Source organism: Paludisphaera sp. (assembly GCF_037189885.1).
GTDB lineage: Bacteria > Planctomycetota > Planctomycetia > Isosphaerales > Isosphaeraceae > Paludisphaera.
In genome coordinates, this window is the sequence record NZ_JBBCIR010000119.1 from 1 (window position 1) to 48,993 (window position 48,993).

35 protein-coding genes are annotated in these 48,993 nt (G+C 72.7%); 12 read left to right on the forward strand and 23 right to left on the reverse strand.

What is annotated here, in order from left to right:
* Nucleotides 1–268: 268 nt before the first annotated feature.
* Nucleotides 269–1,486, reverse strand: a complete 1,218-nt coding sequence (locus WG209_RS24975; RefSeq protein WP_337177835.1) for a Gfo/Idh/MocA family oxidoreductase — start codon at nucleotides 1,484–1,486, stop codon at nucleotides 269–271.
* A 212-nt stretch (nucleotides 1,487–1,698) separates the two neighbouring features.
* Between WG209_RS24975 and WG209_RS24980 the strand changes: the two genes are divergently transcribed.
* Complete coding sequence (locus WG209_RS24980; RefSeq protein ID WP_337177836.1) at nucleotides 1,699–1,968, forward strand: hypothetical protein; 270 nt, start codon at nucleotides 1,699–1,701, stop codon at nucleotides 1,966–1,968.
* A gap of 121 nt (nucleotides 1,969–2,089) precedes the next feature.
* On the opposite strand, the gene WG209_RS24985 is transcribed toward WG209_RS24980, so the two are convergent.
* The 4 genes from WG209_RS24985 to WG209_RS25000 all read right to left on the reverse strand — a co-directional run bounded on the left by WG209_RS24985 (nucleotide 2,090) and on the right by WG209_RS25000 (nucleotide 6,340).
* Complete coding sequence (locus tag WG209_RS24985) at nucleotides 2,090–2,419, reverse strand: hypothetical protein (RefSeq protein WP_337177837.1); 330 nt, start codon at nucleotides 2,417–2,419, stop codon at nucleotides 2,090–2,092.
* Between the two features lie 363 nt (nucleotides 2,420–2,782).
* On the reverse strand, nucleotides 2,783–4,744 hold the full coding sequence (locus WG209_RS24990) for an Nramp family divalent metal transporter (protein WP_337177838.1): 1,962 nt from the start codon (nucleotides 4,742–4,744) through the stop codon (nucleotides 2,783–2,785).
* 134 nt (nucleotides 4,745–4,878) lie between these two features.
* The gene (locus WG209_RS24995; RefSeq protein WP_337177839.1) at nucleotides 4,879–6,033 is read right to left on the reverse strand and encodes a cysteine desulfurase family protein; all 1,155 of its coding nucleotides are present in this window, start codon (nucleotides 6,031–6,033) and stop codon (nucleotides 4,879–4,881) included.
* A gap of 82 nt (nucleotides 6,034–6,115) precedes the next feature.
* Nucleotides 6,116–6,340 carry a hypothetical protein gene (locus WG209_RS25000; RefSeq protein ID WP_337177840.1) on the reverse strand — a complete coding sequence of 75 codons (225 nt, stop codon included), beginning with the start codon at nucleotides 6,338–6,340 and terminating at the stop codon, nucleotides 6,116–6,118.
* 320 nt (nucleotides 6,341–6,660) lie between these two features.
* Between WG209_RS25000 and WG209_RS25005 the strand changes: the two genes are divergently transcribed.
* The 4 genes from WG209_RS25005 to WG209_RS25020 all read left to right on the forward strand — a co-directional run bounded on the left by WG209_RS25005 (nucleotide 6,661) and on the right by WG209_RS25020 (nucleotide 9,787).
* On the forward strand, nucleotides 6,661–7,422 hold the full coding sequence (locus tag WG209_RS25005; protein ID WP_337177841.1) for a hypothetical protein: 762 nt from the start codon (nucleotides 6,661–6,663) through the stop codon (nucleotides 7,420–7,422).
* Nucleotides 7,423–7,595: 173 nt separating this feature from the next.
* The gene (locus WG209_RS25010) at nucleotides 7,596–8,084 is read left to right on the forward strand and encodes a hypothetical protein (RefSeq protein ID WP_337177842.1); all 489 of its coding nucleotides are present in this window, start codon (nucleotides 7,596–7,598) and stop codon (nucleotides 8,082–8,084) included.
* Between the two features lie 309 nt (nucleotides 8,085–8,393).
* On the forward strand, nucleotides 8,394–9,446 hold the full coding sequence (locus WG209_RS25015; protein ID WP_337177843.1) for a hypothetical protein: 1,053 nt from the start codon (nucleotides 8,394–8,396) through the stop codon (nucleotides 9,444–9,446).
* 86 nt (nucleotides 9,447–9,532) lie between these two features.
* Nucleotides 9,533–9,787: a hypothetical protein gene (locus WG209_RS25020; RefSeq protein ID WP_337177844.1), complete on the forward strand. Its 255-nt coding sequence runs from the start codon at nucleotides 9,533–9,535 to the stop codon at nucleotides 9,785–9,787.
* Nucleotides 9,788–9,955: 168 nt separating this feature from the next.
* Here WG209_RS25020 and WG209_RS25025 read toward each other — a convergent pair whose 3' ends face one another.
* Both WG209_RS25025 and WG209_RS25030 read right to left on the reverse strand, forming a co-directional pair.
* On the reverse strand, nucleotides 9,956–11,317 hold the full coding sequence (locus tag WG209_RS25025; protein WP_337177845.1) for a nicotinate phosphoribosyltransferase: 1,362 nt from the start codon (nucleotides 11,315–11,317) through the stop codon (nucleotides 9,956–9,958).
* Nucleotides 11,317–12,960, reverse strand: coding sequence for a glycosyltransferase family 39 protein (locus WG209_RS25030; RefSeq protein ID WP_337177846.1), 1,644 nt, complete (start codon nucleotides 12,958–12,960; stop codon nucleotides 11,317–11,319). The genes WG209_RS25025 and WG209_RS25030 overlap by 1 nt, the downstream gene beginning before the upstream one ends.
* Nucleotides 12,961–13,075: 115 nt before the next feature.
* Here WG209_RS25030 and WG209_RS25035 point away from each other — a divergent pair, with 115 nt between their 5' ends.
* Both WG209_RS25035 and WG209_RS25040 read left to right on the forward strand, forming a co-directional pair.
* Nucleotides 13,076–14,257, forward strand: coding sequence for a glucose-6-phosphate dehydrogenase assembly protein OpcA (locus tag WG209_RS25035; protein WP_337177847.1), 1,182 nt, complete (start codon nucleotides 13,076–13,078; stop codon nucleotides 14,255–14,257).
* Nucleotides 14,258–14,294: 37 nt separating this feature from the next.
* Complete coding sequence (locus WG209_RS25040) at nucleotides 14,295–14,696, forward strand: STAS domain-containing protein (RefSeq protein WP_337177848.1); 402 nt, start codon at nucleotides 14,295–14,297, stop codon at nucleotides 14,694–14,696.
* 123 nt (nucleotides 14,697–14,819) lie between these two features.
* Here WG209_RS25040 and fabD read toward each other — a convergent pair whose 3' ends face one another.
* From fabD to WG209_RS25055, 3 genes are all read right to left on the reverse strand, one after another.
* Nucleotides 14,820–15,731: an ACP S-malonyltransferase gene (gene fabD, locus WG209_RS25045; RefSeq protein ID WP_337177849.1), complete on the reverse strand. Its 912-nt coding sequence runs from the start codon at nucleotides 15,729–15,731 to the stop codon at nucleotides 14,820–14,822.
* A gap of 20 nt (nucleotides 15,732–15,751) precedes the next feature.
* A complete protein-coding gene (plsX, locus tag WG209_RS25050; protein WP_337177850.1) occupies nucleotides 15,752–16,804 on the reverse strand; it encodes a phosphate acyltransferase PlsX in 1,053 nt (350 codons plus the stop codon).
* A gap of 220 nt (nucleotides 16,805–17,024) precedes the next feature.
* Entirely contained in the window at nucleotides 17,025–19,709 is a 2,685-nt protein-coding gene (locus WG209_RS25055; RefSeq protein WP_337177851.1) for a pitrilysin family protein, read from the reverse strand.
* A 297-nt stretch (nucleotides 19,710–20,006) separates the two neighbouring features.
* On the opposite strand from WG209_RS25055, the gene WG209_RS25060 reads away from it, so the two are divergent.
* On the forward strand, nucleotides 20,007–20,900 hold the full coding sequence (locus WG209_RS25060) for a DUF1559 domain-containing protein (RefSeq protein WP_337177852.1): 894 nt from the start codon (nucleotides 20,007–20,009) through the stop codon (nucleotides 20,898–20,900).
* A 16-nt stretch (nucleotides 20,901–20,916) separates the two neighbouring features.
* Here WG209_RS25060 and WG209_RS25065 read toward each other — a convergent pair whose 3' ends face one another.
* The 8 genes from WG209_RS25065 to WG209_RS25100 all read right to left on the reverse strand — a co-directional run bounded on the left by WG209_RS25065 (nucleotide 20,917) and on the right by WG209_RS25100 (nucleotide 36,401).
* Nucleotides 20,917–23,532, reverse strand: coding sequence for a beta-galactosidase (locus WG209_RS25065; protein ID WP_337177853.1), 2,616 nt, complete (start codon nucleotides 23,530–23,532; stop codon nucleotides 20,917–20,919).
* 293 nt (nucleotides 23,533–23,825) lie between these two features.
* Entirely contained in the window at nucleotides 23,826–25,949 is a 2,124-nt protein-coding gene (fusA, locus tag WG209_RS25070; protein ID WP_337177854.1) for an elongation factor G, read from the reverse strand.
* Nucleotides 25,950–26,016: 67 nt separating this feature from the next.
* Nucleotides 26,017–26,568: a dual specificity protein phosphatase gene (locus tag WG209_RS25075; RefSeq protein ID WP_337177855.1), complete on the reverse strand. Its 552-nt coding sequence runs from the start codon at nucleotides 26,566–26,568 to the stop codon at nucleotides 26,017–26,019.
* A gap of 40 nt (nucleotides 26,569–26,608) precedes the next feature.
* A complete protein-coding gene (locus WG209_RS25080) occupies nucleotides 26,609–30,445 on the reverse strand; it encodes an FG-GAP-like repeat-containing protein (RefSeq protein ID WP_337177856.1) in 3,837 nt (1,278 codons plus the stop codon).
* A 79-nt stretch (nucleotides 30,446–30,524) separates the two neighbouring features.
* Complete coding sequence (locus WG209_RS25085) at nucleotides 30,525–30,647, reverse strand: hypothetical protein (protein ID WP_337177857.1); 123 nt, start codon at nucleotides 30,645–30,647, stop codon at nucleotides 30,525–30,527.
* 1 nt (nucleotide 30,648) lies between these two features.
* Entirely contained in the window at nucleotides 30,649–31,587 is a 939-nt protein-coding gene (locus WG209_RS25090; RefSeq protein ID WP_337177858.1) for a nitrilase-related carbon-nitrogen hydrolase, read from the reverse strand.
* Nucleotides 31,584–32,516, reverse strand: coding sequence for a tetratricopeptide repeat protein (locus WG209_RS25095; RefSeq protein ID WP_337177859.1), 933 nt, complete (start codon nucleotides 32,514–32,516; stop codon nucleotides 31,584–31,586). Before WG209_RS25095 ends, WG209_RS25090 begins: the two co-directional genes overlap by 4 nt.
* A 123-nt stretch (nucleotides 32,517–32,639) precedes the next feature.
* Nucleotides 32,640–36,401: a serine/threonine-protein kinase gene (locus tag WG209_RS25100; protein ID WP_337177860.1), complete on the reverse strand. Its 3,762-nt coding sequence runs from the start codon at nucleotides 36,399–36,401 to the stop codon at nucleotides 32,640–32,642.
* 368 nt (nucleotides 36,402–36,769) lie between these two features.
* On the opposite strand from WG209_RS25100, the gene WG209_RS25105 reads away from it, so the two are divergent.
* From WG209_RS25105 to WG209_RS25120, 4 genes are all read left to right on the forward strand, one after another.
* Nucleotides 36,770–37,855, forward strand: a complete 1,086-nt coding sequence (locus WG209_RS25105) for a DUF1573 domain-containing protein (RefSeq protein ID WP_337177861.1) — start codon at nucleotides 36,770–36,772, stop codon at nucleotides 37,853–37,855.
* 145 nt (nucleotides 37,856–38,000) lie between these two features.
* The gene (locus tag WG209_RS25110) at nucleotides 38,001–39,611 is read left to right on the forward strand and encodes a multiheme c-type cytochrome (RefSeq protein ID WP_337177862.1); all 1,611 of its coding nucleotides are present in this window, start codon (nucleotides 38,001–38,003) and stop codon (nucleotides 39,609–39,611) included.
* Between the two features lie 14 nt (nucleotides 39,612–39,625).
* Complete coding sequence (locus tag WG209_RS25115; RefSeq protein WP_337177863.1) at nucleotides 39,626–39,961, forward strand: DUF962 domain-containing protein; 336 nt, start codon at nucleotides 39,626–39,628, stop codon at nucleotides 39,959–39,961.
* Between the two features lie 52 nt (nucleotides 39,962–40,013).
* Complete coding sequence (locus WG209_RS25120; RefSeq protein ID WP_337177864.1) at nucleotides 40,014–40,448, forward strand: hypothetical protein; 435 nt, start codon at nucleotides 40,014–40,016, stop codon at nucleotides 40,446–40,448.
* On the opposite strand, the gene WG209_RS25125 is transcribed toward WG209_RS25120, so the two are convergent.
* The 5 genes from WG209_RS25125 to WG209_RS25145 form a co-directional block, all read right to left on the reverse strand.
* Entirely contained in the window at nucleotides 40,412–41,851 is a 1,440-nt protein-coding gene (locus WG209_RS25125; protein WP_337177865.1) for a glycoside hydrolase family 140 protein, read from the reverse strand. The two genes, WG209_RS25120 and WG209_RS25125, sit on opposite strands and share 37 nt — an antisense overlap.
* Nucleotides 41,852–41,970: 119 nt before the next feature.
* On the reverse strand, nucleotides 41,971–43,395 hold the full coding sequence (gene thiC, locus WG209_RS25130) for a phosphomethylpyrimidine synthase ThiC (RefSeq protein WP_337177866.1): 1,425 nt from the start codon (nucleotides 43,393–43,395) through the stop codon (nucleotides 41,971–41,973).
* A 28-nt stretch (nucleotides 43,396–43,423) separates the two neighbouring features.
* On the reverse strand, nucleotides 43,424–46,168 hold the full coding sequence (locus WG209_RS25135) for a hypothetical protein (RefSeq protein ID WP_337177867.1): 2,745 nt from the start codon (nucleotides 46,166–46,168) through the stop codon (nucleotides 43,424–43,426).
* Between the two features lie 22 nt (nucleotides 46,169–46,190).
* Complete coding sequence (locus tag WG209_RS25140; RefSeq protein WP_337177868.1) at nucleotides 46,191–46,523, reverse strand: hypothetical protein; 333 nt, start codon at nucleotides 46,521–46,523, stop codon at nucleotides 46,191–46,193.
* 82 nt (nucleotides 46,524–46,605) lie between these two features.
* Nucleotides 46,606–48,489: a peptidylprolyl isomerase gene (locus WG209_RS25145; protein WP_337177869.1), complete on the reverse strand. Its 1,884-nt coding sequence runs from the start codon at nucleotides 48,487–48,489 to the stop codon at nucleotides 46,606–46,608.
* Between the last annotated feature and the right edge of the window lie 504 nt (nucleotides 48,490–48,993).

Here is a 48,993-nt window from a genome sequence, read left to right on the forward strand (position 1 = left end):
CGCCTGCTGGAGAAGGTCCGCTACGGCTGGCGCCGCCGCCGCACCCTCGTCCGCTTCCTCGCCCTCAAGCTCGACGAGATCTGGGGCCGCCTCCAACCTCCCCCGGACCACGCGCCACGGTGGAGTTAAGTGAGGAGTGTCCGAAAAACTATTCGAATTCGACGAACGAAGCCAAGTTGTTATTCACGCAAGTCGCATTTGAGTCGCGACTTGCGCGCGGCCGGCGTCCTCGCCCGGCGCGCGAACGAAGCCAGATCGGAGCCACGGCTCAGATGATGGTCTCGGTCGCCGGATCCCAGCGGACGGTGGCGTTGCGGCGGAAGGCCTCGACGGCCATGCGGCAGGCGACGGCGGAGCGGAAGCCGATGTCGAAGGGGGAGTTCGGCTCGCTGCGGGTGCGGACGCAGTCGAAGAAGTTGGCCAGGTGCTGGGGCGTCGGGTTCTTGAACGAGCCCTTGGGGGCGGGCAGCTCCTCCCTCTTGCCGGCGGGGACGACGTGGAAGACGTCGGCCAGCGTGTGGACGACGGTCCCCTTGTCGCCGAACAGGCAGGTGCGGCCGGGCTCGTAATAGCCGTTGCCGAACATGGAGGTGAACGTGAACAGGACGCCCTCGCGATGCTTCATCGTGACCGTGAAGACGTCGGGCACGTTCATCTTCGGGCTGAGGTAGTTCCCCCCCGAACTGACGACGCTCTCCGGGACGTCCAGGTCCAGCACGGCGAACCAGAAGGCCGCGAAGTGGACGAAGTTCTCGAAGACGTTGCCGCCGGAGTAGTCCCAGTAGAACCGCCAGTTGAAGAAGCGGTCGGCGTCGAACGGGACCCGTTTCGCGTCCCCCTGGAAGGCGTTCCAGTCGACCTGGGAGGGGTCGAAGCCGTCGGGGATCGGGCGGACCCAGCCGCCGTGGGTCGGCTGGCGGAAGTGGTGGGTCTCCACCAGGGTCGGCTTGCCGACCTCGCCGGCCTTCACGCGGTCGCGGATCTTCTGGACGCCGCCGCTGGAGTTCCACTGGAGCCCGACCTGCACGACCCGGCCCGAGCCGTCGAGCGCGTTCCGCATCTCGCGGGCGTCGTCGGCGTCGAACGCCATGGTCTTTTCCTGGTAGACGTCCTTCCCCGCCGCGATGGAGTCGATGAAGTGACGCGCGTGCAGGTGCTGGGGCGTGGCGATCAGGACCGCGTCGATCGAAGGATCTTCCAGCAGTTTGCGGTGATCCTGGAACGTCTTCACGCCGGGGACGATCTTGTCGGCCTCGGCGAAGCGGCCGGTGTAGGCGTCGGCGACGGCGACGCACTCGACGTTCTCGCACGCGATCGCCGGCTTGAGGATCTCCTGGCCCCGGGCCCCCGCCCCGATCAGCCCGAAGCGGATCCGGTCGTTGGCGCCGATCACCCGGCCGGCGGACTTCGCCGTGGCGGTCGTCCCCGCCGCGGCCAGCGCCGCGCCCGTCATCACCGTCCCCAGGAAGTCGCGTCGGTTGGCCATCGGTGGTCGCTCCGTTGGGTGGGCTGGAGGGAAGTCGGATGTTTGGCGGGGGGGCCTCGCGTCTAGGGGCCATTATATAACGAAGGGGGCCGTCGGTCGTCCCCGCCGCGAAGTTGAGGATTCTCCCGGATTGGGGATGACGGATCGGGGCGAATGGCTACGATGCGGCGGATGGATTCTGCCGAGTCGTTTTCGCCAAGGAGGGTGAAACCATGAAGCGGCCGTTCACGCTGGGCGATCTCGTTGCCTTCCAGTCGACCACCGGGAGGGCGTGCCAGGGCGTGGTGATCCACCGGATCGTCGAGAAGCGCCAGCCCACGATCTTCCTCATCGAATGCGCCGACCAGCGTCGGGCGTTCCGGTTCGAGAACGAGCTGACGCTCATCGCCGCCGCCGAGTCCGACGAGGCCGCGGCCGTCCCCGCGCGGTTCGAGGCCTCGCTCGCCTCCGCCGCCTTCTCGGCCGTCGGCGCGGACGCCTGACCGGCCGGGGTTAATCCTTCCCCCCCGCCCCTTCGAAACGCAACGGGCGACGCCCCGCCGATCTCCGTGCGTCGATGCGCCGGGAGCGGGGGGGCGTCGCCCTGCGGGGGACTTCGTCCGATTACTGGCCGTCGGGGCCGGGAACGTTGCCCGGCGGCGGCGGGGCGGGGACCTCGCTCAGCGGGCTGGCGTTGACGTCGGTCGGGTTGCCGAGGGCGTTCTGGGCCCCGGTCGGCATCCCCGCGCCGGGGCGCTGGGTGGTGATCGGCTCGGCGCTGCCGGGGACGTCCATCCCCATCTGGCGCATCCGGGCCCGCTGGGTGGCGGCCTGGGTGTTGGCCCAGGGGAACTCGGGCCCGCGGGAGAAGTACTGGACGTCGTCGTGCATGTACTTGCCCGACGGGAGGGTCATGCCGGCGTATTCCACCTGGCAGCCGACCGAAGGCAACACGAAGCCGATCGCAAGCGCCGACCAGAGCGCCGCCCGTCGGCGCGTGGCTCCTCGCGGCGAACTCATGCCGGGCAACACCATAGCTTCCACCCTCCTTGGCGTTCTCGGTCGGGCCGTCTGTCCGATCGCCCCGAGAGGGGGCGGCCCGCCGCGTGGAGTCCTGTACGAGAAAGGGCCCGGCGGCCGGATGCGATGACGCGGAAGGACCGCGACACGGCCGGCTCTCGGGCGACCGCCGCGCGATCCTCGCGTCACGGCCGCCGGGCTTCTTGTTCGGTTACAGGATCGGCCAAGTCGCCCGGTCAAGCCCAATGAATCCGCCCGATCGGCCCGAAATCCCTCGGCCATGGCCTTGACGGGGCGTCAGGCCTCGGGGCCCGAGGGGGGCTCGGGGCGGGCGATCAGCATCGGGACGTCCAGCTTGTGGCGGACCCGGTCGATCGTCTCGCCGTAGAGCAGGTCCCGGACCCAGCCGTGGCCGTGCGAGCCCACGACCAGGATATCCACCGGCCGCTCGCGCAGGTGCTCGATCAGGCTCCGCGCCGGGTCGGGCCCGTGGAGCAGCTCGGGGCTGGCGCGGTAGCCCTTCTCCCTCAGGGCGCGCACCAGGCCGTCCAGGTACTCGGCGTCGGCCCCCGTCTCAAGGTCGGCCGTGTCCTCGCCGTGGAGGACCGAGAGCGGGGAGTCGACCACGTGCAGCAGCACCAGCTCCCCTCCCCCGCCCCCCCGAGACCGCGCCAGGCCGAGCGCCCGGTTGAGGATCTCGACGTCGGCCGCGGTGTGCTCCAGGGCCACGCCGATCCGCTCCATGGCGCGGGGGCGCAGGGCCTCGGACCAGTCCATCTCGGCGCGCGACGGCGGGCTCCACGCCGGCGAGGGGGCGACGATCGGCTTGATCAGCACCCAGCCCAGCAGGCCGCCCACGGCCGTCACCAGCCCCCACAGGCCCATCGCCACGAGCCACGAGAGCGGGAACGGCCCCACGTACACCCCGGACTCGGACGCCAGCCCGATCCACTCCATGACCTGCTCATACACGAGGTGGCCGTTCAGCGCCACGATCACGGCCGCCACCGCCCAGGCGAAGACCTGACCCCACAGCGGGGTCGCGAACTCGCCCATGTTCCGCCGGTTCGACGTGAAGTGGATCAGCGGGATCACGGCGAACGAGAGCTGCAGGCTCAGGATCACCTGGCTGAGGATCAGCAGCCCCTGCGTGGAGCCCTCCCCCACCACGGCGATCACGATGGCCGCCGGCACCAGCGCGATCATCCGCGTGATGAGGCGCCGCAGCCACGGGGCGATCCGCAGGTGGAGGTACCCCTCCATCACGATCTGCCCGGCCAGCGTCCCGGTCAGCGTGGAACTCTGCCCGGCGCAGAGCAGCGCCACGCCGAAGAGGATGGGCGCGGCCGAGCCGAGGAAGCCGGGGAGCAGCTCGTACGCCCGCTCGATGGTCGCCACCTCCTGCCCATTCGCGTGGAAGACCGCCGCGCTCAGGACGAGGATCGCCGCGTTCACGAAGAATGCCGCGTTGAGGGCGACCGTCGAATCGATCAGGTAGTACCGGCAGGCCGTCGCCTTGCTGCCGCGGTCGGCCCCGATCCGGCGGGTCTGCACCAGCGCCGAGTGCAGGTAGAGGTTGTGGGGCATGACCGTCGCCCCCAGGATGCCGATCGCCACGACGAGCGAGCCCTCGGGCAGCGACGGCTTCAGCCCCGCCGCCATCTGGCCCAGGTCGGGCTGGGCCATGAACACCTGCACGAGGAAGCAGGCCCCGATGGTCGCCACCAGCGCCAGGACCACGGCCTCCATCGTCCGCATCCCCCAGCGCTGGAGGTACAGCAGGAGGAAGGTGTCGAACGCCGTGATCGCGCAGCCGACCAGCATCGGCAGGCCGAACATCAGCTTCAGGGCGATCACCGTCCCGAGGATCTCGGCCAGGTCGGTCGCCGCGATGGCGATCTCGGCGAGGATCCAGAGCGTGAAGTTGACCCTCGGCGAATACTCCGCCCGGCAGGCCTGGGCCAGGTCGTGCCGCGTCACAACCCCCAGCCGCGCGGCCAGGGTCTGGAGCAACAACGCCATGATGTTCGACATCAGCAGGACCCAGAGGAGGGCGTAGCCGAACCGCGCCCCACCTTCCAGGTCCGTCGCCCAGTTGCCCGGGTCCATGTAGCCGACGCTCACAAGGTACGCCGGCCCCAGGAACGAGAACAGCCGTCGGAACTTCCCGAACCGCCCGATCCCCGTCGCCACGTCGACCGAGCCATGGACCTCCTCAAGGGAACGACGCTCCTCGCCCGAATCCTCCGCCACGGCCATCTCCCCCTCGCTTCCGCTGCGCCAACGGTGTTTGGATTGAACCGTTTTAACGCGGATTTCCGGGGACGACAAGCCGACCGCTCGCGCGGCCAAAGGAATTTTTCGAGAAATCAAAAACCCTGGGCGATCCGGGCTCAGCGCGAGAGCCAGGCGACGGCCGCGGCGAGGTGCGCGACGGCGCGGTCGATGTCGTCCTCGGTGGTGAACGCGCCGAGGCTGAACCGGACGGACGAGCGGAGGCAGTCGGCGGGGGTGCCCATCGCGACGAGCGTGGGGGAGGGTTGCGTGGAGCCGCTGGCGCAGGCCGACCCCAGCGAGGCCGCCACGCCGGCCAGGTCGAGCTGCATCAAGAGGGCGTCGCCGTCGAGCCGCAGGAATCCGAGGTTCACGGTCTGCGGCAGGCGTCGCGCGGGGTCGGCCGGGCCGTTCAGGACGATCCGGTCCGCGCCGACGGATCGTCGGAGGCCGTCGACGAGGCGATCGGTCAGCCGTCGCCAGCCCTCGATCCGGGCGCGGTGCTCGCGACGCCAGAGGTCGAGCGCCGCGGCGAACCCGATCGCCAGCGGGACGGCGATGGTCCCGGGACGAATCCCCCGCTGCTGGCCGCCCCCGAACAGTCGCGGCGCGAGCCTGATCCCCCGTCGGGCCAGCAGCACGCCCGAACCCGGCGGGCCGTGGAACTTGTGCCCGCTCGCGGCGAGGGTGGCCACGCCGAGCGCCGCGAAGTCCACCGGGATCCGGCCGACGGCCTGCACGGCGTCGGTGTGGACCGGCACGCCCCTCGCGGCGGCGAGGTCGGCGAGGCGGGCGACGGGCTGGATCGCGCCGGTCTCGTTGTTCGCGAGCATCAGGGTCGCCAGCCGGGTGCGGTCGACGAACGACGCGGCCATGCGGTCGGCGTCGACGATCCCCTCGGCGTCCACCGGGGCGATGTCGGCGACGAACCCCTTCGACTCCAGGTGGGCGACCATCGCGTTGACCGCCGGGTGCTCGATCGCGGTCGTCGCGACCCTCCCCGGCGGGGACGACTCGTCGACGGCCAGCCCGGAGACGGCCAGGTTGTTCGCCTCGGTCCCTCCCGAGGTGAAGACGACCTCGTCGGGCCTGGCGTTGAGGATCTCGGCGACCGTCTCCGTCGCCTCGTCGAACGCCCTCCGCGCCCGCCTCCCGGCCGAATGCCGACTCTCCGCGTTCCCCGCCGCCAGGAAGTGCGGCGCCATCGCCTCCAGCACCCGAGGATCCAGGGCCGTCGTGGCGTTGTTGTCCAGATAGATCGATGAGGGGGTCATGGCGATGCGAGCGGTTCGAGGAAGGGGACGGAATGCCGCCCGATCATTAGGGAGCCCGCTTCGAGCCGGACCCAACGCCGGTTCACCCCAGGCTGCGGAGCGTCAGCAGCAGCCCGACGAGGAAGATGGGGATGCCGATCAGGTAGAAGGGGCTCGCGCCCAGGGCCACGCCAACGACCATCATCGCGAAGCCGACAACCACGCCCACCACGCGGCCGGCCAGGGACAGGAGCCCGAAGACCAGCCGGAAGGGGAGCGTGAGGATCCACCAGCAGGCGCGGAACAGGAAGCCGATGCCGGCGAGCACGGGATCCCTCGATTCGCGGTGGGGCGGGCGGGGCGAGGCGTGCCAGGCCCCCGCCGCGTGGGCGGGCCGCGACGCCGGGCGGGCCGGGCGCGATCGGGAGGACTGGGCTTGTCGCATGGGCGTGACTCGGTTAATACGGCCCGTTGGGAAGGCGGGAGGCCGCGTCGTGGCCATCAGGCTTATCGGCGCGGGGCCCCGAACGTGTTCATCCTTCGGGCCAGTCTCTTCGCCCCCCAACCTGGATTATTGCGGACGGCCGGGTTTTGACAAGCGACCCGCCCGGCGGCGTCGGGCGATGGAATCGGCAGGGAGGCCGACCCTTGCGGCAAGCGTTGCTCGTGATCGTGCTCATTGGGGCGGCCTTCGGCGGCGGCGCGGTCGTCAGCGGCCCCGGCTTCCGCTGGGCCCAGGAGCACGCGCTGGACTACATGGGCCTGAAGGACGGCGGCGAGATCGACACGCTGGAGCTGATCCCGCCCCCGGGCGAGGGGAAGCCGGCCGTCGCCGAACCGCTCGCCGGGCCCGCGGCGGCCAAATCGGCACTGTCCCAGGCGGCGTCCCAGCCCCCCTCCCCCGCCCCGGCCCCCGAGGCGACCGAGCCGTACACGGAGGCCCAGGCCGCCGCGCCCGCCCCGTCGCCGCCCCCCCCGGCCGGCGAGCCCGCCAAGCCCGAGGGCCCCGCCCTGCTCGGCGCGCTGAACGCGATGCTCTCGCCGCCGGCCGCCGCCGAGGCCAAGCCGGAGGCGACGCCCCCGGCCGACGCGGCCGTCTCGCCGTCGAACCTCCCGCCGCTGGAGGCCGTGCCGTCCCCCGAGCCGCCGCCTCCCCCGTCCTCGGCCCCGGCGACGGGCGAGTGGGCGGAGATCCGGCGCAAGCTGGACGCCGCCGGGGTCTCGCGCTACACGATCGAGGGGACGCCCGGCGGCCCCGTGACCTTCGCCTGCCTGATCCCGATCGCCGGCAGGCAGGCCGTCTCCCAGCGGTTCGAGGCCGAGGGAGACGACGAGATTCAGGCCGCCCAGGCCGTGTTGAAGCGAATCAACCTGTGGCGGGCCTCGCACGCCGAGCCCGAAAAATCGTAGCCCGGGCCCCTCGCGGGGGGAGGTGGACGCGCCGTCGGTGGACGACGCCGGTATAATCGACTTTGGTGAAGTCGCCCCGGAATCGCCGTGGCCCTCGGGCGCCGCCGGCCGATAAGAGAATGTCGCCCCGGCCGATGTGATGTCGGCGGGTCGTGAGAAAGGTTCGAGCCCCCATGGCCGAGGACGCCTCGCTCCGCTTCCTCCTGATCGTGACGGGCAGCACGCTGCGGGCCGAGGAGATGGACCGGCCGCTGGCGTACTACCTCAAGCGCCGGATCGAGGAGGCCCTGGAAGCGTCCCCGGACGCCGACCTGGCCGACTACGAGGTCCAGGTCATCGCCGACTTCCGCTGGCTCCACGACGAACCGCTCCAGGGCATGGCGACGATCTCGCTCGGCGGCCCCGGGGTGAATGAACTCGCGCACCGCTGGCTTGAGGAGCTGCCCGTCGCCCTGGCGGTGAACGAGCGGTACTTCATCCAGATGGACCCCGCTCTGGCGGAGCCTCACGCCAGCATCTGGGGGATGGATAACCCGACGACCCAGATCGCGGTCTCCGTGTTCCTCGACCGGTATCTCCCACGGTTCCTGGAACGTTGTGCCACCGTCCCCCCCGCGTCCATCGACCTGGACGACGAAGGGGACCCCGAGTCCGACGACTGACGGATCACCGGCACTCTCCCTTCGCCCCTCCCCCGCCGCCGGCCGTCGGACCTCCCTGTCTCGATCGCTCGGTCTCGCAGCGAACCTTCCCCGGGGCCCACGCCTCGGGAAGGGCGATCACGTCCCGAGGAGGCGCCCGGCGTCCGCGCCGGCTCGCGTCGGCACGGCGCGAGCATGGCATGGACCGTCGGGCCCGGCGCGAGCGCGGGTCGTCCACGTCGCGCCAAGGAAGGCGATAGGTCCGAACCATCCCAGGGAAGGGGGTGTCCGATGCGCGTGTTCACGCCGGGCCGGGCCCGAAGGGGACCGATGCGGGGATGGCTGCCGCCGGGGGCGCTGCTCACGGCCATGATGGGGATGACGGCCGCGACGGCCGCCGACGACGGCGGCTCCATCGGCCTGCCCAACCGCTTGACGCTGGAACGCCGCTCCGCGCGCCAGGACCACGGCGCCTGGGTCGTGGACTACCGGATCCGCAACGAGACGCCGACCGGCCTGGTCGTCGCCCCGGGCGAGGTCGAGGTGAAGGCCGAGGGCTGGGTCTCCAACTCGCGGATCCCCGGGCATTCGATCCCGAGGCGGGTCTCGGTCGCGCTCCATCCCGCCGAGAAGGCCGAGGCCGAGGCCGACGTCATCAAGGCCGCCGACGAGGCGAACCGTTGCCGCGAGCGGGTGTCGATCGCCCTGTGGAGCGACGACCGCGCCCCCGGGCCCGACGCCATGCCGACGGCCTCGATGGCGCCCATCAGCCTGGCCCCCGGCGCGACCGGCCTGCTCCGCCTGCGGTTCGCCCACCGGCACGTCGTGCAAGGGGAGTATGACCCGCTCCTGGGCGTGCGCGAGGTCTCCTTCCGCGTCGGCGAGGAGACGTTCCGCGACGAGGTCCCGCTCGACGAGGAGGCCCGCGTCGCCCACCCGACGATCTCCTGGCGCGAGCCGCCGGAGGAACGGCGGGACTCGCGATATTACGTCTCCGCGCCGGACAGCCTCCACCTGGAAGCCCACGTCCCCGGCCGTCAGTATTACCGCTACTCCGACCTCCCGGTCCGTCACGGCGCCCGGATGCGGCTGTCGTTTTGGTATCTCGTCGCCCACGGCACCATCGGCGAGGCCCGCGTCCGCCTGGCCCAGTACAAGGACACGCCGACCTCCTGCCGCGTCCTCCCCGACGGCGCGGTCGATCAGGAGCTGACCGCCGTCGGCCGCTGGACCCGCGTGGAGAAGCTCGTCCGAATCGAGCCCGAAGCCACCACCGCCGCCCTCGACTTCCGCGTCTCCAGCGAAGCCAACCTCGGCGAGGTGTGGATCGACGACGTCCAGTTCGAGCCCGTCGACCTCGACGCGCTCGCGCAGGGGCCGTGAACGAACCGACGCGGTCCGTGTCGATCGGGGCCGCGCCGCGGATTACCATGGGGGATAGGACGCCTCCCCTCCCGGAGTTCCATGCCGTGCCCATCACCTATACCGCCGTCCTGCGCGACGGGAGACTCGAATGGGGCGAGGACGGCCCCCCCCCCCTGCCCCCGGGGGCCGTGCCCGTCCGCGTGACCCTGCTGACCCACGCCCTCCCGGGCGCCGACGGCCGCGCCATGTCCGCCGCGCTCGAAGCGCTGGCGGCCGATGGCGGGCCGAGCATCGAAGAGCCCGTCGAGTGGCAGCGAAAGTCCCGCGACGAGCTTGCGCTACTCGGCCGCGCACGATGATGCTCGGCAGCCCCTTGAGCAGGCTGTCGCGGTGAAGGATGGAGGTCTTCCTCGTAGGCTGGGTCGAGACCCAGCGCGTGATGCGCGACGGCTCATCCAAGCTGGGCCGCGACCCTGCCTACGGGAGCAGGCCTTTGCTTGACACGGGAGGTTACGCCGATCGCCCCCTCATCCCTCGCGCATGAGGCGGGCGGCGTCGGCTTCCAGGCGGTCGCTGTAGGCGACGGGGTAGGTCGCGTCGGATCGGAGGGCCTTCAGGTCGTCCGGCAGGGCGGCGAGCTGGGCGCGGCAGCGGTCGCGGGCCTCGGCCAGCGTGGCGCGGCGGCCGACGAACTGGCCCTCGCGGAGGATGGGGACGAGCATCGGCTCCATCCCGGGCGGGGCCGGCTCGTCGGCCCTCGCGACGAGGTCGCCCGCGAGGATCCCGGCGGCGTCGCGGCGGCGGTAGATCTGCTTCGCCATCGGGTACGTCTTCTTGCCGGGCGCGAGCTTGAACCGGCCGGAGCCGTCCAGCTCGACGAGCTTGTAGACCATCGAGATCGCGGGGGCGTCGCGCGACGTGACCAGTTCCGTGCCGATCCCGTAGGCGTCGATCGGCGCCCCGGCCGCGATCAGCCCCTCCACCGCGAACTCGTCGAGGTCGCCCGACGCGACGATCCGCACGTCCCCCCTGCCCTCCTCGTCCAGGATGGCGCGGGCCTTCGCGGTCAGGTCGGCGATGTCGCCGCTGTCGATCCGGATCGCCGACGACGGCGGCGCGATCGCCGCGGCGTGACGGACGCCTTCCAGCGTATCGTAAGTATCGACGAGCAGCGTGGTCGACTCGGGGAAGACGCGCGCGTAGGCGGCGAACGCCTCGACCTCGCTGGGGAACGCCTGGACCCACGAGTGCGCCATCGTGCCGACGCACGGCACGTTCAGCCGCCGCGCGGCCTCGACGTGGCTGGTCGCCTCGAAGCCCGCCAGGTACGCCGCCCGCGCCGCGAGGAGCCCCGCCTGCGGGCCATGCGCGCGACGCGCGCCGAACTCGAACAGCGGCGCCCCGCGCGCGGCCAGGACCATCCGCGCGGCCTTGGAAGCGACGAGCGTCGGGTATCCCAGCGAGGCCAGCAGGAACGTCTCGACCCATTGCGCGTGCGGCAGCGGGGCCGTCACCCGGAGCAGCGTCTCCCCCGGGAAGACGACGGTCCCCTCGGGGACGGCCATCACGTCTCCCTGGAAGCGGAAGCGGCGAAGCTCCTCGAAGAACGTGGCCGGCATACCCTTGAAGGAGGGCCATCGTCGCAGCGCCTCCACCTGCTCGTTGGAGAACGCCAGGCGGGCCAGGTCCTCGGCCGCCTGTTCGAGCCCGGCGAAGACGAGGAACGAGCGACCGGGGGGGAGGCGGCGGACGAAGACCTCGAACGTGGCCGATTTCGAGCCCATCCCCTCGGCGAGGTAGCCCGCGAGCATCGTCAGCTGGTAGAGGTCCGTGACGGTCCCCAGGGCGTCGGGGTCGGGCCAGAGCGAGGCGGAAGGCTCGGGCGTCATCAAGGGGCTCCGGGGCGGGGTCGCAACAGCCACAGCGGCGCGTCGGCCTCGCCCTGTCGCGAGACGACCGCCGCGCCAGGATCGACGTCGAGCAGGGTCGGCGGGTTCAGGGTCGTCGGGAATTCGGCGACCTTCTCCCAGCGCTCGAGCAGCCTCGCGGCGAGATCGGACGCATCACCAGATTGCCGCAGTTGCGCCATGTCCACAAGGGCCCAGGCATCGCCGCCGCCCCGGAGCAACGCCTCGGCGTCCGGCTCCACGCGCGTCGCCACGCCGGCCAGGTAGAAGCGCGCGGGGGGCCGCGCCAGGACGCGGACGAGGGGCCTGTCCGCCAACGAGCCCTCTTCGCGGGCTTTCGCGACCGCCGTCCGCAGCGAATCGCTCGGGGAGAGCGGCCCCGGCAACGACGCCGACGGCCACGCCAGCGTCTGCGCGATCGCCGCGACGCAGCACGCCGCGAGTACCGCGAATCGAGGCCACGCGCGACCGATCGCCGCTCCGCCCGCTCCCCCGACGAGCCCCGCCGCCGCGATCCAGCCGAGCGCGTGCGTCGGCAGCCAGAGCCGCGCGTAGGGGTGGTAGAACGGCGTCAGGAGCGACATCCCGACCCAGGCCGCCCCGAGCAGAAGTACCGCGGGCGAGGCCCCGGGCGCGAAGACCAGCGTCGCGAGGCCGATCCACCACAGGGCCGACGGCGCGATCGTCGCCGCGATCCCCACCGCGAATACGAGCGAGGCCCGGCGCCTCCTCCCCTGGCCTCCAGCGATCGCCACGCCGATCGCCGCGAGTCCCCAGGCCTTGGCGTTCCACGGGAAACCGCCGGAGAGCGCCGCCGACTGGCGAAGCTGCTGGAGCCAGTGCGAGGGCCATGTCGCGGCCGTCCCCATGTAGCCGCGATGATGCGCCAGGAGCGCCGCGTAACTCCCGTGGCGCTCCACGAACGCGACCCAGGGCGCGTACACGACCGCCGCCACGACGGCCGCCGCGATCCCCCACGCCAGGTACGATCGCGCCTGGCCCTTCGTCCGTCTGTCGGGGTCGAACGCCACGATCGCGACCGCCCCCAGCGCCGCGGCGGCCCCGACGGTCCAGCCGCTGTACTTCACGAGCTGCGCCAGGCCGGTCGCCAGCCCGAGCGTCAGGGCCGAGCCGGGGCCGGGCCGTTCCAGGAACCGCTGGGCCGCGATGAGGCCGAGGAGCCAGGCGAGCGTCGCCGAGGCGTCGGTCAGGGCCATGCGCGAGAACGCGACGTGGAACGCCGAGAGCGCCGCCAGCGCCGCGGCGACCGCCCCCGCGTCGGGCCCGAACGTCCGCCGCGCCAGCCAGGCCGACGCCGGGATCGCCAGCGTGCCGGCCGCGATCGAGACCAGGATCGCCGCCGCGTCGCTCGGGCCGAGGATCAGGTACGAGAGCCCGACCATCGCCGGGAAGCCGGCCGGCGCGTACGGGATCACTAGCGGGTCGATCCCCCCCGCCCCGAAAGGCCAGAGGCCGGCGATCGCGTAGATGCCCTCGTCGAAGTGGACGAGCCCAAGGCGTCCCAGCCCCCAGATCCGGACGGCGAGGCCGACGGCGGTCATGGCGGCCACGAAGGCCCATTCGCGGCGGGGGGGCGTCCCACAACTCGGTTCGGCTGGCGTCATGGGGGATGATTCTATCCCGCGCCCCGTCGCGCCGGAAACCGGGGTGCGGCGTCGGGCCGTTCCGCGTTATAGAATAGGACGCGGAGAACGGTAAGAGACGAGCGCGGAGGCGGTGATGTCCGGGACGAGTTCCGATGCATTCCTGAACGGCCAGGGGATCCCCGTCCCGCTGGCGCGGATCGACCAGACGCTGGAAGACCTCTGGGGCCCCGCCGCCGAGCGGGTCGGCGGCCCCGAGCTGGAGAACCCGACGGCCACCCGCGTCGTCCTGGCGAACCTGGTGGTCGAGCGGCTGACGCCCGAGGCCGCGTCGCTGCGCCCGGTGCTGGAGACGGTCCTGGAGCGTTTCCCCTGCCGCGCGATCGTGATCCGCGGCTCGGACGAGCCGGGGCGGAAGGTCACGGCCGAGGTCTCCGCCGTCTGCTCCCTCCCCGCCACCGGCGGCTCCCCGCAGGTCTGCTCGGAGCGCATCGTCCTGCGCGCCGGCCCCGAGGCGCTCGACCTGGTCCCCGCCGCGATCTGGCCGCTGCTGGAGACCGGGCTGCCGATGATCCTCTGGTGGACCACCGACCCCACGGCCCACGAGAAGCTCTATCGCGACCTGGCGGCCGAGTGCGGGCGCGTCATGATCGACCTGCCCGACCCCGGCACATCCGCCGCGGCGCTGAGGATGGCCCTAGACTCCGCCGCCGGCTCCTACCCGCGCGACGCCGTGTGGTACGGGCTGACCCACTGGCGCGAGCTGGTGGCCCAGCTTTTCGACTGCCCGATCCACCGCCGGACGCTCCGCCGGATCGACTCCGTGACGGTCGAGGCCGTCTCCCCGGACCCCACCTCCCCGCCCCGCCTCGCGCTCTGGATGGGTGCCTGGCTCGCGTCGCAGATCGGCTGGGAGCCGGAGGGGACTCCGGAACTGATCGCCGACGGCGACGGCTCCATCTTCCGCGCCTCGTTCCGCGGCCCCGTCGGCCCGGCGACCCTGGAGGCGCGGACGGGCCCGATGGGCGAGGGCCTCCCCGCGAGGCCCCGACTGGTCGGGGTCTCGCTCGGCGCCCACGGCGAGCATGGCCCCGAGTCGTTCCGGCTGCGACGCGACTCGCCCGCCTCGCCGGACATCCGGATCCACGCCGAGGCCGAGGACTACTGCCGCCTCCCGAACACCGTCCACGCCGACACGCTCGACGCCGCGGAGCGCGTGGGATCGGCGCTGGAGTTCTCGCGGATCGACCCGCCGTTCGAGAAGGCCGCCCCGCTCCTGCTCTGGCTCCTGGAGCACGCCCAGGCCCCGCGCCCCTGACCTACCGACCCGACCGCCCCCGCCGAGGACCGATCGCATGCCCGAAAGCCTCCCGAAGTTCGAACTGCTCAACCTCAGCATGGTGGGGGACGTGGCCGTGGCGCAGGTCATGGTCCACGAGCTGAAGTTCCCCGCCCAGGCCGAGGCCCTGTCTTACGAGCTGGGCCTGGTCGTGGGCCAGGACTGGGCGGCAAAGACGATCGTCGACCTGGGCCGGGTCGGCTACGTCGGCAGCACGGGCCACGCCGTGCTGGCCGGGGTGGTGAAGAAGGCGGCCCAGATGGGCCGGACCGTCAAGTTCTGCGGCCTCTCCCCCGACGTCCGCATCGGCGCCGACATCATCGGCCTCGCGCGCGTCGCCTCCATCCACGACACCGAGGCGGAGGCCCTCGCCGCCTTCGCCGAGCCGGCCCCGACCGGCCCGGAATTCACGTCGTGAACGCGAACGGCCGACGACCGGCGGCGCCTCGCGGGGACGGATAAACGTTCGTCCCTCCCACCAGGCGAGAGGGACGATGGAGGGGGGGGCGGACGTCGTCGGCCGCGGCCCCCCTTCCCCGCGTCAGCGCGCCGGGACGCTCGTGCAGGGGGTCTTGCGGTCGATGCGCTTGAGCAGGCCGGTGAGGACGCGTCCGGGGCCGACCTCGTAGAACGTGTCGAAGCCGTCGGCGATCATCCGGCGCATCGATTCGTCCCAGCGGACCCCCTGGAGGACCTGGGTCACGAGGATGCGACGGATCGCCTCCGGGTCGTCGTGCGGGGAGGCGTCGACGTTGGAGTAGACCGGGATCCGAGGGGCCTTCACGTCGACCCTCGTCAGGACCTCGGCGAGCTGCTCGTCGGCCGGCTTCATCAGCGGGGTGTGGAACGCGCCGGCGACCGCCAGGCGGACGACCTTCATCGCCCCCATCTCGGTCGCGACCCCCTCCACCTTCTCCATCGCCGAGACGTCGCCCGAGACGACGATGTTCCCCGGGCCGAGCATGTTGGCCTTCCAGATCCGGCCGTGGGGCTCGACCTTCGCGCACAGCTCGTCGACCCTGGCCTCGTCCAGGCCCAGGACGCTCACCATGCCCGAGGGGGACGCCTTGGACGCCGCCTGCATCGCCTGGCCGCGACGCCGGACGACCTCCAGGCCCGATTCGAAGTCCAGCGCCCCGGCGAACGTCAGGGCGGTGTACTCGCCCAGGCTCAGCCCGGCGGCGCCCTCGCACGCGGCGACGGCGTCCGGGTTGGTCGCCTTCAGCCCCTCCAGGGCGGCGAGGCTGGCGACGAAGATGGCCGGCTGCGAGACGTCGGTCGCCTCCAGGGCCTCGGCCGGGCCCTCCAGGCAGAGCTTGCGGAGGTCGAAGCCGAGGACCTCCGCGGCGCGGTCGAACAGGGAGCGGACGGCCGGCAGCTCGGCGTCAAGCTCGCGGCACATGCCGACGGCCTGCGCCCCCTGGCCGGGGAAAAGGAATGCAATCTTCGCCATGGTCTCCTCGCGGCGGTCGGTCAGGCGTCGGGGGACGGGGCGGCGGCGGGGGCGGCCCCGCCCGCGAGCCCCTCGATGATCTTCGCGTTGATGCGGTCGGTCGCCATCACGTTGGCGACGCGCAGGGCGTTCTTGATGGCGCGGGCCTTGGACGAGCCGTGGCAGATGATGCAGGCTCCCTTGATGCCCAGCAGCGGCGCCCCGCCGAACTCCTCGTACTCGAAGCGCGTCTTCAGCGCCTTGAGGCTCTGGCTCAGCTTCATGCCGACCTCCACGGGGAACTCCGGCAGCAGCCGGGCCATGTCCTCGCGGAGCGCGGAGAAGAGGAACTCGACGGCGCCCTCCCCCGCCTTCAGGAGCACGTTGCCGACGAAGCCGTCGCAGATGACCACGCGGACGTGGCCCTCGTAGATCTCGCGGCCCTCGACGTTGCCGACGAACCGGCCGGCCCAGGGGCCCTCCTCGAACAGCTTCCGCGTGGCGCGGGTCAGGTCGGTCCCCTTCTCCTCCTCGGAGCCCACGTTGAGGAGCCCGATCCGAGGCGCGGTCACGCCCAGGATCTCCTCGGCGTAGATGGAGCCCATCAGGCCGTACTGGTACAGGTCCTCGGCCTTGGGGGCCATGTTGGCGCCGACGTCGATGATGACGATGGGGCCCTGGTGCGACGGGAAGATCGCGGCGATCCCCGGCCGGCGGACGCCCGGCAGGAACATCTTGGCGCGCTCGCCGGCGAACAGGGCCGACGCCACCATCGCGCCGGTGTTCCCCGCCGAGACGATCGCCTGCACCTGCCCCGCGGCCATCAGGCCCCAGCTCTTGGAGATCGAGTTGTCGCGCTTCTTGCGGAGGGCCTCGACCGGCTTCTCGTCCATGCCGATCGCCTCGGCGGCGTGGAAGATCGGCAGGCGGTCGAGCGGGGCGTCCGGGGCCTTCTCCAGCTCGGCCTTGATCCTCGCCTCGTCGCCGACCAGGACCGTGACCAGCTCCCGGTCGTCGAGCACCGCCTCCACCGCGCCCGCGACGATCGGTCCAGGGGCGAAGTCCCCACCCATCGCGTCCAGGGCTATCCGCATCGAAGATCTCCGGGGGTTTTCCAGCAGGGTGGGCCGACGTCGAAACGACGACGGGATGCGGCGACTGGGGGCCGCGCCCAGTCCGCATCCCGATCGATGACGACCCCAGGCAAGCGGCCGACGACCCGCGCGGATCCCCCTCGACCCGCCCGCGATCGCATCAGCGCCGGCCAATTCGGTCCCCATCGTAAGGGGGAGGATCCGGGGCTGTCAAGCGGCCTCACCGGCGACGCGACGAGGCCCGGACGCGCGGGGCGACGGGGCCGAGTTCCACGCGAAACAGCCCGTCCGGGTCGAGCCGGCGGCGCGCGGCGTCGCGCACCTGGGCCGGCGAGACGGCCGCCACTCGGCCGGGCCAGGCGCGGGGCTCGTCCAGCGGCAGCCCGAGCCGCTCCAGGTCCACGAGCCGCTCGGCCCTCTGCTCCACCGTCTGCAGGTCGAACAGCGACGAGCCGGCGAGGTAGCGCTTCACCCGCTCCACCTCCTCGTCGGAGAAGTCCCCGGAGTGCATGGCGCGGACCTGCTCGGCGACGGCCTCCGTCACGCGGCCCGCCTCCTCGGGCATCGTGCCGGCGTAGACGCGGAACAGCCCCGGCAGCATGTCGGCCGAGTCGGTCGCGCCGCCGCCGATGCTGTAGACCAGCCCCATCTCGTCGCGGACGATCCGCCCCAGCCGGTCGGAGAAGCCGGGGCCGCTGCCGAGGATGTGGTCCAGGACCAGCAGCGCGTCGAAGTCCGGGTCGTGCCGGGCGACGCCGCGGTGCCCCATGACGATGTGGACCTGCTCCCCGGGGCAGGAGATTCGACGCGACCGCGGCCTGCCGCACGGCGGCAGCGGCGGCCACGCCGGGGCCGGCGACCCGGACGGCTCCCAGTCGCCGAAGCGGGCCGCGACCAGCCTCTTCAGCCGCGCGGGGTCGAATTCGCCGACCACCACGAGGAACGCGTTGTCCGGGGCGAAGTGGCGGCGGTGGTGCGCCAACACGTCCTCGCGCGTGAGCCGGTGCAGGTCGCGGACGCCGCCGCGGTGGTCGCGGGCCAGGGGGTGGTCGCCGTAGACCAGGCGGCGGAACTCCTGGTCGGCGCGGAACGCGGGGTCCTCGCGATCGGCCTTCAGCTCGGCGACCAGCCGGCGCTTGGTCCAGTCCAGCGCGTCCTCCGGGAAGGCCGGCCGGCGGACCACGTCGGCCAGGATCTCCAGCCCCAGCGCCAGGTCTTCCGACCGCGTCCGCAGGGCGCTCCAGGCGGTGCTCAGCTCCAGGGAGCCGCCGACGTCCTCGATCGCCGCGGCGACCTCCTGGGCGGACATCGAGGCGGTCCCCTCCTCCAGCATCCGGCTGGTCAGGGCCGCCGCGCCCGGGGCGTGCTCGCGGACCCATCCCCCCTCGACGTGGAAGTCGACCGCCGCCACGCCGACGCCCGGCCGACGCTCGTGGATCACGCGAAGGCCGTTGGGGAGCGTGAACCGCCGCGGGCGATAGTCGATCAGCTTCGGCCGCGGCGAGATCGGGGGCAGGGCGATGTCGGCGATCGTCGTCGGGGGCTCGGTCGGGAAGGCCGCCCGGCCGGGGGGGACGACGCGTCGGGGCGTCGCCGCTGGGGCCGCCGTCGACGGCGCCTCCTCGGTCCGCAGCAGCCAGCCGACGGTGAGCCTCGAATCCAGGAGATACCGGGAGGCGACCCGGCGGACGGCCTCGGCGTCGACGGCCAGAGCCGCGGCGTGCTCGGCCTGCCAGTCCCGCCAGTCGCCCCACAGGGCGGCCTCGCCGACGCCGCAGGCCAGGGCGAGCAGGTCTTCCTGGTCCCAGCGCCAGCCGGCCTCGAACCGATTGCGGACGCGGGACATCTCCTCGGCGGTCGGACCGCGCTCGATCAGGTCGTCGAGCAGCTCCAGGACGACGTCCTCGACCTCGGCCGGGTCGACGTGGTCCTCGGCGCCCTCGATCTGGACGAGGAACTGCCCCGCCCTCCTCCCCGCGCCGTGGCTGGCCTCGGCCCACGCCGCGAGGCGACGGTCCTCCACCAGGGTCCGCCAGAGCCGCGACCGCCGGCCCGCCGAGAGGACGTCGGCCAGCACGTCGAGCGCCGGGGCGTCGGGGTGCTGGGACGGGACGGTTTGCCAGCCGAGGAGGGCTCGCGGCTGCGTGTCGGGCTCGTTCAGGACGAAGTCGCGCCGGCCGACCTGCGGCGGCTCGTCTTCCTCGGCCTGGAGCCTCGGCGGCCCCGGCGGGATCGAGCCGAAGCGCTCCTCCACGCGGGCGATCACCCGGTCCGGGTCGACGTCCCCCGCGAACACCAGGACCGCCCCGTCGGGCCGGTAGTGGCGGCGATAGAACGCCTCCAGATCCTCGACGGAGATCGACGCCAGGTCGCGCGGCCACCCCAGCACCGGGTTGCGGTACGGGTGGCGGAGGAAGGTGAGGGCCTGGTGGGTCTGGTCGAGCCGGGACAGGGCCGACTCCGCGTCGCGGGCCCGCTCCTCGCCGACGACCTGGCGCTCGGCCTCGACCTCGCGGGGGTCGAAGCGGGCGGAGGTCATGCGGTCGGCCTCGACCTCCAGCGCCAGCTCCCAGCGGTCGGCCGGCAGGGAGAACCAGTAGTGGGTGCGGTCCTCGCCGGTGTCGGCGTTGGCCTGGCCGCCGGCGACGAACGCGAGCTGGTCGATGCTCCCCTTCGGGAACCGCTCGGTCCCCTTGAACAGCATGTGTTCCAGGAAGTGGGCGATCCCGGTCTTGCCCGGGGGCTCGTCGTACGAGCCGACCGGGTGGAAGAGGTCGCAGACCGCGATCCGGACCCCCTTCCGGGGCAGGACCAGGACCTTCAACCCATTGCCGAGGACCCGTTCGAACACGGGCTGGGAGCCGACCCGGGCCGGGGCGGAGCGCGACTTCAACCGACGAGCCATGTCGATGCGACCCTCTCCAGCCTGCGCGCCGAGGACCGGGCCGGCGCCGCCGGATGGGGGACGGGGGCCGACGACGATCCCGGAAGGGGCGGCCTGGCGTGGGCGTCCCCCCGCTCCGGCCCGCGGACGCACGCCATTGTAACACCCCAACCCCTCCCCCGCGCCCCCGGATCGACGCCCGGCCTCGCCCGAGATGGGCGGCGGTCGCCTTCCCCCTCGGCGGCCGCGCCGTCATGATGGGGAGCGGGGCCCGCGCCGCGCGGCGGGGCTCCACCGAGCAGGTCCGGAGGTGGTTGGATGCCCCGCTTGACGCGTCGCGGCCTGTCCTTGATCGAGCTGCTGGTCGCGCTCGCGGTCGTCGCGGCCGTCGCCACGCTGGTCCTCGCCGCCGTGATGCGGGCCCGCGAGGCGGCGAGACGCGCCCAGTGCGCGGGGAACCTCCGCAACCTGGCGCTCGCGCTGGGCAATCACCAGACGGCCCACAGGGTCTTCCCGGCCGGCGCCGGCGATCGATCATTCCTCTGGGCGTTGCTGCCGTACCTCGGCGACAAGACGCTCGCCGCGACGGCCATCGACGACCGCACGGCCGCCGTGCCGATCCCCGGGGTCTTCCTCTGCCCCTCGGACACCAGGCGGCCGGCGCCCATGGCCCGGTTCGCCGCCAACTACGCGGGCAACGCCGGCACGTTCGGCCGCGAGCCGGTCTCGGCGTGGGATGGCGTGTTCGGCGAGGCGCCGCTGGGGCCCGACGAGGTCCCCGACGGCCTGAGCGCCACCGCCGCGGTCGTCGAGTGGATCGTCGGCGAGGGCGACTCCGACGCCCCCTCGCGGCTGGGCTCCATCACGATCCTCGACGGCGAGTTCGCCGGCCCCGAGGCATTCGCTCGGTCGTGCGCCACGGCGATCCCGGGCCGCAGCGGGCCCGTCGCCGCCCCCTTCAAGGGCTCGTACTGGTTCCGAGGCCGGCTCGGTCATTCCCTCTACACCCACGCCCTCCCCCCCGGCCGCCCCTCCTGCCGCGCCGCGCCGGACCTCAACGCGATCACCGCCGGCAGCAACCACGGCGGCGGCGCCCACGTCCTGACCCTCGACGGCGGCTCGCGGTTCGTGCGCGACACGGTCGCCCCGGAGATCTGGCGAGCCCTCGGCACCCGCGCCGGCTCCGAGGCCGTCACGGTGGTCGGCCACTGATCGCCGAGGCCGCGTTTCACGGGAAACGGAGGATCCGCGTCTCGCCACGGCGCAGTTCGAGCGTCGGCGACGCGACGGGGCCGCCGTCCAGGGCGTCGACGATCTCCGCCTTGCCGGCCGGCGGGCGGACGGCGACGGGGCCATCCTGACTGGCGTGGAGCACCACGAACGGGCCGTTGGCGTACACGTTGCAGTCGACGTCGGAGTACAGGTGGGCCCCGGCCTTCCTCGCCGCCAGCCGGACCAGCTCCGACGTCAGCCCCGGCGGGCCGACGAACAGCGAGAAGCCGCGGCCGTCCGGCTCGCGGAGCGCGACGGCCGCGGAGCCGTCGGGGTATCGAGCCAGCACCTCGGCGTCGCGGGCGTCGGTCGCGGCGAACGTCGGGACCACCTGGCGGTCGACGCCGAAGCCCCTCGTTAGCCCGAGCGCCCGGCCGGCGGCGGTGGGCTCGCCCCATGCCCTCGCGGCGAGGCACGGCCGGAGGTCGAAGCCGGTCAGCTCGCGCATCGAGGGGGTCGAAGGCTCGTCGCCGTCGAACCATCCGGGGGCGTACGACCAGACCACCCCCTTGCCCCGCGTCGCCCGACGCAGCCCGGCGCGCCGGGCTTCCGTGAGGCTCCAGGCGTTGAGCACGACGTAGAGCTTCGCGTCCACCTTGCCGGCGATCACGTCGTCGACGAGGTATTGACCATAAGGGGCGCCGGAACGGGCGAGCGCGGCGCGGGCATCGTAGACGGCGGGCTTGCTGGCGATGTAGCCGTCGGCGGCGACCCGGAGCATGCTCTCCTCGTCGACCACCGCGGCGACCTCCGGGCGGTACGCGACGGGATCGCGCAGGAGGGGGATGTCGATCGCCTCCAGGCGACGCATCTCGGCCCAGAGGCGCGGGTCGTTGAACCAGCCGGTCGACCCCAGGTCCATCCACCAGGTCGCGAAGTTGCGGGTCGCCTGCTGGCCCACGTTGCGACGCAGGATTTCGATGGTCTCCTCCGGCGTGTCGACGCCCGCCTCGGCGCCGGGGAACGTGCTCCCGCGCGCCAGGTACGTCCGCGTGTCGTCCTCGACGAGCCACATCTTGCCGGCCAGGGCCACGCTCTCCGCGGCGGTCATCGCGGGGGCCGACCCGCCCAGGCCGCGGTCGAAGTACGAGATCGGCGAGCAGAGGATGTCGACGTCCGGCGAGGCCAGAACCTTCCGCAGCGCGTAGTGTCCGGAGATCGCCGGGCCCTGGCCGACGGCCCCGAACTCGAACAGGTAGCCGTAGAAGAAGACCACGAGCTTCCGCCCGCCGGACGCCTCGCGCGCCGCCTTCGCGAAGGCCAGCACGGCGTCGGCCATCGCGTCCTGCTGGAACGCCGACCAGTCGAGGATGGGCCTCTCGGTCTTCGGGTCGCGGAAGACGCCGCCGGGCGCGGCGTGCCGCGACGCGGGCGAGGGGACCCGAGCGGCGTCGAGGCTCGCGGCCGGGTCGTTCCACGCGAGCCGGAGCGCGGCGTCGTCGGCGTACCTCGTCCGCAGCCAGGCGCGCCAGGCGGCGAGGTCGGCCGGCGCGTAGCCGTTCAGGGGGCGTCCCCAGGTGTCCTCGTAGAACCATTCGCCCGTGTTCTGGCCGCAGGGATGGTAGCCGGCGACGCGGTCGCCGAACCGCTCCTCCAAATGCTCGATCAGGGCGCGGAGCCGCTCTGCGCCATCCTTGAGGTATCGCGGCGAGGCGGGGACGGCGAACTTGCGCGTGCCGTCTTCCCACTTCATGACGTCGCCGGGGTATCGGTCGGTCCACCACTTCGGCGGGTAGAGCCCCATGCGAGGCAGGAGCAGCGCGCGAGGGTTCACCCGCAAGACCTGCTCGCAAGCGGCGTCCACGGCCGACCAGTCCGCCGGCGCGCCGGGCTCGGGCCAGGGGGTGTCGATGGGGAAGCTGACGAAGTCGACGCCGACGTCGGCCGCCAGCCTGATCTCGGTCTCATACGGCCCCGGCGGGCCGCCGAGGTAGACGAACTGGGAGCCGGGGCGGTAGAAGCCGAGCGTCAGGTCGCGCGGGGCGCTTGAACGGGCCCACAGCGAGACCTCGTAGCGTCGGCCTTTTTGGAGCTTGAGGTTCGGCCGGTGGAAGACGTGGAAGTCGGGCCACGCGCCGCCGTCCCTCGGCTCGGTCAGGGTGATCCGGAGCCCGGCCGAGCCCCCCTTCCCCACGCCGTCCGCGACGGCCGGCGCCCCGACGGTGTTCTGGTCACCCGTCGGCCAAAACGTCCAGCGCGAGGCGAACGAGTCGGGGCCCGCCTCGAAGTCCTGCCGCGGGACGACATCGCGGCCGTCGTCCAGGTCGACCACGCGGATCTCGTCGATGTCGACCTCGCCGGGGATGGAGCCGCAGCGGACGTGGAACGTGCCGTTCTCGGCGTCGCCGGCCGCCGTGAACTGGAACCGGATCTCTCGCCCCTCGGGCCCGACGGCGATCGGCGCCGAGCCGGGGATCCCGAAGAACATCCGCGCCCGCGCCGGCTTGTCGTCCACGAAGATCCGGGGCACCCCATCCTGGACCTTCACCCGGACCGTCAGCCCGAACGTCGGCGTGGCGAGGATCGCGGCGAGGAGGAACGAACAGGCGGCGAGGCGGCCGAGGCGAGTCATCGGGGTGTGGCTCCAGGTGCGGGAGAGCGATCGTTGACGTTCTTCCCCCCTGGAGGGGGAAGACAGACCGCGAAGCGGTCAGATGAGGGGGAGCCCGCCCGCCGAGCGTTGGGGTTCGAAACCTGGCCCAGGTCGACGGCCGTGGCAGGCTCCCTCAAGCACCGAGAACCGTCTCGCTCGTCCCCCCTCATCCGGCCCCCCGGGCCACCTTCCCCCACCAGGGGGGAAGGCCGTGATGATGGCTCGCCCTGAAACGGTGGCGGGTGGACATCCAGGGCATCACGGCCGGTGCCTCACCCCGTCAGCGCTTCGAGCATGCTCTCGGGCGCGGCGGCGTATTCCAGCGGCTCCATGGTGTAGCTGGCGCGGCCCTGCGACAGGCTGCGGACGGCGGTGGAGTAGCCGAACATCTCCTTGAGCGGGGCGCGGGCGTCGATGACCATCAGCTTGCCCCGCGTCGAGGTGCGTTCGATCAGCGCGCGGCGGCTGGCCAGGTCGGCGGTGATGTTGCCCAGGTAATCGTCCGGGGTGACGACCTCCAGGCGCATGATCGGCTCCAGCAGGACCGGGCCGGCCTCCTCGATGGCGTTGCGCAGGGCGTCGGACGCGGCGAAGCGGAACGCCAGGTCGGACGAGTCGACGTCGTGGGCGTCGCCGTCGACCAGCGTGACCTTCAGGTCGACCAGCGGGTATCCCGTCTTGCCGCCCGACTTCGCCTCCTCGCGGATCCCGGCCTCGATCGCCGGGATGTACTCGTTGGGGATGACGCCGCCCTTCAGCTTGTTCACGAAGTGGACCGTCGGCGCCCCCTTGGGCTGGACCTCGGGCTCCACGTCGATCTTGATCTTGGCGTAGAGCCCCGTGCCGCCGGTCTGGCGGATGCAGGTCCCCTCGACCCGCTTGACCGCCTTCTTGACCGTCTCGCGGTAGCTGACGCGCGGGCGGCCGACGTGCACCTTCAACTTGAAGTCGCGCGTCATGCGGTTCTTCAGGATCTCCAGGTGCAGCTCGCCCATCCCGGAGATGATCGTCTGGCCGGTCTCCTCGTTGACCTTGAAGGCGAACGTCGGATCCTCGCGGGCCAGGGAGTTGAGCGTGTCGGAGAGCTTCCCCTTGTCGGCCGAGCTGACCGGCTCGATCGACATGCTGATGACGGTCTCGGGGAACTCGATGCGTTCAAGCAAGATGGGATGCGAGGCGTCGCAGAGGGTGTCGCCGGTCACGGCCTTCTTCAGGCCGACGACGCCGACGATGTCGCCGGTGAGCGCCTCGGGGATCTGCACGCGGTCGTCGGCCTGGATGTGGTACAGCCGCGAGCAGTTCTCCTTCTCCTCGCGCCCGGGGTTCAGCGGCCGGGTGCCCGCCTTCAGGACGCCGGAGTAGACCCGGACGAACGAGAGGTCGCCGTGGGCGTCGCTCGTGATCTTGAAGACCAAGCCGCAGAACGGCTCGCCCGGGTCGGGCTTGCGGACCTGCTCGGTCCCCTTCTTGGGGTGGATGCCGTCGATCGGCGGCATGTCCAGCGGGCTCGGCAGGTAGGCCGCCACGGCGTCGAGCAGGCGCTGGACGCCGACGTACTTGAAGCTCGACCCGCACAGGACCGGCTGCGCCCCGCCGGTCAGCGTGGCGCGGCGGAGGGCCTGATGGATCATCTCGGACGTCAGCTCGGCCCCGTCGAGGTGGGCCATGAACTGCTCGGCGAACGCCTCGTCAAACTCGGAGAGCGAGTTCAGCATCGTCTCGCGCCACGCCTCGGCGTCCAGCCGCAGCTCGTCGGGGATCTCGCGGACGGTGAACGTGGAGCCCAGGTCGGCGGTCTCGAAGAACAGGGCCTTCATCTCGATCAGGTCGATGAGCCCCTGGAACTCCCCCATCGACCCCTCGGGCCCCGCGCCGATGGGGATCTGGATGGGGATCGGGTGGCCGTCCAGGCGGTCCCGAATCTCTTCGAAGACCCGCTCGAACTCCGCGCCGATGCGGTCCATCTTGTTGACGAAGCAGATGCGCGGGACGTGGTACTTGCCCGCCTGGCGCCCGACGGTCTCGCTCTGCGCCTCGACCCCCTCGACCCCGGAGAAGATGACCACCGCGCCGTCGAGGACGCGGAGCGAACGCTCGACCTCGGCCGTGAAGTCGACGTGGCCCGGGGTGTCGATCAGGTTGATGGTGATCGGGTTCCCCGCCACGTCCTTCCACTTGCAGGTGATGGCCGCGGCGAAGATGGTGATCCCGCGCTCGCGTTCCTCGACCTGGTAGTCGGTGGTCGTGTTCCCCTTGTCGACGTCCCCCATCCGGTGGATCTCGCCCGTGTAGTAGAGGATCCGCTCGGTGGTCGTCGTCTTGCCGGCGTCGATGTGGGCGATGATCCCGATGTTCCGGATCCGGCGTAGTTGATTGCTTACGTCGTCGCTGGCCATGGTCGTCTCGTTCCGCGCTCGGCGATGGAGTGGGGGCGCACGCGGCCGGGTCGACCGCGAGGTGGTCTTACAGCTTACCGCGAGCGCGCGCCGGAATCAGCGCGAATGACCCGATGGGCGCGGCCTTCGACGCCGGGAGTCGCGCGGCCACGGAGGCCAAGCCGGGGTCTCGCGCGCGTTCCTGTCGCCCGGGGGTGGACCGCCAGGTCGCCACCAACGCGGACACGTCGCGCCACAGGCTCGACGAGACGTCGCGCGGTCCCCGGCCGGCGGCCGTGTCGAGGCATGCCTCCGGCGGCTCGCCCGTGGTGATCGCCAGCGCCGCCGCCACGATGCAGGGAGACCGGCTCATCCCCGCCCCGCAACACACCAGCGCGGGGATGCGTCGCGACAGCAGTTCGGCCACAGTCCGGATCGCCAGGGCCAGGTGGTCGGCCCGATTCCCGGCCCCGTCCGAGATCGGGACGCGGAAGTGGAGCAGTTCCCGGGGGAGCAGGATCGCCGGCTCCTCGACGGCGAGCTGGACCACGGCCCGGATGCCGGCCTCGTGGAGCCGGGCGAAGTCCCGCCCGTCGCCGGCGTGGCCGATCCAGACGGGATGGGGAACCGCCTGCCTCATGGTCGCCTCGCGATCGAGGGGACGCCGCCGCGCCCTCGGCTCAGGAGCCGCGCCCGGCCGGCCCGCCCCCCGCCGGCCTCGTCTGGTAGGTCCTCAGGTACTTCTCGTACTCCGGGTCGAGCGGCCGGGCGGCGTCCGGGTCGGCGAAGGGGTAGGCGGGCATCCCGCGCCACGGCAACGGGCCGACGTCGTCGCTGCCGGCGGTGAACGGGTCGGCGTCCTTGCAGTAGCCCACGGAGCGAAGGACGTAACTCCGGCTCCAGCCCTCGGGGAGCGGCGGGACCGAGTCGGCGGCGAACTCGACGCGCGCCTCGTCGCCGGGGCCGACCACGCACAGGAGGTCGTCGTCCGCGCGCAGCAGATCCGCCACGTCTCCGAACCGGGTCAGCATCCCCGACATCCGGGCCAGCGGCGCGGGGTCGACATACTCGTAGTCGTACATCAGCGGGAGCCGGCCGTCGGGCGAGACCTCGCGCGTGTAGCCGCGCGGGCCCAGCACGGCCCGCGCGACCGGGAGGCTGGCGACGCGCAGGGTCCGTTCCGCCTCCGCGTCGCGGACGGCGATGAACGCCCGGTCGTAGTAGCATTCCATGTTCGTGCGGATCCGGAGCACGCAGCGAGGCCCGGTCAGCTTGCCGGTCAGGTCCAGCGTCGTCATCCGGGGAAGCCCCGCGGGATAGCCGGCGTGGGGCTCGATCGTCTCCCAGGCGCCGTCGTCCCGAAGCCGCTCGATCGCCGGGGGCGACAGCGAGACGCCCGCCGTGGCGGCGGCGTAGTTGGTCTGCGAGTACGGGTACTCCACCCACCCCGCGAGCGTCAGCAGCAGCCCGTCGTCGGCGCCGAACCGGGCGAGGCGGTCGCCGAAGTCCAGGACGATCCCGTGCTCCTCCGCGTACCCGACCCACGACGAGAGCCGCGCGAATCCGTCGACCGTCACGCGGTCCCAGGCCTTCAGCGCGTCGGTGACGTCGGCCCCCTTCAGGTCGGTGGCGCGGACGGGCTCGATCGCCTCGCGCCAGGCGCGAAGCTCGCCCGTGGGCCGGGTCCCCGCCGGGGCGAACCGCTCGTCCAGGGCCACGGAGACGCCGGGCGGCCGGTCGATCACGTCCAGGGTCAGGTGGTCGAGGTACGCGACCTCGTCCATGGGCTCGGTGATCGAGATCCGGAAGACGCCCGCCTCGGCCCGGAGCTGGTCGTCGGCGATGGCGACGGCCTCGTCGCGGTCGGGCTGGCCGTAAACCCCCGGCGCGACCAGGTAGCCCATGCCGCCGCCGCCGAGGAAGTCGCCCATGCAGACGAAGCGCTCGCCGTTCCACGTGAAAAGCACCGGGCACGAGCCCGTCTTGCGGTTCCGCTCGGCCAGGGGGACGCGCTGGTCGGCCGCGATGTTCAGCTCGGCCTGCATCACGCCGTCGGGCCAGTGGACGTGGACGACGTCGGCCGTCGGGCGGTCCTTCAGGCCGAACACGACCGGGCCGGGCGCCGAGCCGGTCCCCGTGTCGGAGCCGCCGTGGAAATGGACGGCGTCCACCCCTCGCGCCTGGATGGAGACTCGGGCACCGACGGCGTGGGGGTTGGTCCGCATCAACTCGGGCTTGACCCGCCAGCGCCCGGAGAGGTCCAGCGACAGCCAGCGGTTCCCGCTCCCGAGGTTCGTCGCCACGGCCGGCGCCTCGCCGGGCGAGACGACGAGGAGGTCGGGCAGGGGGTCGCCGGCCAGGTCGACGACCGCCAGGCCGTCGGGGAACTCCGCGAGGATCGGCGGCTCGGCCACCCTCAGCCGGGTCCGCTCGTTGCGGGCCCACATCACCGGCGGCGTCGACCGCCCCCCCTCAGCCCGGGCGAGCAGGCCGACGAGGTCGAAGCGGCCGTCGAGGTCCACGTCGGCCGCGATCGCCGTCCGCCACTCGCGCGCGTTGTTGGCGAACGGTTCGAAGGTCGGGACAAGGTCCGCGGCGGGCGCCCTCGCGGTCGTGTTCCGCCAGATCGCCAGCGACCCGGAGGCCGACGGGGCGACCAGGTCGGGACGGCCGTCGGCGTCGATGTCCACCACCGCCAGGCCCGAGGCGGCCGGCGCGGTCATCCCGCCGATCGGCTCGGCGCGGAAGCGGCCCAGGCGGTCGTTGAGCACGGCCAGCGGGGGGGCGTCGTCGGAGGTCAGGATCAGGTCGAGGTCGCGGTCGCCGTCGAAGTCGGCCAGGGCGACCCCGGTGTGCCGGCGGGCCTCGCCCCCCAGCGCCGGCTGCTCGGGCCAGGGGACCAGGGCGATCGAGAGGCCGGCGGTCGGCGTCACGTTGTCGGCCGTGGCGAGCGGCGTCCACGCGGGCTGGGGCTTGCCCGGCAACGCGGGGGGCACGCCGTCGTTCCGCCAGGCGAAGTTCGGCATGCCCGGCGGCGACTCGACCCCTTCGCGGAGGGCGTCGCCGGCGCGGTCGGCCGTGGTGAAGTTCACGACGTAGAGGTCCAGGTCGCCGTCCTGGTCCAGGTCGAGCCAGCGGGCCGTCAGCGACAGCGCGAGGGGGGCGTCGGCCGGGAGGGGCGGCGTCACGTCCTCGAACCGGACGCCGTCGACGTTGCGGAGCAGGCGGCCCTCCAGGCCGGTCAGGTAGAGGTCGACGCGTCGGTCGGCGTCGAAGTCGCCGGCGGCGACCCCCGTGCTGGCGCGGTCGTCCGGCAGGCCGAAGGCGGCCGAGACGTCCTCGAAGCCGCCTTCCCCCCTGTTGAGCAGGAGCGCGTCGCGCGGGCCGTTGGGGCCCACGACGGCCGCGGTCAGGTAGAGGTCGGTCAGGCCGTCGCCGTCGGCGTCGAACGCCGCGACCCCGGCGCCGAACCGGGCGCGGACGCGGTCGATCGCCGCGAGGTCCCCCGCGAAGTCGTCGGGCACGGCCCAGCGGCAGCCGTCCGGGAGCTTGACGTCGAGCGCCACCGGCGAATCGAAGTGGGGGACGGCGGGCCGCTCCTCCTCCAGTTCCTGGAGCCGTTCGAGCTGCCGTTCGGCGGGGAGATAGGGATCGAGTTCGATGTCGGGGGGCGCGGCGGGAGGGACCCCGGCGGTGATGGAGCCATAGCGGCCCATCTCGCCGTAGGAGGTCTCGACGATGTCCCCCACACCGGGGCTGAGGCCGGGGCGATCGGTGTCGAGCTGTCGCCACCTCGTCAGGATCTCGCGCTGCTTCTCCGGCTCGCCGGCCATGCGGTAGGCGAAGGCCAGCGGGTACAGGGCCGACGCCAGGTTCGGGTTGATGTCGAGCGCCCGGGTGAGCAGGGTGATCTTCCTCTCGGCCTCGGCGGGGCCGACGGGGAGCGAGGGGTCCTGGGCGTTCACCACCGTGTTCGCCGCCCAGAGCCACGAGGCGGCGTCGAGCGGGTCGATCTCCGCGACCTTCAGGAACAGGGGGTGGGCCTCGGCGGGCCGGCCGAGCTGGGCCAGGATGATCCCCTTGTTGAACAGCGCCCGGGGGTCGTCGGGCGAGTACGCGAGCACCCCGTCGAGCAGTTCCAGCGCCTCGTCGAAGTTGGACGCGGCCTCCTCGCCGTCGCCGGACTTCTTCGATTCCTCCTCCTGGAGCCCGCCGTCGTTGAGCAGGGCGATCGCCAAATTCACCGCGCCGGCGCGCCAGTCGGGGGCCAGCTCGTGGACGTCGCGGAAGGCGGCGGCGGCCTTGCGATACTCATACTGCTCCATCAGCCCGAGCCCGCGGAGGTGAGCGGCGACGACCGCGTCGAAGTACTCGGGCGGGATCGCGTCCCGCGGCCCCTCGGGCGCCGCGACCGGCGCCGGCGGCGGCTCGACCTCCGGCGGGGCCTCCGCCCGGCCGCAGCCGATCAGCAGGAAGGCCGGGACGATCAGCCAGGGACGCGAGGATGCGGGGCGCATGGTGCGACTCATGGGGGCTGGGAGACGCGCGCGGCGAGGGCCGCGGCGGTCGATCGATCGCTAGGGCGGGCCGCGCGGGCTACCTCGGCAGGCCCTTGCCCTTCGGCGGCTCCTTCGGGATCTCGGACGGTTCCTCGCCGCCGCCGCATCCGGCGGACAGGAGCGAGAGGACGACGGACGCGAGCATCAACCAGCGGAGCATCTTAGCGCGACCCCCCGCCCGGCGGCCGATCATCGGGCCGGGCGTGGAGATCACTATACGCGCCGTGGCGTAGCTGCGAAAGCATGTGATGGCCCCTCCGACGCCCGCGCTCGGCCCGGAGCGCGGCCAGGTCGATCGGGCCGACGACGATCTTCTCGCCGGGGCCCGGGTCGGCCTGCGAGAGGATCCGGCCGTCGTAGTCGACGATCATGCTCCCCCCCGGCCAGGAGAACGGCGGGTAGTTCGCCAGCGACGCCCCCTGGTTCGACGCCACGACGTAGGCCAGGTTCTCCACCGCCCGCGCCCGGTTGAACAGCGTCCACCAGTCCATCGGCGGGGTCGCCCCCCAGGGGTCCATGTACGCGGAGACCCGGATCAGCACCTCCGCGCCGGCCAGGGCCAGGGCGCGGATGGCCTCGGGGAACAGCCAGTCGTAGCAGATCGCCGCGCCCAGGCGGCCGATCTCCGTCTCCACCACCGGGAAGAGCGGCTCGTCGTAGCCGGGCAGGTCGGCCGGGCTGGCGTGGACCTCCCACGGCAGCCAGGGGTTCACCTTGCGGTAGCGGGCCAGGACCCCGTCCGGGCCGATCAGGCAAGTCGTGTTGAAGACCGCGTCGGGATACCTGGGGTCGGCCTCCAGGAACGTCCCGGTCTGGATATACACGCCGCGCTTGCGCGCCCTGGCGACGTAGCGGTCGGTGTGCTCGTTGGGGATCGGCACGGCGAGCTTGTCGCGCAGCTCGTCGACGGTCGCGTACCTCGGCGGGCTGTGGGCGAACTCCGGGAAGACGACCAGGCGGACGTCGAAGAACGGCGAGTAGCCGACGACCGCGTGGTCGACCATCTCCAGCATCCGGTCGACCCGCTTCGGGATCTCGTCTCGCGAGCGAGGGGAGGGGAAGTCGGTCTGGCACGCGGCGGCGTAGTAGCGTTCGATCACGGTCGCGCGGGGACCTCATCGGCGGGGGGTTGGAACGGGTCGGCGCCGGGCTCGGGCCCCCGGGCCTGGGGCTCGGGATCGGGCTCGCGGAGCCGGGCGGCCTCGAGGAACGCGGCGAGCGCGACGTCGGGCCGGCGGTTGGGGTCGTCGAGCCGACGGAAGACGTCGGCCCCCCGCCCCTCGCGACGCGACAGGAACCACTGGGCGCCCAGCACCAGCCAGGCGTCGCGGTCGAGCGGCTCCTTGTGCAGGTGGGCCTCCAGCCGGGCGACATGCCGCGCGAAGTCGGCGGGCTCGGAGTAGAGCGACTGGACGTCCCGCGCCGTGGCGATCCAGCCGGGCTCGGCGGTCTCGGCCTCGCGCAGGAAGTCGGCGGCCTCGCCGTAGCGCCCGCGGGAGAGCGCCACCTGGGAGAGCCGCGCTCGGGGCGTCGCCGAGAACGGGTCGAGCCTGGCCGCCTGCTCGTAGCGCTCCTCGGCCCGCTTGAGGTTGCCGGCCCGGAACAGGCGGTCGCCGTAGGTCGTCAGCAGCTCCGCCCGCTCGCGGTCGGCCTTCTTCACGACCTTGGTGGGGGCCGTCGCCGGGACCGGACGCACCAGGCCGGGGGGCGGGGGCGGGAGCGTCGGCCGGCTCGCCGGCGCGATCATCACGACGGGGGGCGCGGGGCCGAACGGGAGGTGGAGCGTGGGGATCACCCGGCCGTCCGGCGTCCCCCGGACGGTGTAGTACGGCTGCCACCAGCGTCCCCATCCCGACGAGACGGCCGCGGGGACCCTGGTCGGGTCGCCCCCCTTGTCCTCGCCCGAGCCGGCGCCCGGAGGGGCGCTCCCCGTCGCGCCCGAACCCGACGACTGGCCCCGCGCGACGGACGCGGGGGCGATGAGGGATGCCCCGACGATCAGCGCGGCGAGCGGCTCGATCCTCGTCATCACGTCGCCTCCTCCCTGGGTGCCGGCCCGTCTCGGTGCACGCGTCGACGTATTATCGCAACCGCGCGCGGGGGAGGGAACAGCGATCCGCGCGGCTCGGGTTGGGCCGCGTCGGATTCAACGTCAGCGCCGGCGGGCCAGGGGGCCCAGGGTGCCGAAAAGGGACGGGTCGGGGCCGAGGTCCGGGCGGGATCGGAACGCCGGGTGGTTCGGGTCGAGCTGGAGGTCCGAGGGCTCCACGCGCCCGGGACGAGGCCGCCCCAGCAGCCGGACGCTGGGCGCGGAGGAGCCGGGACGCGGCCCGGTCACGTCGCGGACGTGGTCGGTCCCCCAGAGGTCGACCCACTGGGAGACGACGTCGCGGTTGCGGTTGGGCAGCGGGCCGTCGCCGCCGGCCGCGAAGCCCCAGGTCTCGACGGCGTCGCGGTCCTGCCGCCAGAAGATCCGGCCCTGCGCGAAGTCCTCGGCGTCGGCCCGGCAGAGGACGCTCTCCCTGGGCGTCCGCTCGGAGAGGTCGACGTAGGCCGTGTCGGAGCTGGCGACGAGCCAGGGGCGATCCGGCCCCGGCGCCTCGCCCGGCCAGGCGCCCACGCGCACGGCGGCCGCGCCCGTCGCGATCGTGCAGCCGTCGATCCTCAGGTCCGCGAGGAACCGAGAGCGGGCGACCCGCGACGGCGTCAGCGTGATGGCGTCCCCGCGCGCCCCGATCGCGGACCCCGACAGGGACACCACCCCCATGCCCACCTCGGCGTGGAGGGCGTCGCCGGTGGTCGCCAGGACGCACCCTTCCAGGACGCAGGCCGGGCGATCCGCGGGGCCGTCGAGCGGGCTCCCGTCCGGCGGGGCGTGCCTCGGGCGGGTCGTCGGTGCCCGGAAGGAGACGAGGACCGGCGGCCGATCCATCCCCCCCGGGACCGACAGCTCGCAGCCTCGGAGGGCGAGCGAGCCGTCCTCCGCGAGGATCAGCGACTCGACCGCCGTCGGCGCTTCCACGCGGAGGCGCATCCCGGTGATCGCCAGCCAGCCGCCGTCCGCGATGAACAGGGCGTCGCCGGTCGCGTCCGGCGCGGGCTCGAAGGTCAGGGGGGGGCGTTCCGGCTCGCCCGGGTTGTCGACGGGGGGGGGCGGGGGCTGCTCGACGCGGATCTCGAGCGTGGAGCCGCGGGCCAGCCGGACGGGCGAGATCGGCCGCGCGCCCGAGCCGACGACGCGGACGCGCAGCCGGCCGTCGGGCTCGGCCGCGTTGGCCCGGAGGAACGCGCCCAGGTCGCCCCCCCAGGGCCCCGGCGCGTCGGCGTCGAAGGTCAACTCGCCGATGGTCTCGGCGGGGCCTCGCGGCGCGGCGATCGTCGGGGCGGCGGGGGGGGCGAAGCCGAACAGCGTCCGCGACTTCAGGTACGACCGCGGTTCGGCGACCCCGTCGAGGAGCCCCTCCCAGCCGGCGGCGACCGGCCGGAGCGCGGACGGCGCGATCTCGGCGATCCACGGCGTCGCCGGCCATTCCGCCGGGGCCTCGCGCGACGACTCCGATTCCCCGTTCCACGTGGAACGGAACGCGGCCAGCGCGCGCGAGCGGACCTCGTGGTCTGGCCCGGTCGAGTAGAAGCCCAGCCAGCCGGCGAACAGGTTGCCGGCCCCGGTCCAGTCGAGCTGCTGGTCCAGCGCGGCCGAGGGGGTATCGCTATGGATCAGGCTGGCGATCCCCGGCCCGCCGATCCGGCCGAACACCGTGTCGAACGCCTTCACCGCCAGCCGTTGCGAGGTCGCGTCCGATTTCGGCCCCCCCGCCAGGTCGATCATCGGCCCCCGGCACGCCAGCGCCGAGCCCACCAGCGACAGCGCGTGCCGCGGCTGCGGCAAGGCGTCCAGCGTCCGCGCGATCGCCCCGTCGGACGCCAGCACCGACCGCAGGGCCACGACCTCCGCCCGGCCCGCCCCCAGCTCCAGCAGCGTCGAGACGTCCCCCCGGATCAGGCAGTCCTCCAGGCGGACCCGCGAGGTCCGCGACGCGCCCCCGTCGGAGCGGAGGAACGCGAACGGGGCCTTGAGGGGGTTGTAGATCGTGACGGTGCAATCCCGCAGGGTCAGGTCGCCGCCGGCCAGGCGGAACAAGGCGTCCTGGTTGATCCCCAGGTCGCGCACGTTCACGACGATGTCCAGCGACTCCAGGATCAGGCTCCGGCCCTCCAGGTTGAAGACCCCCGGCAGCGAGCGCACCGCCTCGTCCCGCGCCCCCTCGATCCGAACGACGGCGCGGTAGCCGGGCCGCGAGCGGATGATGCGGGCCTCGCCGGGGATCCGCGTGTCGCCGAGCGTGAACGGCCCGACGTCCGCGATCTCGACCACGCCGCGGGGGACGTCCAGCGCCTGGCGGAGCGTCGAGACGGCCCCGGCGTCGCGGTCGTCCGGGGCGCGCCGGACCACCGTCCGGGGGCCATCCACCTCCAGCGGGATCGGCTCGCGAGCCCAGGGGGGGAGGTAGGCGGCCAGGATCCCCGGCGCGTACTCTTTCCTCGGCACGCGATGAGTCGGCGAGTCCGCGGGCTCCCGCCACGCCGCGGCCGGCTCCGTCGCCGCGGCGGGCGCGGCGACCGGCCCGTCCGGTTCCGGCGCGGGGCTGGGCGCCGCGCCCGGATCGGGACGGGGCGGGGGGGGCTGCGCCGGGCGCGCCGGCTTGGGGACGTCGGGCACCGGATCGAAGGTGGGGAACGGCCGGATGATCAGGTCCAGGCCGATAACCGCCACGATCACGATCGCCCCGATGATGACGCAACGCCAGATCCACGCGTCCTCGGGCACGTCCGACCACCCTCGCCGCGACATGGGCGCGGGCGCGAATGAGCGGGCGACCCCCCCGGCCGGGGCGAGCGGCCGGGGGGGCGCGGGCTCTTCCTCCAAAAGATGGTCCGCGAGCGTGGCGAGGGAGATCTCCGGCATCGGGGGGCCGACGGCCGCCGGCGGCAGGGGCCGGCCGCGCGTGGGCCCGCCGCTCCGCTCCTCGTCGATCGGGACCAGCGCGACGCTCGACGCGTCCGGGGCGCCGATCCCCTGGAGGGCCGAGATCAGCTCGCGATAGCTCGCGTGGCGGTCCTCCGGCTTCTTGGCCATCATCTTGCGCAGGACCACGCCGAGCCCGGGGGGGAGGTCGGGCCGCGCGGCCAGGACATCGGGCACCGGGGCGCGCGCGTGACGGGTCAGCTTCTCGGTGATGTCGCCGCCGGGGAAGGGGGGGAGGCCCGTCAGCAGGTAGTGGAGCGTGCAGCCCAGGGAGTAGATGTCGCTCTGGAAGCTGGTCGCCCGGCTGTCGCGAGCCTGCTCCGGCGCCATGTAGTCGACCGTGCCGACGGTCGTCCCCTCGCGGGTGACGCGCTCGTCCTCGGCCTCGGGGCGCAGGGCCAGGCCCAGGTCGATGATCTTCGCCTCCCCCTCGGGCGTCCGCAGGATGTTCGACGGCTTCACGTCGCGGTGGATCACGCCTCGGGACGCCGCGTAGTCCAGCCCGCGCGCCACCTCGACGATCAGCCCCACCGCCTCGTCGAGGTCGAGCGGGCCCTGCTGCTGGACGTAGTCGTGCAGGTCGCACCCCGGGACGTACTCCAGCACCAGGTAGAAGCGCCCGTCGTCGCTGCCCCGGTCGAAGATCTGGACGATGCTGGGGTGCTGGAGGTCCGCGGCGCTGCGGGCCTCGGCGACGAACCGCTTGAGGATCGTCTCGTTCCGCGCCTTGTCGGTCGGCAGGACCTTCAGCGCGACCTCGTGCCCGGTCTCCAGGTGGACTGCGCGGTAGACCGAGCTCATCCCCCCCGACCCCAGCGGGTGGAGGACGCCGTAGCTGCCGATCCGGAACCGATAGGGCTCCAGGCTGGTCGATCTCGCTTCGGCCATGTGAACCCTCGGCCAACCCGCCCGCGCCCCCGGCCCGACCGACGAGCCGCCCGCGATTCAATCAAGGATACGCAAGATGGCCCGCCGCGGCACGATCCGGCGTCTCGGATTCCAGGCGCGTGCTCGCGCGCAGGGGATCTCCGGCGACCTCCCTCGCCTCCCCATACGCGACATCGCCGCGAACGTTTCGGGGCCGACCGCCCGGTCGGCCCGCTTGACCGCGGGTTTCGGCGGCTTTTAAGATGAACCTCCACGTCGCGCGAACGCTCCTCGGGTCGCGGTCGTAGCAATCGCATCCGTCATGGCGGCGAGGTGCCCCCGCGCCGGCCGTTGCCCCGCCGGTCGTCCTCATCTGGAGATTCCTCAACATGTTGCGGTGGGTGATCCTGGCCGTCGTCGTGGTCCTGATCGCGGCCGGCTCGGTCGTGCTCCTGGACTCCGCGAGCACCACGACGAGCCCCTTCAGCCAGCCCGTCGCCTCCAAGGTGGTCGGCCCCCGGCCCAGGGCGGTCATCGAGGGGGAGCTGACGCACCAATTCGGCGAGATCGGCCAGCAGGAGACCGGCCGGCACGCCTGGAAGCTCACCAACGAAGGGGACGCCGACCTCCTGGTCTGGAAGGGGACGTCCACCTGCATGTGCACGGTCGCCAAGCTCGACAAGGACGGCGACAAGCTGACGCTCAAGCCCGGCGAGTCCACCGAGATCGAGCTGGAATACCAGACCAACCAGACCGTCGGCGACTTCCACAAGGGCGCCAACATCGAGACCAACGACCCCGAGCATCCCACCTTCCCGCTGTTCGTCCACGGCAAGGTGAACCCGCCGGTGATCCTCATCCCGGGCGAGACCATCGACCTGAACGTCGTCGACAGCGACGACCCCAAGGGGGTCTTCTTCGCCCTCTACTCCCCCGACCGGCCCGAGACCAAGATCACCGAGATCAACAACTCCAAGCCCGAGTTCCTCTCGACCTCCGTCGAGCCGATGTCCGAGTCGGAGCTGGCCAGCGGCCAGCTCAAGGCGGGCTGGAAGGTGAACGTCGAGGTGAAGCCGGGCTTCCCGCTCGGCCAGATGCGCGAGGAGATCGTCGTCCACACCGACCACCCCCACCGGCCCGAGGTCAAGGTGATGGTGGTGGGCGTGGTCGCCGGCCCGGTCAGCGTCTCGCCCGACCGGATCCGCATGGTCACCGTCAAGAGCGCCGAGGGGGGCGGGGCTGAAGTCCTGCTGAACGTCCGAGGCGGCGAGGAGGCGAACTTCACCGTCGCCTCGAAGCCCGACAAGCTCGAGGTCGCCGTCGAGCCCACCGACGTCAAGGGCCGCTACCGAGCCCGGGTGTCCGTCCCCAAGGGGACCCCGGCGGGGCTCGTCGACGGCCTGGTCGTGCTCAAGACCGACCTGCCCAACGCGGGCGAGCTGAAAATCCCCGTCAGCTTCCTCGTCGGCAAGTGACGACCCGATCCCCCCGCGCGGGCCGGAGGATTGACCTTATCGGCCCGCGACGGGACGGATAGACTCCGACCTTCGGCCCGGCCTCGTGGGCGCCGTCAAGTCGCGCGCCCCGGCCGGAGCGGGACGGAAGCCTCAAGGAGGAACGATGTCGGCCCGATCCCCCTATCGGTCGGTCGTCGCGGTGGCGACGGCCGCCGCCCTGCTCGGCTACGTCGGTTGCGGCCGGCCCGCCCCCGAGCCCCAACCCGCCCCCACGCCGGCCCCGTCCCCCGCCCCCACGCCCGCGTCCCCCTCGGACGACGCCGCGGGCGGCGAGGCGAAGGGCTCTGGCAAGCTCCTGTCCCGATGGACCGACCCGAAGGCCGTCCTCGTCGTCTCCGGCGAGATGGACGGCTACCTGGAGCCCTGCGGCTGCGCCATGGGCCAGCTCGGCGGCCTCATCCGCCGGCAGGACTTCGTCGAGAAGCTCAAGGGGCAGGGGCACCACGTCGCCATGATCGACCTGGGGAGCCTCACCAAGGACCCCACGTCCGCGCTCGGCGGCTTCGAGCAGGCCAAGATCAAGTTCGGCATCGCGCTCAAGGCCCTCTCCGCGTTCCCGTACGACGCGATCGCCCTGGGCGCCGACGACTTCAAGGTGGGCGTCGCCGAGGCGTTCGCCCAGTTCCTGAACAGCCAGGAGGGGACGACGAAACTCCTCTCCGCCAACCTCGTCGCCGCGCCGGGCTTCGACGAGATCATCGTCCCCTCCGTCGTGGTGGAGGCCGGCCCGGTCAAGCTGGGCGTGACCGCCGTGGTCGACCCCGAAGCGATCGCGAAGCTCTCCGACCCCGACCGCGAGGCCCTCATCCCCGAGGTGAAGCGCTACGAGGACGTGCTGCCGGGCATCCTCAAGGAGCTCGAAGGCAAGAGCGACTACCAGGTCTTGATGGTGCAGGCCCCCCCCCAGGAGGCGCTCCGGCTGGCCGAGGCGTTCCCAGGGTTCGACGTCGTCGTCTCCAAGTCCGAGGCCCCGGACCCCGAGGCCGACCCCAAGACCGCGAACGACGGCAAGACGATGATCGTGAACGTCGGCCGCCGCGGGAAGTACGTCGGCGCGGTCGGCTTCTTCGACGGCTCGGCCCCGAAGTACCAGCGGGTCGCCCTGACCGAGCGGTTCGACGGCCGGGACCTGTCGGTGAAGAAGATCATCGAGGACGAGTACCGCGGCCTGCTGAAGGGGATCGGCACCGTCGAGAACTTCCCGCGCCGGGACTTCGTCGGCGGCGCGTCGGGCGCGAAGTTCGTCGGGGCCGAGTCGTGCCAGACCTGCCACCCGAACACCTACCTCAAGTGGGCGAGCACGGGGCACGCGAAGGCGTACGACTCGCTCCTGCACGACCCCAAGCCCGACGTCAACTTCGACGCCGAATGCATCGCCTGTCACACGACGGGCTTCGAGTACAATTCCGGCTGGGTCTCCGCCGAGGCCACCCCCGCCCTGAAGGGGAACCAGTGCGAGAACTGCCACGGCCCGGCATCGAAGCACATCGCCGCGCCCGACGACATGGAGTTCCGCAACGCCCTGAAGCTGACCGCCGAGCAGGCCGACCGGAACCGCCTGTGCATCCGGTGCCACGACGAGGACAACTCGCCGGAGTTCAACTTCGCGACCTACTGGCCCAAGGTGCTCCACAAGGGGCTCGACACCTACACCGACCCGAAGGTCCACCAGGGGATCACGGTCGACCCTCCCGCCGCCCCGAAGGCGAACTGATCGAGGCCCGTCCCATGGAAAGCGCGACCACGACCCAGGCCCCCGGCCGGCTGGACAAGATGCGGTCCAAGTACCGCGAGGACCACCAGAACCCGGTCAACCACTTCCTCCACGTCGGCGTGGGATGGCCGATCATGGCGCTGGCCGTGATCCTCGTCCCGTTCCGCCCCTGGTGGTCGCTGGGCCTGTTCTGCCTCTCCTACGCCATCATGTGGGCCGGCCACTTCATCTTCGAACGCAACCTCCCCACCGTCTTCCGCCACCCCAGCACTCCCTTCGTCATGGCCTGGGCCGTGATCGGCCAGATCGCCTCGGGCGTGGGCCGCCTGGTGACGGGCAAGCGGGGGTGACGGGTACCGGGCGGCACGCGAACCCGGAGGCTCTCCGATGCACCCGCATGAAGTGGCCGTGGTCCGCTCGTTTATCCTTGCGCCGAGACGCCCCCGTTGGCTCGAATCGCTGGGCGACCCGAAGCGGCGGTCGGGCTTCCTCGACCGCCTGAACCATTGCCGGGACCTCGACGAACATTTCGCGAGGCCGATCCCGTACATGGACGTCGCGGCCTTGCTGCGATCCCACGCCGCCCCTGCCGGATGCCACGTCATCTCCGCCGTCGCCGACATCGACGGACGGGAAATGCCGCTCGCGGAGGCCGTCGACCTCGCCGAGGCCGGCGGATGGGGCACGATCCTGAGTTGCATCCCCGGTCACTTGGCCTGCTACATCGACGAAAGGGGATCCAATCGCCGCATGATCCTCGCGCGCGAAGCCGACGCATCCCGCTCGGCCTCGACGGCCATTCAGCGGGCGGGCGGGACGCGCCCCGGCGGGGGGTAGTCCTTCGAGGCGTCGTCGAGGACGAGCACCCAGTCGAGCGCCTCGCCCGGGGCGGGGGGGACGAAGCGACGCTCCCTCTCGTTGGCGAACTCGCCGATCGCCTCGGCGTGGCCGTTTCGCGGGTCGAACCACCAGGCGCGCACCTTCTTTGCCTTCACGGCGTCCTGGACGCGGACCGAGAATGCCCGGCCGATGGGGGCGTAGACCATGGCGTACGAGCCGTCGCGGTCGCGGGTGGCGACGAAGCGATACCGCCCCGCGCCGGGGACGGCGGTCTTCACGCGGTCGACGACGATGATCGAGTCGTCGGGGACGCGCGTGGCCATGGGACGCGATTCGATCAGCCGACGGCCGTGCCGCATCTGCCCCGCCCCCGGGTCGTCGAGGGCGTCCGTCCAGGGGAGGAGCGGGTTGTTGATCGGGTCGCGGCCCGGCTTCCACATCTGCCAGACCGAGTGGTGGCCGTAGGTGTGCCCGCACGCGCCCGAGAAGACGTCCCAGTAGAACGGCCGGCGGACGTCGGCGGCGACGGAGTGCCCGTTGCGTTCCGCGTGAAACGCGATCGGGTGGGCCTCGTACAGCGGCTCGCCGTCGATCACCGGCTTGGGAGGCGAGAGGTCGAAATCCGGCCTCGTGTTCTCATAGGCCCCGGTGTAGTCGGCGTTGTGGCCGTTCTGCCGCATGTTGAACGAGAGCCAGTCCGCGCCGTGGAACCACTTCGACGACCCCTGGCCCCCCCTGGGGTGGAAGGTCATCAGGCGCTTGCCGCCGTCCCCCTTCTTGATCCCCCGGGCCATCGCGTCGATGATCGCCTTCTGGCCGTCGTCCTCGACGTTCCGGTCGCCCCCCAGGATCCAGATCACCCCCTTCGCTCCGTAGCGCGCGCCGATCCATTCGCCGTACTTCTCGGCGTTGGCGGCGTCGAACAGGGGCTTGCCGTCCTTGACCGGGTCGTGCCAGTAGCGTCCCCAGGTCGGCAGCAGGCCGATGGTCAGCCCCAGCGCGTTGGCGCGGTCGACGATGAAGTCGACGTGGTCCCAGTAGTCGTTGCCGGGCCCGTCCGCGACCGCCGGCCGGGCGGGGTCCAGGTCGACGAGCGGCAGGTGGCCTTGGGCGTTGGGGACCGAGTGCCCGTCCACCTCGGCGAGCGCGACGGCCTGGATCACCGTGAAGCCCTTGCCCGCGCGATCGGCGAGGTAGCGTTCGGCCTCCTCGCGATCGCAGCGGTGGAACAATTCCCAGGCGGTGTCGCCCAGGTAGAAGAAGGGCTCGCCGTCGTCGGCCGTCAGATGGCGGCCGTCGGCGCTCACGCCGGTCGGGAACCGATGGGGCTCGTCGCCGCGGGCCGTCCCGAGGCAGAGCAGGGCGGGCGCGACGAGCAGCAGGCCACGGAGACGGCTCATGCGCGGGACCTTCCGGCCCATGGCCGGGGCGAGGACGCGAGGCGAGGGGCCGGCGGGCTTTCAGGCCGCGCCGGCCCCTCGATCGTTTCCGCGCATTGTCCGCGAGCCGTCGGCCCCGATCAAGAACCGGAGGGGACGGGCTGGAGTTGGACGAGCGACGCCGTGGCCTCGGCGTGCTTGCGGATGTCCTCGGAGATCCGCATGGAGCAGAACTTGGGCCCGCACATGGAGCAGAAGGCGGCCGTCTTGAAGGCGTCCTGCGGCAGCGTCTCGTCGTGCATCCGGCGCGCGGTCTCGGGGTCGAGCGAGAGGCGGAACTGCTCCTCCCAATCGAAGCGGTAGCGGGCGCGGGAGATGGCGTCGTCGCGGTCGCGGGCGCCGGGGCGGTGGCGGGCCAGGTCGGCGGCGTGGGCGGCGATCTTGTAGGCGATCACCCCCTGGCGCACGTCCTCGACCTCCGGCAGCCCCAGGTGCTCCTTGGGGGTGACGTAGCAGAGCATGCTGGCGCCGTGCCAGCCGGCGAGCGCCGCGCCGATGGCCGAGGAGATGTGATCATATCCCGGGGCGATGTCGGTGACGAGCGGGCCGAGGACGTAGAAGGGGGCCTCGTCGCACTCGACGGCCTGCTTCTCCATGTTCATGGCGATCTGGTCCATCGGGACGTGCCCGGGGCCCTCCACCATGACCTGGCAGCCGCGGGCCCAGGCCCGGCGGGTCAGCTCGCCCAGCGTCTTCAGCTCGGCGAACTGGGCGGCGTCGGAGGCGTCGGCGATGCAGCCGGGGCGGAGGCTGTCCCCCAGGCTGAACGTGACGTCATACTTGCGCATGATGTCGCAGATGTCGTCGAACCGCGTGTAGAGCGGGTTCTCGCGGTTGTGGGCCATCATCCACTGGGCCATCAGCGCCCCGCCGCGCGAGACGATCCCCGTGATCCGGTGGGCGGTCAGCGGGATGTGGTCGCGGAGGATGCCGATGTGCAGGGTCATGTAGTCGACCCCCTGCATCGCCTGGTGCTCGATGTTGGCGAGCAGGTCCTCCTCGGTGAGGTCCTCGACCTTCTTCACCTGCTGGACGGCCTGGTACATCGGCACGGTACCGATGGGGACCGGGCTGGCCTCGATGATCGCCCGGCGGATGGCGTCGATGTTGCCGCCGGTGGAGAGGTCCATCACCGTGTCGGCGCCCAGCTCGACGGCCATCCGGAGTTTGGCCAGCTCGTTCTCGATGTTCGAGGTGACGGCCGAGTTGCCGATGTTGGCGTTGATCTTGCACTTGGCCGCGATGCCGATCGCCATCGGCTCCAGGCCGAGCCCGAGGTGGACCGTGTTGGCCGGGATGACCATGCGCCCGCGGGCGACCTCGGAACGGATGGTCTCGGGCTCCACCCCCTCGCGGCGGGCGACGTGCTCCATCTGCGGGGTCACGACGCCCTGGCGAGCCTGTTCGATCTGCGTCATCGTCCACGTCCTCTTCGAAGTCGCCCCGGCGCGACACCGGGTCGGGCGAGCGCTCGCGCCCGAGCCCCGGCGGGGGCCGGTCCCCACCCATGGTAGGCCGCGAGCCGTCGTCAGGTCAATTCGCCCCGGCCGCCCGTCGCGCCGGGGGGACCGCCGCGACCCCCCGCGTCGGGGTGCGTCCCCGGGTCGAGAGGGCCAGCCGGAAGCGGTGCGGGCCGGGCGCGGCGGCCATCGGGAACTGGTAATATTCGGCCGCCCCGGTCGCCTCGTCGACGAGGAATCCGGGCTCCTCGCGGACGTGGAGCCGCGTCCCCTCGGCGGTCGGCTCGGCGGCGGCTAGCGTCCAGGCGCGGGTGGTCCCGTCGCCGTGCTGGACGAACAGCGCCCGGCCGGCGACGGCCAGGCCCTCGGGGAGTTCCTCGGGGGTCACGAAATACCCCCGCGAGCCCTCGCCCGGCGAGCGGCCGGCGGCGACGATCGTCCCCCGGACGCTCGGCTGGGAGACCAGCATGCCGGACGCCTCGGCGTAGGTGCCGCCGACCAGCGTCACGTCGTCGCCGCGGACCCGGACGAGCAGGCCGTCGGTCTCCACCCCCCGGCCGTTGGCGAGCTGGGCCCGGATCACCGCGCCGGCCTTCCGGTTGAAGACCAGGTGCTCGGTGCCTTCCGGGGCCTCGACCGCGATCACCACGGCGTCGGCCGTCGTCTCCACCCGGCCGACCCGGTCCAGCGGGGCCAGGCCGTCCCGCATCGGCTCGAACAGGGTGACGAAGAGCGACGCGAGGTTCGCGCCCGACTGGGAGCGGCGGCGGACGATCAGGCTCGACCGCGGCGCGGCCGGGTTCGGCGGGCCGCCGGCGACGGCCGGGGCGTCGGACGAGTCGGCCGCGATCAGGGTCGCGGGGGACGCCCCCAGCAGGTGGAGCCGCAGCGACGGCGTCCCCCCCCCGCGCGGGGCCAGGTCCACGCGCGACGGCCCGTCGAGCGACGCGCGGAGCCTGGGCTTGAACTCGCCGTAGGCCTGCACGAACCAGCGGCCGTCCTCGGGGCGGGCGGTCGGCAGGAAGGTGATCGACGGCGGCAGCAGGCTGCCGACGGCCGGCGCGGTCGCCAGCAGCGGCTTCCATTCGCTCCCCGACCCGGGGGCGGAGTGGAAGATCTGGTCGTGCTGGAGCCCCCCCTCCACCTCGAAGACCGACACCGCGTACCGCCGCGGCCCCCAGCCGGAGACCGCGAAGGTCTGGCGGTAGAGCTTCGTGGAGACGGGGTAGGCGTGGCGGTCGGCCGCCGTGACGACCTGGAGGTCGGCGTCCGGCGAGAAGAACAGGAAGTCGCTGGAGGGGGTCGGGATCCGGGCCGCCTGCGGGGACTCGCGCTGATTCAGGCCGTCGACCACGACCGTGTTGTGGCTGGCGGTGGCGAGATCCCAGCCGTTGGCCGTGGCGGGCCGCTCGTCCAGGTCGTCGAGCAGGGGGACGCCGCCGACGCTCAGCCGGAACGCCAGCCGGCGACCGCGCCTGTCGGTCAGGCCGTCGCGGCCCCGCACCTCCACGTCCAGCGATTGGTCGTCGCGGCCGACCGAGAGCAGGGCCAGCCCCGCGCCCCCCAGGAGCATCGGGCGGCGGGGGCCCTCGTCGGGCTTCTCGACGGGCCAGGAGGCGAGCCGGATCTCGGGGTCGACGGGCCGCGACGGGACGGCCGAGGCCGCCGCGCGGGCGAGGTCCAGCATCGGCACGACGGGGCGGTCGCCCGCCGACGTCGCCGGCCGTTCGAGCAGGCCGTCGATCCAGCCGTCGAGCATCCCCAGCACCCGGCGATGCCCAAGCACGTCGGCGCCCCGCCAGAAGCCGTCGTAATAGAACGCGCGCCGGGAAAACTCCTCCAGCCGGGCGCCGGCCTCGTGGACCAGGATCCGGTTCCCGATCAGCCGGCCCACGCTGAGCATGCCCCGGTAGACGACCAGCGAGTCCTCCGTGTAGTCGTCGGGCTGGCGCGAGGCCAGCTCGGCCGAGGCGAGCAGCAGGTCGTTCTCGATGGTATGCCTCGGGTGCTCGTCCCCCAGGAGCTTGCCGACCTCGTCCCAGTCGGCGCCGTCGCGCAGGAGGCTGTACGCCAGCACCAGGTTCATCGGCGTTTCCAGGCTGCCGTTCCATTCCCACTTGGCGGTCTGGTAGGCGTGGCGGTACGGCGGCGGCACCTTCGCCGGCATGAGCTGCTTGGTCTGGCCGGGCTGGTCGGTGCGCATCGCGTAGTCCGGGTAGACCTGGGCGAACCGGAGGAGGAGCGTCGCGGCCAGCTGGGCCAGCTTCGGGTCGCGCTTCGCGGGCTCCTCGTCGTGCCAGCGGACGGCCGCGTAGAGGGCCGCCTTGGACAGGTACGCGCGGGCCTCGTAGTCCACCTTGGCGGCGAGGTACAGCCGCTCCTCGGGGTAATGGGCCTTCTCGGGGACGGCGGCGTGGTAGGGGTACAGGTGCCACACCCCGCGCCTCACCTCGACGTTCTCGGTGGTCGGGGCGGCGGGGAAGCCGCCGCCGGGGAACTCCCCCTTGCACTCGCGGCAGACGACGACCTTCGGCTTGTCGATCGACCAGGAGAGGGGCTCCTCGCGCTCGTCGATCCCGCAGGCGGGGCAGCCGCAGAAGCGGATCCCGGCCTGCTTGGGGACGAGGTCGGCGGCCTCCTTGGGGGAGAGCTTCAGGAGCGCCTCCGCCTGGGGGGCGGCCCAGAACTTGTCCTGCCACTCCTTCGGGAGCCGGACCGCGCCCAGCGGCGACTCGTCGGCCGGCGCAACGGCCGGCGCGAGGAACGCGAGCGTCAGGGCGAGCGCCAGGGCCCGCGACGATGGTGCCTTCGGGGTCATCCTTGGGTGCCTCCGTGTTCCGTCACGGCGAGTCGGGCGTCGGGCCCGAGGGGGGCGGGGTGGTCGGGGCCGGGGCGTCGGCGACGCTCTCCTGCTCGGTGTCGCGACGGCTGGGGTCGAGGACGAACAGGCGGACGTCCCCCACGGTCTCGCCGGGCCCTAGCTTCAGGGCGTCGCGGTTCTTGCGCGCGCGGTCCAGTCGGGAGTCGCGATGCGCCGGGCAGGCCAGGCCGTAGTTCTTCAGCTCGTGGTGGGAGCCGTCGCTCCAGTAGGCGGCCACCTTGTAAACGGCCGTCTCCTCGCATCCGGGCTCGGAGCAGACCGGGCGGTAGCGGAAGGGATTGGGCGGGTCCATGGGGCTCCCCTCGGCCGGGTGGGTCCGGGGAGAGGATAACCGGGGAGGGCGGTCGAGGCAACGTCGACCGGAGGGGGCGGAATCAGCGCGAGACGTGGTTGGGGTCGCTGGCGGTGCCGTCGAAGATGGTGGTGACGATGGTCTTCTTGCGGAGCGAGGCCAGGAGGAGGCGCCGTTGCTCCTGCGTCTTCCGCTCGCGGAGCGCCGCGCGGATGGAGTCTTGCAGCTCGGCGAACGAGGCGGGGCCGCCGGGGCGTCGGGCCTCGACCCGGAGGACGTGGAAGCTGTCGGGGCCCTCGACGACGTCGCTCACGGTGTCCAGCGGCAGGGCCTCGATGGCCCGGTTGACCGCGGCCACGACGTATCCGCCGGGGGCCGTCTCCATGAGCCCGCCGGCCGCCTTGATCAGCGCGGGGGCCTCGCTCTCGGCCGCGGCGACGGCCGCGAAGTCCTCGCCGCGCCGGACGCGGGCGAGCAGGGCGTCGGCCTTGGCGCGGGCCTCGGCGGGGGTGGCGTGCCTGGTCTTGTCGACGAGGATCTCGCGCCAGATGATCGCCGGCTGGCGGTGGTTCCGCTCGTCGTTTTTGTGCTCCTCGTAATACTTCAGCATCTCCGGCAGGCCGACGTCGACCCGGTCGCCGATCATCTGCATCATGAAGGAGTGGGCGACGAACTCCTGACGGAAGTTCGACTGGAGCTCCGGCAGCGAGCGTCCCTCCCGCTCGAACTTGCGCCTGAGCTGGTGCTCGTCCTGGACGTAGTGCTGGCGGAGCAGGGGGGGAAGCTCGTATTCGCGCCAGTAGCCGTCGGCGGCCTCCTGGAGCCTGAGGAGCTGCTTCTCGTCGTTCTTGAGCTTGTGCTTGGCCTCCTGGACCATCAGCGTGCGGTCGATCAGCGTCGCGAGGACGTTCTGGGCGACGTAGTTCAGCTCCTCGCGCGACAGCTCGCTCACCTTCCCGCCCTGCCGCTGGACGGCCTCCTTCACCGCCGTCCGCAGCTCGCCGAGCGTGACGACCTCGTCGCCGACCCGGGCGGCGGCCATCCCGGCCTGCTTCCAGCCCGAGTCGTCGACGTCGGCCCCCGTGGGGGCCGACGTGGTCGAGACCTGGCGGACCATCGCGTCGACGCGAGGCGCGGGGGCCGAGTCGGCGGACGCCGAGGGGGCCGCCTCCAGCGGCGGGAGGGGTTCCTCCTCGTCCTCGTCGGGCGCCGCCTCCAGAGGAGGGGCCGGCTTGGGCGAGGCGGGTTTGGCGGGGGCCGGTTCGGCGACGGCCGGATCGGCGGGGGGCGACGGCTCGGTCGCCGGCCTCGGGTCGGGGTCGAAGCCGAGCGGCGGATCCTCCTCGGCGGGGGGCGACGGCTCCATCGCCGGCATCAGGTCCGGGTTGGGGCCGAGCAGCGGGTCGTCCTCCATCTCGACCGCCGGCGCGGCCTGGGGCCGGGTGGGCGCGGGGGCCGGGGCGGGGGCGACGTCGGGGAGCGTGGGCAACGCCTCGTCGGGATCGGCCTCGACGGCCGGCGGCAGCGCGTGCTCGTCGTCGTCCAGGTCGGGCTCCATCGCGACCCGCTGAGCGGCGGTCGCGTCGGCGGGCAGTTCCTGGGGGGGCTCGCTCCAGCGAGTCGTCGGGGCGGCCTGGGCCTGGACCGGAGCCTGGGCCTGGGCCGGGGCGGCGGCGCGGGCGGCGGCCGGGGCGGCGTTGGGATCGGCGGCGGCCCGGGGGGCCAGGCCCGTCTCGGGCCGGGTGGCGATCAGGGGCGCGCCGGACCAGTTCGGGTTGGCGGGGTCGGGCAGCGTCGACTTCGCCACCGAGGGGCTGGTGCCTCGGTTGATCGTGTCGTAGATCGACGGCGTCGGCTCCATGCCGACCGGACCCCCCTCGATCTCGGGGGGTCGCGCCGACTTCGAGTGCGCGCAGCCGCCGACCGCCAGCCCGGCCAGCGCCGCCGCGAGCAATGTTCTTCTCATGGCTTCCGTCTCCATCCTTGGAGAGCCCACCCCCGGCGCGCCCGGCCGGCGCCCGGCCGCTCGGGCCGGACGCGACGGGTCGCGACCGATCGGGTCCGCCCCGGTCGTCGGCCGCCTCACGAGACATGCTCGGCCGGCCCGGAGCGTCACACAGCCCCCCCGCCCGAACGGGCCGAGGGGGCTCGCGGATTCTCGCGCCCGGCAGGATAGCCGATCCCCGCCCCGCAGCAACCCCGATCGTTTTTTCGCGTTAACCAGGTTTCATGAAATCCCGCCCCACCCCCGGGGGATCATGGGGGCGTTCGATGGCGGCGCTCTTTGACCTTTCGGAAGCAGTCAGGGGCGACGGCCCCTGAAAGGGACCGCGCCCCCGCGCCGCGACAGGGAGGGTCTTCGGCCCGATATCCGTCCCCGCTCCTTCCGGGCTGACGACCCGCCGCCGTCTCGTCGACGGCTCCACGGACGCGCCCCCCCCTTCTCCCCTCGTGGGAGAAGGTGGCCGAA

Bases quoted from the DNA above. Each gene is read 5' to 3' on its own strand.
- WG209_RS24975 (WP_337177835.1), bottom strand. From the start codon at position 1,486: ATGGCCAACCGACGCGACTTCCTGGGGACGGTGATGACGGGCGCGGCG.
- WG209_RS24980 (WP_337177836.1), top strand. From the start codon at position 1,699: ATGAAGCGGCCGTTCACGCTGGGCGATCTCGTTGCCTTCCAGTCGACC.
- WG209_RS24990 (WP_337177838.1), bottom strand. From the start codon at position 4,744: ATGGCCGTGGCGGAGGATTCGGGCGAGGAGCGTCGTTCCCTTGAGGAG.
- WG209_RS24995 (WP_337177839.1), bottom strand. From the start codon at position 6,033: ATGACCCCCTCATCGATCTATCTGGACAACAACGCCACGACGGCCCTG.
- WG209_RS25010 (WP_337177842.1), top strand. From the start codon at position 7,596: ATGGCCGAGGACGCCTCGCTCCGCTTCCTCCTGATCGTGACGGGCAGC.
- WG209_RS25015 (WP_337177843.1), top strand. From the start codon at position 8,394: ATGCGGGGATGGCTGCCGCCGGGGGCGCTGCTCACGGCCATGATGGGG.
- WG209_RS25025 (WP_337177845.1), bottom strand. From the start codon at position 11,317: ATGACGCCCGAGCCTTCCGCCTCGCTCTGGCCCGACCCCGACGCCCTG.
- WG209_RS25030 (WP_337177846.1), bottom strand. From the start codon at position 12,960: ATGACGCCAGCCGAACCGAGTTGTGGGACGCCCCCCCGCCGCGAATGG.
- WG209_RS25035 (WP_337177847.1), top strand. From the start codon at position 13,076: ATGTCCGGGACGAGTTCCGATGCATTCCTGAACGGCCAGGGGATCCCC.
- WG209_RS25040 (WP_337177848.1), top strand. From the start codon at position 14,295: ATGCCCGAAAGCCTCCCGAAGTTCGAACTGCTCAACCTCAGCATGGTG.
- fabD (WP_337177849.1), bottom strand. From the start codon at position 15,731: ATGGCGAAGATTGCATTCCTTTTCCCCGGCCAGGGGGCGCAGGCCGTC.
- plsX (WP_337177850.1), bottom strand. From the start codon at position 16,804: ATGCGGATAGCCCTGGACGCGATGGGTGGGGACTTCGCCCCTGGACCG.
- WG209_RS25055 (WP_337177851.1), bottom strand. From the start codon at position 19,709: ATGGCTCGTCGGTTGAAGTCGCGCTCCGCCCCGGCCCGGGTCGGCTCC.
- WG209_RS25060 (WP_337177852.1), top strand. From the start codon at position 20,007: ATGCCCCGCTTGACGCGTCGCGGCCTGTCCTTGATCGAGCTGCTGGTC.
- WG209_RS25065 (WP_337177853.1), bottom strand. From the start codon at position 23,532: ATGACTCGCCTCGGCCGCCTCGCCGCCTGTTCGTTCCTCCTCGCCGCG.
- fusA (WP_337177854.1), bottom strand. From the start codon at position 25,949: ATGGCCAGCGACGACGTAAGCAATCAACTACGCCGGATCCGGAACATC.
- WG209_RS25075 (WP_337177855.1), bottom strand. From the start codon at position 26,568: ATGAGGCAGGCGGTTCCCCATCCCGTCTGGATCGGCCACGCCGGCGAC.
- WG209_RS25080 (WP_337177856.1), bottom strand. From the start codon at position 30,445: ATGCGCCCCGCATCCTCGCGTCCCTGGCTGATCGTCCCGGCCTTCCTG.
- WG209_RS25085 (WP_337177857.1), bottom strand. From the start codon at position 30,647: ATGCTCCGCTGGTTGATGCTCGCGTCCGTCGTCCTCTCGCTCCTGTCC.
- WG209_RS25095 (WP_337177859.1), bottom strand. From the start codon at position 32,516: ATGACGAGGATCGAGCCGCTCGCCGCGCTGATCGTCGGGGCATCCCTC.
- WG209_RS25100 (WP_337177860.1), bottom strand. From the start codon at position 36,401: ATGGCCGAAGCGAGATCGACCAGCCTGGAGCCCTATCGGTTCCGGATC.
- WG209_RS25105 (WP_337177861.1), top strand. From the start codon at position 36,770: ATGTTGCGGTGGGTGATCCTGGCCGTCGTCGTGGTCCTGATCGCGGCC.
- WG209_RS25110 (WP_337177862.1), top strand. From the start codon at position 38,001: ATGTCGGCCCGATCCCCCTATCGGTCGGTCGTCGCGGTGGCGACGGCC.
- WG209_RS25115 (WP_337177863.1), top strand. From the start codon at position 39,626: ATGGAAAGCGCGACCACGACCCAGGCCCCCGGCCGGCTGGACAAGATG.
- WG209_RS25125 (WP_337177865.1), bottom strand. From the start codon at position 41,851: ATGAGCCGTCTCCGTGGCCTGCTGCTCGTCGCGCCCGCCCTGCTCTGC.
- WG209_RS25135 (WP_337177867.1), bottom strand. From the start codon at position 46,168: ATGACCCCGAAGGCACCATCGTCGCGGGCCCTGGCGCTCGCCCTGACG.
- WG209_RS25140 (WP_337177868.1), bottom strand. From the start codon at position 46,523: ATGGACCCGCCCAATCCCTTCCGCTACCGCCCGGTCTGCTCCGAGCCC.
- WG209_RS25145 (WP_337177869.1), bottom strand. From the start codon at position 48,489: ATGAGAAGAACATTGCTCGCGGCGGCGCTGGCCGGGCTGGCGGTCGGC.